This is a genomic window from Enterobacter sp. AG326 (assembly GCF_004362415.1).
GTDB classification, from domain to species: Bacteria; Pseudomonadota; Gammaproteobacteria; order Enterobacterales; family Enterobacteriaceae; genus Enterobacter; species Enterobacter asburiae.
Genome location: NZ_SNXG01000006.1, coordinates 171,425 through 215,130 on the forward strand (window position 1 = coordinate 171,425; position 43,706 = coordinate 215,130).

A 43,706-nucleotide genomic window follows, 5' to 3' on the forward strand; every position below is an offset into this window, starting at 1 on the left:
GGTCCCCCGGCCCGGTCATCATCCGCAGCACCAGCGCTAAGCCGCTGACGGCGCCATTGACCACCATCACTTCGTCTGCGCGGGTGGGAAGACCCCGCGCGGTATAGCGCGCAGCGATGGCCTCCCGCAGCGTCGGCAGCCCAAGCTGATCGTAGCCCGTCAGCGAGAGATGCGGGGTAATGGCCGTGAGCGCATGGGCATAAGCCTGATGGATCTCCGGCCCGGCATTCAGGGCGGCAGTGGAGAGATCCAGGGCGGCGCTCGCCGCGGAAAGGGTCGGAACGGCGCGCGTGTCAGGGAGAATGACCCGTGACCCGCTGCCGTGGCGGCTTTCAAGGTACCCTTCTTCACGCAGGTGGGCGAGGGCGCTGCTGACGGTGGTTCGGCTCACGTCCAGCGCCGTGGCCAGCTCACGCTCGCCCGGCAGCCGGGTATTCAGTGCCAGACGTCCATCAAGGATTAACAGACGCAGCGCGTCGGCCAGCTGTCGCCAGAGCGGGGTGCGGGATGAGGCTTGCTGCCAGTGGCCTAAAAGGCGTACCAGAGACTGGCTTCCGAAGCGACGTGATGACATATGCAGTCCACTATTTGAAAACTGGACATTAATCATAGTGCCATTTTAGGTCAGGATGAAAGCCTGGTTCACTGGAGAAGATAAAAATGGTACGTCGTCTGCTACAACTCTATGTCGGTTTAGGACTGTATGGTCTTTCCACCGCGATGTTTATTCGTTCCGATTTGGGTGTCGATCCCTGGGATGTATTTCACCTTGGGGTGGGGATGCAGCTGGGGATGACTATCGGGACGGTGATCATTTTAGTCGGCGCTGCGGTACTGCTGCTGTGGATCCCGCTGCGCCAGCTGCCGGGCCTTGGCACGATCAGCAACGTGATTTGTATCGGTCTGGCGGCGGACGCCAGCATGGCGCTTATCCCGGAACTGGATTCGCTAGCCGTTCGAATTGCTTTCCTGGTGTCGGGCATCGTGATGAACGCGATTGCGACAAGCATGTACATCGGAGCTGGTTTCGGGCCAGGCCCGCGCGACGGTCTGATGACCGGCATTCACGCCCGGCTGGGGTGGTCCATTCGCAGCGTGCGCACCTCAATTGAAGTCTCCGTCCTGCTGATTGGGTGCGTGCTTGGCGGCACGTTTGGGGTGGGAACCGTACTGTATGCCCTGACCATTGGCCCGCTTATTCAGCTCTGTCTGCCCTGGTTCCGCCAGAAGCCACGCATTGCCGAAATACCCCAGCCGGAGCGGGTTGTTTAATTTTGCGAAGCGCTCACATGTTTTAACGGCGTCGCTGTGCCAGAATAGACGCTTCGAAAATCGCGATGCCAGAAAGCATGAAAGCAATCACTCTCTATGATGTCGCCCTCCTTGCGGGGGTTTCTTATCAGACCGTTTCCCGCGTCATTAACGACGCGGAACATGTGTCTGCCCGCATGCGAGAAAAGGTGCAGCAGGCGATGGCGGAGCTGCACTACGTTCCTAACCTTCGGGCGCAGCAGCTGGCGGGAAAACGCACCCGTACGCTGGGCCTCATCACCACCGACCTGGCCCTGCACGCGCCTTCGCAAATTGTGTCGGCGGTCAAATCGCGTGCGGCGGAACAGGGGGCGAGCGTCCTGATTTCCATGGTGGAGCAACCCCAGCAGTGTCAGGCCGCGCTTCAGACGCTGCTGGCACAGCGGGTGGACGCGCTGCTGGTGAATGTGCCGCTTGACGATCCGCTCGCCGAAGAGCTCGGGGCGCTGGCGTCACCCGTCCCGGTGCTGTTCCTCGATGTGGCGCCCTCAGCGCGGGTAAACAGCCTCGTGTTTAACGCGGAGCAGGGGGCGCGTCTGGGCGTTGAGCATCTGCTTTCACTGGAGCATCGGAATATTGCCCTGTTGAGCGGGCCGGAGAGCTCGGTCTCTGCACGGGCGCGCCTGGCAGGCTGGAAAGCGACGCTGGCGCAGGCGGGTCTTAACGCGGCGGCTGTGGCCTACGGTGACTGGAGCGCGGCCAGCGGTTACGAGAAGGGACATGTGCTGCTGTCGGGTGCGGCATTACCGGACGCGATTCTGGTGGCGAACGATCAGATGGCGCTCGGGGTGATGCGCGCCTGCGCGGAAAAAGGGATTGCGATCCCTGGTCAGCTTTCGGTAGTCGGGTTTGACGATACGGCCGACAGCGCCTGGTTTTCCCCGCCGCTGACGACCATTCGTCAGGCGTTTCGCGAGGCGGGCGAACGCAGCGTGGAGTGGCTGCTGGCGTCTTCCGGGGGCGAAGCGTGCCGGCAGGTTCAGCTGCCGGTGACGCTGGTTACTCGTCATTCCAGCGCGCGGCGCAACCCTAAGCAGGCCGAACGCGAGGATCTGGCGCAGCAGCTCAGAAGTCTGGCACTCCTTGCCGAGCAGATTGCCCGCAAATAAAACTTTGTGATCGGACTCGCTACCCCGCGATTGAACACTTTACCGTTGCCGGGTGCCAGGGCATGTTAACCAAAATTGTGAGCGCTTCGCAAAGAGGTTACTATGTCCACCACTTCACCGCTGACCCTCAGCGCCATTCTGGCCCGTCGGGACTGGGAAAATCCGGGCGTCACCCAGTGGAACCGTCTGGCCGCACACGCGCCGTTGCACAGCTGGCGCAATGAGTCCTCGGCAAGAGAGGACGCCGGATCCGCCAGCAGGAACGTTCTCAACGGGCTATGGCGGTTTAGCTACTTTACCGCGCCGGAGCGGGTTCCTCAGTCATGGGTAACCGAAGATTGCGCGGATGCCGTTGCGATGCCCGTGCCGTCTAACTGGCAGATGCAGGGTTTCGACACGCCGATCTATACCAATGTCACCTATCCTATCCCCGTTAACCCGCCTTTCGTGCCGCAGGAAAACCCGACCGGTTGTTACTCGCTCACATTTGAGGTGGATGACGCCTGGCTTCAGAGCGGCCAGACCCGCATCATCTTCGACGGCGTGAACTCGGCGTTCCATCTCTGGTGCAACGGTCAGTGGATGGGCTATTCCCAGGACAGCCGGTTGCCCGCCGAATTTGACCTCTCAGGGGCATTACGCCCCGGGCAGAACCGCCTTGCGGTCATGGTATTGCGCTGGTGCGACGGCAGCTATCTGGAAGATCAGGACATGTGGCGCATGAGCGGCATCTTCCGCGATGTGACCTTGCTGCATAAACCCGAGACGCAGATTGCCGATTATCACGTCGTGACGGATCTGAATGCGGAGCTGGACCGCGCGTTGCTGAAGGTGGATGTCACGCTGGCAGGCGCTGGCTTTGCGGACTGCGAGGTGGCCTTTACCCTGTGGCGCAATGGGGAAAAATGCGCCAGCGTCTCCCGGCGTCCAGGGTCTGCCATCGTCGACGAGCGCGGCAGCTGGGCAGAGCGCTTAACGGCGGCGATCCCCGTTGACCAGCCCGCGCTCTGGAGCGCTGAAAAGCCAGAGCTGTATCGCCTGACGATTGCGCTTCTTAACCCGCAGGGTGAAGTGCTGGAGGTTGAGGCGTGCGACGTTGGCTTCCGCCGCGTTGACATCAGCAATGGGCTGCTGAAGCTTAACGGTAAACCGCTGCTGATCCGCGGGGTTAACCGGCACGAGCATCACCCGGAAAACGGTCAGGTGATGGACGAAGCGACCATGCGCCGCGATATCGAAATCATGAAGCAGCACAACTTCAACGCCGTGCGCTGCTCGCACTACCCGAACCATCCGCTGTGGTACCGGCTTTGCGACCGATACGGGCTGTACGTCGTTGACGAAGCCAATATCGAAACGCACGGCATGGTGCCGATGAGCCGCCTTGCTGACGATCCGCGCTGGCTGCCCGCGATGAGCGAGCGGGTGACCCGCATGGTGCAGCGCGATCGTAATCATCCCTCGGTTATCATCTGGTCGCTGGGCAATGAGTCGGGCCACGGCGCGAATCACGATGCGCTGTACCGCTGGCTGAAAACCACCGATCCTACGCGTCCGGTGCAGTATGAAGGCGGCGGCGCGAACACGGCGGCGACCGATATTGTCTGTCCGATGTACGCCCGGGTCGATCGGGATCAGCCCTTCCCGGCAGTGCCTAAATGGTCAATCAAGAAATGGATCGGCATGCCGGACGAAACGCGTCCGCTGATCCTCTGCGAATACGCTCACGCGATGGGAAATAGCTTCGGCGGGTTTGCGAAATACTGGGAAGCGTTTCGCAGCCATCCTCGCCTGCAGGGCGGGTTTGTCTGGGACTGGGTCGATCAGGCCCTGACGAAACGGGACGACGATGGCAATACGTTCTGGGCCTACGGCGGAGATTTTGGCGATAAGCCGAACGATCGGCAGTTCTGTCTTAACGGGCTGGTATTCCCCGATCGCACGCCGCACCCGGCGCTGTACGAGGCGCAGCGCGCCCAGCAGTTCTTTACCTTTACGCGGGTCAGCACCTCTCCGCTGGTGATTGAGGTGCAAAGCGGCTACCTGTTCCGCCACACCGATAACGAAGTGCTGAACTGGACGGTTGCCCGGGACGGGGAAGTGCTGGCCGCGGGCGAGGTGACGCTGGCGATGGCGCCTGAAGGCACCCAGCGTCTGGAGATCGACCTGCCGGCGCTGCAAGCCGGGCCGGGTGAGGTCTGGCTGAACGTTGAAGTGCGCCAGCCGCGGGCAACGCCGTGGTCTCCGGCTGACCATCGCTGCGCGTGGGAGCAGTGGCCGCTTCCGGCTCCCCTCTTTATTTCTCCGCCAGCCCCGGCGGGCGAGCCGCCGGTGTTAACGCAAAGCGATCGCATCCTGGAGATCGTCCATCGTCAACAGCGCTGGCAGTTCGATCGCGCATCCGGAAACCTGACCCAATGGTGGCGAAATGGAGTTGAAACGCTCCTTTCACCTCTGACGGATAACGTCAGCCGCGCGCCGCTGGATAACGACATTGGCGTGAGTGAAGCGACGCAGATCGATCCGAACGCCTGGGTTGAACGCTGGAAAGCGGCGGGCATGTACGATCTCACCTCGCGCGTGCTGCACTGTGAGGCTGAGCAGCACGCAGGCGAGGTGGTGGTCACAACCCAGCACGTGCTTGAGTATCGCGGCAAAGCCCTGTTCATGAGCCGTAAAGTATGGCGGGTGGGCGATAGGGGCGTTCTGCATGGTGACATTCAGATTGATGTTGCGTCTGATATCCCTGAACCCGCGCGCGTTGGCCTGAGCGTTCATCTTGCCGAAACGCAGGAAAACGTTCACTGGCTGGGTCTGGGGCCGCATGAAAACTACCCGGACAGAAAGCTGGCGGCGCAGCAGGGGCGCTGGACGTTACCTCTCGAGGCCATGCACACGCCGTATATCTTCCCGACGGAAAATGGTTTGCGCTGCGATACCCGGGAACTTTTGGTGGGAACGCATCAGCTGAACGGCCATTTCCACTTCTCGGTGAGCCGCTATAGCCAGCAGCAGCTGCGAGAGACCACCCATCATCACCTGCTGCGGGAAGAGCCGGGATGCTGGCTCAACCTCGATGCGTTCCATATGGGCGTGGGCGGCGACGACTCCTGGAGCCCCAGCGTCTCGCCGGAATTCATTCTGCAAAAACGTCAGCTTCGCTATACCTTCAGCTGGCAGCAGAACCCTTAACTGACCAGAAGATGCGGTCACCGGGCGTGGCCGCATGCCTACCCCAGAATGCCGTTCAGGCCATGCAGGCTCATATAAATTCCTACTACGGTAATCAGCGCTGCGGAGAACCACGGCGCTTTACGGGAGAATTCGCTAAACCCGGGCCAGCGTTTTGTCGCATGCCTGAGGCTTAAGGCGGCAATCGCGCCGGAAGCGACCAGCGTTAACGCCAGACCGATGCTGAAGCTAAATACCAGCGTCGCGCCGAGGGCAAAATGCTTTAGCTGCAGGCAGATCAGCAGAACGGTGATGGACGCCGGGCAGGGGATAAGCCCGCCGGTCAGGCCAAACATCACGATCTGTCCGGTGGTGACATTTTGACCGCTGAAGCGGCGGTTAATATCCTGCGCGTGCGCGCGCTGGTGGGCATCCTGCCACTCTTCTTCAATCAGCGTGTGCTCGTGGTGATGATGATCATGATGGTGGTCATGGTCATGGTCATGGTCATGGTCATGGTCATGATGGTGATCATGGTCGTGATGATGATCGTGCGGCTGGCTCTCTTTCCAGGTTCGCCACGCCATCCACAGGGCGATCGCAACGATCAACACCCCGGAGATCAGCTGGAACCAGGGTTCGGACGTATGCGCATCCCAGCCCCGACCAAACCACAGTCCCGCCATCGCAACCAGCCAGACCACCGCCGTATGGGAGAGCGTGGCCGCCAGGCCGAGCAGTACCGCCTGTTTCAGCGTGCCGCGGATGGCCACAATAAAGGCGGCCATCATTGTTTTTGAGTGGCCCGGCTCCAGGCCATGCAGCGCACCGAGCAGGATAGCGCTGGGAACAAACAGCCAGGCATTGCCCTGCTGAAGGAGTGAAGCAAAATCGGTCATGGGAAATTCCGGAGTGGAAAGCGTGCGAAGATACTACTCCCCCCCAGTAGTTTAATACTACCCCCCAGTAGAAAAATACTCAGGGGGAGTAGAGCGTGATATGCTTTAAAAGCTAAAAACAAAGGATACAGAGATGTCACATACCGTTCGCGACAAGAAAATGTTACTGACTCGCCTGAAGAAAATTCAGGGGCAGAGTAATGCTCTGGAAAAAATGCTCAACAGCGATCACGAATGCGCCGAGGTGTTACAGCAGCTGGCGGCGATCCGCGGGGCGGTCAATGGCATGATGATGCAGGTGATCGAAGGGCATTTAACCGACCATGTGGTGAAAGAGCCTGAAGAAGCGCAGCGTGAAGCCGATCTTGGCGTGGTATTGCGGGTGATGAAATCCTATCTCAAGTAGCGTGCGTGCCGAGGTTATTTTCTGCCCAAAGAATAAATTCCGTCTTTGGCAGCGCTTTACTGTAAAACCACCCCTGCCCATACTGCACGCCGTGGCGGTGCAGCCAGGCGAGTTGCCCTGCGGTTTCGACGCCCTCCGCTACCATCGCCAGCTTCAGCGACTTCGCTATTTCAATGATGTGCGGCGTCACGTTTTTATACTCCAGTGCATCCACGAACGACTTATCGATTTTTAGCGTGTCGACGTCCAGATCTTGCAGATAGCTCAGGCTGGAATAGCCCGTGCCAAAATCATCAATATAGACAGGGTGGCCCGAACGACGGAATGCGGCGATAGCCGGTGCGCTAATTTTGGGATCGGCAAAGCCCCGCTCGGTGAGCTCAAGGGCGATTTGTCGGGGATGGATTTGCCACTTATTCAGGAGCTGACTCAGCAGAGGCGGCAGGATGCCGGAGGTTAAATCGGCAGGGGCGAGGTTGATGGAGATATGCTGATCCGGATAGCGTTGCAGCCAGTGGCCCATATCTTCAAACACCTTTTCGATGACGAGCTGAGTCAGCTGCGAGATGAGCCCCGTTTGCTCGGCAAGGGGGACAAAAATATCAGGCGAGAGGCAGCTTCCGTCTGGCTGCGGCCAGCGCGTCAGCGCCTCAGCGCCCACAATTTTTCCGCTACAGAGCGCCACGATGGGCTGATAGTGGACCACAAAATCCCGGCTGTTAATGGCGTCAAGCAGGCGATTGCGCGGCGACTGGATACGCCGCAGGATCCGCAGGACAAACAGTGCGGCGAGCAGGCTTATCAACATGCCGAACGGTAACCAGAAAAGAAGCTGCCGGTGCCAGGTTTCAGCGAGCGGTTTGAGCGTTGCCCATGCGACGACGGTAAATCCAAGCTCAGGTACAGACTTCATGACGTACATTGAACCGTTGTACTGCACGCTTTTCACACCCCGCTCCTGAACCATGTCGCGGATGTGAGAGTCGAGCTTGCTGCTGCTGGCAAATATGCGGTGCGTTGCGCTTCCTACAAGGGCGGCATCAATCGCTATCTCGCCGAAAGGGATCACGTCCACCAGCGAGGCAGGATCGATCATGACAAGGTAGTGGCCTTTTCCCAGCACCGTCATGTAGCGGTTAAACCCAAGATCGTTTTGCGTGGTCAGCCACGCGCTGTAACCATCTTCGGTAATGCGCATCGGAGGAGGGAAAGGGGCCGAATGACTGGTTTGCTCCAGGGAGGAGCAGAGCGGTCGAAGGTTGTCGATATAAATCACTTCCTGGACATATCGCCACGAGAAAGCGACCCGGCGCATTTCCCTCAATTGCAAGGGGCTACACGGCACTCCCTCAAAGGCCTGCAGGTGATCGAGCGCTTCTTTTGCCTGATCCACAACCCTGTCGGTGCGTACCAGCACGCGGGAGGCATAGTTATCCAGCGCATCGGCAAATTTATCTTCCGCCTGGCGGTGGGCCAGCCAGATGCTCAGGCAAATGGGGACCAGCACAGAAAAGATAAGTACGCCAGTCACCAGACTGACCAGATGTCGGGTTTTCATGCTGTCGTGTCCTTCCTCGTATACCCGTTCCTGGGCATTGAGTTCCCTGCCTGAAGAGAAAGATTTTACCGCGAAATGATATAGTTATAGCACGTGGTTGGCATGGTTTTCATTTTATCTCAGGCGACCAGAAAATATCGTCAGAAGAGAGGGGTTGTTTTTTCAACCTCGCCTGGATATTATTTTGTTATGTTATAACAAAACATAAAGGATTTACGATGAAACCCGATATCCACCCAGCCTATCGTACCGTGGTATTCCACGACACCAGCGCTAATGAATACTTTAAAGTCGGCTCAACCATTAAAACCGACCGCGAAATTGAACTCGACGGTGAGACATATCCTTACATCACCATCGAGGTTTCTTCAAAATCGCACCCGTTTTATACCGGTAAGCAAAAAACGTTCTCTACGGACGGCAGCGCAGCACGCTTCCGCAAGCGTTTTGGCGGTTTTCTCAATGCGAAGCGGGGCTAACCATGCAGGTACTTAACTCATTACGCAGTGCAAAGCAGCGCCACCCGGATTGCCAGATAGTCAAACGCAAGGGACGCTTATACGTGATTTGCAAATCTAATCCGCGCTTTAAGGCGGTTCAGGGACGTAAAAAAAGACGCTAAACGCGCGTTTCTCGCCAGCTTTCCAGGGATCTTTTCTGTTTGCCATCGGCAGTAAAATTGTCGGTGGCAAGCCAGCTTTCAAAGGCGTTAGCCAGCGCCGGCCACTCTTTATCGAGAATCGAAAACCAGTCGGTATCCCGGTTACGGCCTTTTATGACCAGCGCCTGACGAAAGCGCCCCTCAAACTGAAAGCCCAGACGCAGCGCCGCTTTGCGGGAAGGCTCGTTCAGGCTATTGCACTTCCATTCATAACGCCGGTACCCCAGGGTATCGAACACGTACCGCATCAGCAGATACTGCGCTTCTGTCGACCCTGGCGTGCGGCTTAACAGAGGAGAGAAGTGAACGTGCCCCACTTCCACGACGCCGTTTTTAGGATCGATCCGCATCAGGGACAGCGTCCCGACGGGGGACTGGGTCCGGTTATCCATAACGGTAAAGTGGATGGGATCGGATAACTCACTTACGCTCGCCACCCATTCGGCAAACTCCTCTGCGGTGGCATCGGGTTCACGCAGCAGCCACGTCCAGCTGCGGGTATCTTCGGCCAGGGAATAGGCGGAGAACAACGCGTGGGCATGCTCCACGCGCAGCGGCTCAAGCCGACAATAGTGGCCCTGAAGAACCACCCGGGACGGGTGCTGACGAGGCTGCCAGTCGATAAGGGCTTCGCCTACTGGCTGTCCAAACGCATTGAATGTATTCATCTTTATTTCCATGACGTTGAAAAGATCTACAGATTAGTGAATTGCTGGTTCCTTAAAAAGAACCACCAGGCTATGTTTTTCTGGTACCACAAGGAGGGAAGATGAATATACCAGGTGATGAGCTTTACGCTTTGCTCCATGCTGCGCTGAAAAAGCGTGGGCAAGAGACGCTCCAGCGCGCGCTCTATCTCGCTTTGCGGGAGGCCATTCTGGGCGGAAGGCTTCGGTCCGGCAGCCAGCTGCCCGGTTCGCGAACGCTGGCGCAGCAGATCTCGGTTTCCCGAAACACCGTCAATGCGGCGCTGGACCAGCTCACGCTCGAAGGCTATTTACTGCGTAACCGTCAGGGTACGCGGGTGGGGCAATTCGCTCATCGTACGATTGCCCGGGCATTGCCGGATCCTGACGTCAGGCTGACAAAACGGGTCGCCCTGCTGCCCGCGCCTGTGCAGCGCGACACCCCGGTGATGGCGTTTACGCCGGGAACGCCTGCCATTAACTATTTCCCCTTGCCGCTGTGGCGGCGATTGTACGATCGCGTCCTGCGCGAGGAGGGGAGTGCCCTGTTAGGCTATGGCGACCCGGCCGGCGAGCCGTCGCTGCGGGCCGCGATTGCACGGCATCTCGCCCTGTCCCGCGGTATCGACTGCGACGCCAGCCAGATAGTGATAACCGAAGGAGCGCTTGAGGGCGTCAATCTCTGCACGATGCTGTTAAGCGAGCCTGGCGATGTCGTCTGGGTAGAAAACCCCGGCTATAGCGGGGCAAAGAGTGCGTTTGTTAAAACCGGCCTGGCAATGACGGGAATACCGGTAGATGGCGAGGGAATGTGCTGGGAAGGTCTGGATGCGCCCGCTCCTTCACTGATTTTTACCTCACCTTCGCATCAGTTCCCTTACGGGAGCGTGCTCAGCGCGCGGCGGCGGCTGGCGCTGCTGGAGCTGGCCCGGCAGCACAAAGCGTGGATCATTGAAGACGATTACGACAGCGAGTTCCGCTATGCCGGTGAGCCCGTACCGGCGATGCTGGGAATGGTCAACAACGCCCCTGTTGTGTATCTGGGGACGTTCAGTAAAACGCTGTTTCCATCGCTCAGAATGGGGTTCATGGTGTTACCGCCAGCGCTGGCGAAAGCGGCTCGCCCGGCCATCGGCTCGCTGTTGCGCGGAGGGCATCGTGCGGAGCAGCGTACCCTGGCGCTGTTTATTGAAGAAGGTCACTATGCCCGTCATCTTGCCGCCATGCGTCGGCTCTACCGTAAGCGCTACCGCCAGCTGCGGGAGGTGCTGGGCGCAGAGCTTCATTCTCCGCACCGCATTCTGGCAGGCGAAGGGGGAATGCATCTGGCGCTGGCGATAGACGGTATTGACGACCAGAGGCTGGTGGAGCAGGCGAGGGCGTTTCAGCTGGCACCCGCTGCACTGAGCGGATACTACCTGGAGGCGAAGCAGGGGCAAACCGGTCTGGTTTTAGGTTACGGCAATACCTCTGCTTCTCAGTTTGCGCCGGGGATCCGACGTCTGCAGACGTTAATTACGCAGCAGCAGGGCGGGAAAGGGTAAAGACATCATAGAAAGAGAGCTGACCTTTGGTGGAGACCATTTTCTGCAGCTTCTCTTTTTGCCCGGCTTCAACCGCCGGAGAGTGCATGATGTTTTCGATCAGCTCCTCTGGCACGTAACGCGTGTTGTACCATTCACCGTTGTAGCAGACCCGAAAATCGAGCACGTCGATATCTTCGTAACGGTAGCGCGGATTCACGTCGAAAAAGAAAAAGGCGTTAAAGACGACAAACAGTACAACCAGCAGCCAGACGGAGTCCACCAGCGTTTCGGATGTCAGCATCACAACAAGCGTCGCCAGCCAGGCGGCATACATGGCGACAAACAGTCCAGGATGTTTGCGAATAAAGCTAATGCTAAAGCGCGGGCGATTGTCGCGCTTTTCGCGGAGGTTGAGATCGTCGATGGTGGCGGTAAGCAGGCGCTGTATCTCGGTCATTATTTGCCTTCGTGAGAGTTGACAATACAGGGTATCTGCCAATTTTAGGGGAGCCATCAGGCTGAAAAAAGTAACAGTCTGGCGCTAAAAGACTATAACAGTTGACTCCCCGCAACCTCACAGGGTTTTGATGATTTTTGCCGGATTGCCGCCAACGACGACGTTAGCCGGGACGTCTTTCGTCACGACGGCGCCGGAGGCCACCACCACATTATCACCAATGGTGACGCCGGGGTTAATGACCGCCCGGCCACCAATCCAGACGTTATTGCCAATATTGACGGGTTTTCCAAACTCCACGCCGCTGTTTCGTTCCTCCGCATCCAGGGGATGGGTAGCCGTATAAATATGAACACCCGGCGCGAGCATGCAGTTATCGCCAATATGGACAGGGCAGACATCCAGCATTACGCAGTCGAAGTTAGCGTAAAAGTTTTTGCCCAGATAAATGTTATATCCATAGTCGCAGCGGAAGCTCGGTTCTATATAAGCGCCTTCGCCTTGTCCAAGAAGTTCCGCCAGAATGTTCTGGCGTTCTGTTTTTTCATCAGGCGCGGTGTGGTTATAGCGATATACCAGATGGCGGGCCCGCAGTCGGTCAGCCCGTAACGTCTCATCGCCGGGGCGGTAATGTTCACCGGCAATCATTTTCTGTTTTTCTAAGCTCATTGGAAACCTCTCTGGATGCGATTACCGAAGGGTAATCGGAACAGGCCAGAAGGGGAACGTTCCCGAAAAGCCGATGTGACTGGCGTCACAACATTGCTGCTGATGAACACGTTTTACACGGAGACCTGGCTTACGCACAGGGAGCATAACGGGATAGGTAAATACTCAGAACGAGGCGTAGAACTCTACAGACACCCTTCAAAGATTAACGGACAAATTTCCACACAGAAGTAGGGATTTTGTCATACAGTTTATTCATTGTCAGTTCAGCAAGACGATGGTCAGCGGCTGAATAAAATACCGCCAGTTCATTATCAGAAAGCTCGTATTTATTCTTTTCAATGACGCGCTCAAGCGTGTCAATTGACTGACAACGTCGTAAGCGCATCAAATAATCGATTTTTGTGAGTGGTTTATCAGACATAAATTCACCTTAGTAATTGTAATAATTTTAACAGGAAAGACTCACCGGGTTAGCTCTGCTCACGTTGACGAAACAGCGGAATAGCCGATTTCCCGATTTACGCCATTTTTGCAAATCCTGAGCGTTAATGCCGTAACTGCTGAACAACATAAAGGTGTCGTCCAGGTATTCATCAATTTGCTCAATGAGCTTATTATCTTCATTGTACTTAATTTTATAATTAAGTGCGAAGGTTGCGATATGCTCTATCAGCTCATTCAACTGTAAATTGATGGCAGACGTTGGGTCGTTTACCCAGCCATGGTTACTTTCATCAAGATTGGCAAGGCAGTCATGGTACAAGGATTCGCAGAGAAATTTCAACTGCGCGATATCATGCCTTTTTGGCGAGTACTCGTCCATAGCGCATCCCCTTCTGAGTGATTTCTTACTCACCGAACATCATTGTCGGGATGGATACAACTGACTTAGCTACATGAGTGCTGTGTTCCTGATAACCTAACTATAAGCCACTCCTTCCTGGATTTCACCGCGCTATTACGAAAAATTACAAATAAAACCGCAGGCTGGGAGCGTGCAAGCAAATGGTCATCCTGGACTCAACGTTTTTATCCAAATTAACGACGGGGTTTTATCGCTTCCTTACGTTTCATCGGCTTAGCAAAAATGATGAGAAAAGTTCAGATTCAGACTTATCTTTGTAAGAACTTCTTATTAGGAATATTCCTAATACCTTAAGCGGGGAAATGAAATTAAAAAAATCCTGAATTCACCGATTAAGTTATCAGTTAATTATGATATGTCTATTTAAGATGGCAGAAAATAAATAGAACCACAATAAGCGTAATTTATGATTTTTTCTGAAAATGAAAAAGGCCGCTAATGCGGCCTTTTTATCATGTGAAACCGGTATCAGTGAGGTTCTACCGAATGACTGTGTTCAACATCTTCATTCTTTCGGCTAAAGCGGCGGCGAACCACCACGAAGAACACCGGTACGAAGAAGATAGCCAGTACGGTCGCGGTAACCATACCGCCCATCACACCTGTACCTACTGCGTTCTGCGCGCCGGAACCTGCACCGGAGCTGATAACCAGCGGCAGTACGCCGAGGATAAACGCCAGTGACGTCATCAGGATTGGGCGCAGACGCATACGAACCGCTTCAAGCGTCGCCTCAATAAGGCCTTTGCCTTCTTTCTCCATCAGATCTTTGGCGAATTCAACGATAAGTATCGCGTTCTTCGCCGACAAGCCAATGGTTGTCAGCAGGCCTACCTGGAAGTAAACGTCGTTGGTCAGTCCACGGAACGTTGCCGCAAGCAGCGCACCGATAACCCCGAGTGGAACCACCAGCATAACGGAGAACGGAATCGACCAGCTCTCGTACAGTGCCGCCAGACACAGGAAGACCACAATCAGTGAAATGGCGTACAGAGCAGGGGCCTGGTTACCGGACAGACGTTCCTGATAGGACATACCGGTCCAGTCGTAGCCGATACCCGCAGGCAGTTTGCTTGCCAGTTCTTCCATGAGGTTCATGGCTTCACCGGTGCTTCGGCCCGGAGCAGCCTGACCCAGGATCTCCATCGATGGCAGACCGTTATAGCGTTCCAGACGCGGTGAACCGTATTCCCAGCGTGAGGTTGAGAACGCCGAGAACGGAACCATCTGACCATTGCTGCCGCGCACGAACCAGCTGTTGATATCGTTCGGCAACATACGGTACTGCGCCTCGGACATCACGTAGACTTTCTTCACACGACCGCGGTCGATGAAGTCGTTAACGTAGCTACCGCCCCAGGCTGCGCCCAGCGTGGTGTTGATGTCACTGATGGATACGCCCAGCGCCTGGGCTTTCTCCTGGTCGATATCGATCTTGTACTGCGGCGTATCTTCCAGGCCGTTTGGACGCACGCCAACCAGCAGGTCAGGGTGTTTAGCGACTTCACCAAACAGCTGGTTACGCGCCTGCGTCAGTTTTTCGTGACCCAGACCGCCCTGGTCAATCAGCTGGAAGTCGAAGCCGGTTGCGGTACCCAGTTCAACAATCGCTGGCAGGTTAAAGGCGAAGACCATCGCATCTTTAATCTGCGAGAAGGTGCCCATTGCACGGCCGGTGATGGCTTCAACCTTGTTCTTTTCGCCCGGACGTTCAGACCAGTCTTTCAGAGAAACGAAGGCAATACCGGTGTTCTGACCACGACCCGCAAAGCCAAAGCCGTTAACCGCAAACACGGACTCAACGTTGTCTTTCTCTTTGGTGAGATAGTAGTCGGTCACTTCATCCAGCACTTTCTGGGTACGCTCTTGCGAGGCACCCGCCGGAAGCTGTGCCATCGTCAGGAACACGCCCTGGTCTTCATCTGGCAGGAACGAGCTTGGCAGACGAACGAACAGGAAGGCCATGCCCACCACGATGATGATATAGAGCAGCAGGTAACGACCGGTGCTGCGCAGGATGTTGCCCACGCTGTCGGTGTAGTGGTGCGTGCTCTTATCGAACATGCGGTTAAACCAGCCGAAGAACCCTTTATGCTCGCCGTGACCGCCTTTCTGAATCGGCTTCAGCATGGTGGCACACAGGGCAGGGGTCAGGATCAACGCTACCAGCACCGACAGCGCCATCGCGGAAACGATGGTAATGGAGAACTGACGGTAGATCGCACCGGTAGAGCCCCCGAAGAAGGCCATCGGGATAAATACCGCAGACAGCACCATCGCGATACCGACCAGCGCGCCCTGGATTTGACCCATTGATTTACGGGTCGCTTCCTTCGGCGGCAGACCTTCCTCCGCCATCACACGCTCGACGTTCTCGACCACGACGATGGCGTCATCCACCAGCAGGCCGATGGCGAGCACCATCCCGAACATCGTCAGGGTGTTTATCGAGTAGCCAAATATCGACAGGATCGCAAAGGTACCGAGCAATACCACCGGCACGGCAATCGTTGGGATAAGCGTCGCGCGGAAGTTTTGCAGGAACAGGTACATCACCAGGAAGACCAGGATGATCGCCTCCACCAGCGTCTTAACCACTTCGTGAATCGAAATTTTGACGAACGGCGTGGTGTCGTACGGGTAAACGATTTTCAGACCTGACGGGAAGAACGGTTCCATCTTCTTCAGCTCTGCGCGGATCGCCGTGGCGGTGTCCAGGGCGTTAGCGCCTGTCGCCAGTTTGATACCCAGACCGGAAGCCGGTTTACCGTTAAACTTCGCGATGATGTCGTAGTTCTCACCGCCCAGCTCAACTTTCGCCACGTCGCGCAGGCGAACCTGCGAACCGTCCTGATTCACTTTCAGCAGAATTTTGCTGAACTCATCGGCAGAGGTCAGACGGGTCTGCGCGATGATCGAGGCGTTAAGCTGCTGGCCTTTCACCGGCGGCGTACCGCCTAACTGACCGGCCGCTACCTGGGCGTTCTGCGCTTTAATCGCGCTGATCACGTCAACCGGGGTCAGCTGGAAGTTGTTCAGCTTGTTCGGATCCATCCAGATACGCATCGCGTACTGAGAACCGAACAGCTGCACGTCACCCACACCGGAAGTACGGCTGATGGCGTCCTTCATGTTGGCGCCCACGTAGTCGGAAATATCCTCCTGCGTCATGGTGCCGTTGGTGTTGATAACGCCGACAACCATCAGGAAGCTACTGGACGATTTCTCGACGCTCACACCCTGCTGTTGTACTTCCTGCGGCAGCAAAGGCATTGCCAGCTGCAGTTTGTTCTGCACCTGAACCTGCGCAATGTCCGCATCCGTACCTGACTGGAAGGTCAGGGTGATCTGCACCGTACCGGTGGAGTCACTGTTTGAGGACATGTACATCAGGTTATCGATACCGTTCATGTTCTGTTCGATAACCTGGGTGACGGTGTCCTGCACCGTTTTCGCATCAGCCCCCGGGTAGGTTGCGGAAATTGTCACCGCCGGTGGCGCAATCGTTGGATATTGCGCGACAGGCAGCTTCAGGATCGCAAGTCCCCCGGCCAGCATGATGATAATGGCGATCACCCACGCAAATATGGGGCGATCGATAAAGAAATTAGGCATGTCTTAACGGCTCCTGTTTAAGTTAAGACTTGGTTTGTTCTGACTGGCCAGCGGCCGAAGCTTGTTGTTTATCGTCAGATTTCACTTCCTGTGCTTTAACCTGCGCGCCAGGACGAACTTTTTGCAAACCAGTAACAATCACGCGATCGCCATCTTTCAGACCTTCCGTCACCAGCCATTTATCGCCAATCGCCTGGGTGGCGGTGATATTGCGTGTTTCGACTTTGTCATCAGCCCCAACAACCAGCGCGCTCGCATCGCCGCGTGGCGTACGGGTCACACCCTGCTGTGGAACCAGAAGTGCGGTTGGATTCGTTCCTTCTTCCAGACGCGCGCGAACGAACATACCTGGCAGCAGATTTTTGTCAGGGTTCGGGAAAATCGCACGTAAGGTGATGGAACCGGTGGTCTGGTCGACCGTCACGTCAGAGAATTCCAGCGTACCTTCCTGCGGGAACTTAATACCGTCGTTGGTAATCAGCTCCACCTTGGCTTTACCGTTTTCCTGTTTCAGGGTGCCGTTAGCCAGCTCCTGTTTCAGGCGCAGGAAATCGTTGCTGGACTGCGTCACGTCAACGTAGATCGGATCGAGCTGCTGCACGGTTGCCAGCGCATTGGTCTGACCGTTCTGCACCAGCGCCCCTTCCGTGACGGAAGACTTACCAATACGACCGCTGATAGGGGAGGTCACTTTGGTATAGGCCAGGTTAATGCGCGCGGTTTCGACGGCCGCTTTGGCTGCCACCACGGCCGCGTTAGCCTGCTGTGCATCGGCCAGAGCGGTATCGTAATCCTGTTGGCTGATGTACTTGGTACCGAGCAGCTTTTGGTAGCGGTTCAACGTCAGCTGAGCAATTTTGGCCGCGGCTTGTGCTTTCGCCAGGTCACCTTTCGCACTTTCATAAGAGGCCTGATAGGTTGCTGGATCAATCTGATACAGAGACTCGCCGGCTTTCACATCACCACCTTCGGTGAAGTTACGCTTCAGGATAATGCCACTGACCTGAGGACGCACTTCCGCAATGCGGTAAGCATTGGTACGGCCTGGTAATTCGGTGGTGATTTGTAGAGGTTCAGATTTGAGCGTCACGACGCCTACTTCTGGCGCCTGCTGAGCTCCTTGTTGAGCTGGTTTGTCGTCACATCCTGTTAGCGCTAAGCTGCCTGAGAGCATCAGAACGACCGCCAGAGGCGTTAACCCTCTGTTTTTGTTCATATGTAAACCTCGAGTGTCCGATTTCAAATTGATCAAGGGTCCTGAGTCTAAAAACCCATTGCTGCGTTTATATTATCGTCATGCTATGGTACATACATTCACAAATGTATGTAAATCTGACTCCTGTAAATTCACCCACCTATGGCACGAAAAACTAAACAACAAGCGCTGGAAACCCGACAACACATTCTGGATGTGGCAATACGTTTGTTCTCGCAGCAGGGTGTTTCATCCACCTCGCTGGCGCAGATTGCTCAGGCTGCCGGTGTGACGCGAGGAGCGATTTACTGGCATTTTAAAGATAAGTCAGATCTGTTCAGTGAAATCTGGGAGCTTTCAGAGTCCAGCATTAGCGATCTCGAGAGTGAGTATCGGGCAAAATTCCCTGACGATCCACTCTCAGTATTGAGAGAAATATTAGTATATATCCTTGAAGCAACGGTAGTTGAAGAACGTCGCAGATTAATGATGGAGATTATTTTTCATAAATGCGAGTTCGTGGGCGAGATGGCGGTGGTGCAGCAGGCACAACGCAGCCTTAGCCTGGAGAGCTATGATCGTATTGAACAGAACCTGAACCTGTGTATGCAGGCAAAACTATTACCGGCCAATCTCTTGACCCGACGGGCGGCAATCCTGATGCGCAGCTACATTTCCGGTCTGATGGAAAACTGGCTTTTCGCGCCGCAGTCCTTTGACCTCAAAGAGGAAGCCCGCAGCTACGTGGCGATTTTACTGGAAATGCTACAGCTCTGCCCCACGCTGCGCAGCGACGCGCCTTCGCTAACGGCCTGATCCCTTTCCAGGATTTATCTCAGAGGATAACGTTCGCGCTATTCTGCTTTCAGCGAGCGTGATATTCTTCACGCCGGACTATTTTCGGTCATCTTCTGACATCATTCACAACTATGCTGCCCATCAATCGCTCGCAACATCCTGTTTTTGCATTGCTCTTTGCGATGCTGTTTTTCTTCGCCACGGCGCCGCTGACCTGGGCCCGCGCCGATAACAGCAATGATATTCCCTCGCGCGGCGATGTTCAGTCGCAGCTCGACACGCTGAACAAACAAAAAGATCTCTCCCCTCAGGATAAACTCGTCCAGCAGGACCTGACGGAAACGCTGGAAACGCTGGATAAAATTGAACGCATCAAAGCGGAAACCGTCCAGCTTCGTCAGAAGGTGGCGCAGGCGCCTGAAAACATGCGTAAGGCCACCGACGCGCTAAATGCCCTCAGCGATGTGGATAACGACGACGAGACGCGCAAGACGCTCTCGACGCTCTCCTTACGCCAGCTGGAGTCTCGCGTCGCGCAACTGCTCGACGACCTGCAAACCGCGCAGTCCGACCTCGCGACCTATAACAGCCAGCTTGTCTCGCTGCAGACCCAGCCCGAGCGCGTGCAAAACGCGATGTACGCCGCGTCTCAGCAGCTGCAGCAGATCCGCAACCGTCTGAACGGCACGACGGTCGGCGAAGGCACGCTGCGCCCGACGCAGCAAACCCTGCTGCTGGTTCAGCAGACCTTGCTCAATGCGCAAATCGAACAGCAGCGTAAAAGCCTTGAAGGGAATACGGTGCTGCAGGACACGCTTCAGAAACAGCGTGATTACGTCACCGCGAATATTAATCGCCTGGAACACCAGCTTCAGCTGTTGCAGGAGGCGGTAAACAGCAAACGCCTGACCCTGACGGAAAAAACCGCCCAGGAGGCCGTATCCCCTGACGAAACCGCCCGCATTCAGGCGAATCCGCTGGTGAAACAGGAGCTCGAGGCCAACCACCAGCTTAGCCAGCGCCTGATACTGGCGACGGAAAACGGTAACTCGCTGGTTCAGCAAAATATCAAAGTGAAGAACTGGCTGGATCGCGCGCTGCAGGCTGAGCGCAACATCAAAGAGCAGATTGCGGTTCTGAAGGGTAGCCTCCTGCTGTCGCGTATTCTCTACCAGCAGCAGCAGACGCTCCCGTCCGCCGATGAGCTGGAGGACATGACCAACCGCATTGCGGATTTACGTCTGGAACAGTTTGACGTCAACCAGCAGCGCGATGCCCTTTTCCAGAGCGATACCTTTGTCGCCAAAATTGAAGAGGGGCATTCCAGCGACGTGAACCCGGAAGTGCACGACGCGCTGCTCCAGGTCGTGGATATGCGTCGCGAGCTGCTGGACCAGCTCAACAAACAGCTGGGCAACCAGCTGATGATGGCCATTAACCTGCAAATCAACCAGCAGCAGCTGGTGAGCGTCTCGAAAAGTCTGCAGGAGATCCTGACCCAGCAGATTTTCTGGGTGAACAGCAACAAGCCGATGGACTGGGACTGGGTCAAATCCTTCCCGGAAACGCTGAAAACGCAGATTAAGAGCATGAAGATCACCGTAAACTGGGAGAAAGCCTGGCCTGCGGTGACGATTGCCCTGCTGGCGGGATTACCGCTGCTGCTGATTGCCGGCCTGATCCGCTGGCGTCTGGGCTGGTTGAAAAAATATCAGGCGAAGCTGGCGTCCGAAGTGGGGCAGCTGCGCAACGACAGCCAGCTCCATACGCCAAAAGCGATTTTGATCGATCTCATCCGCGCCCTGCCGGTGTGCCTGATTATTCTGGCCGTGGGCCTGATTCTGCTGACCATGCAGCTCAACGTCAGCGATCTGCTGTGGGCGTTCAGTAAAAAACTGGCGCTGTTCTGGCTGGTATTTGGCGTGTGCTGGAAGGTGCTGGAAAAAGACGGCGTGGCGGTGCGTCATTTCAACATGCCTGCGCAGCTGACCAGCCACTGGCGTCGTCAGATTGTGCGCATCAGCCTGGCGCTCCTGCCGCTGCACTTCTGGTCGGTTGTCTCTGAGCTTTCCCCGCTGCATCTGATGGATGACGTGCTGGGCCAGCTGGTTATCCTGCTGAACCTGCTGCTGATTGCGATCCTTATGTGGCCGATGTGCCGCGACAGCTGGCGTGATAAAGAGTCCCACAATATTCGCCTGGCCACCGTGACGGTGCTGGCGATCATTCCGCTGGCGCTGATGGTGCTGACGGCAACGGGCTACTTCTACACCACGCTGCGCCTGTCCGGGCGCTGGATTGAAACGGTCTATCTGGTGATCGTCTGGAACCTGCTCTATCAGACCGTGCTGCGCGGCCTGAGCGTGGCGGCCCGCCGCATCGCCTATCGTCGTGCTATCGCGCGTCGTCAGCATCAGGTGAAAGAGGGGGCCGAAGGCGCGGAGCCGCAGGAAGAGCCGACCATCGCCCTGGAGCAGGTTAACCAGCAGACGCTGCGCATCACCATGCTGGTGATGATCGCCCTGTTTGCGGTGATGTTCTGGGCTATCTGGTCCGATCTTATTACCGTTTTCGCCTATCTCGACAGTATTACCCTCTGGCAATACAACGGTACCGAAGCGGGCGCGGCGGTCATGAAAAGCGTGACCATGGGCAGCCTGCTGTTTGCGCTGGTGTCGTCGGTGGTGGCCTGGGCGCTGATTCGCAACCTGCCAGGCCTGCTCGAAGTGCTGCTCCTGTCACGTCTGAATCTTCGCCAGGGGGCGTCCTACGCCATTACCACGATCCTCAACTACGTGATCATTATTGTTGGGGCGATGACGGTCTTTGGCTCGCTTGGCGTCTCGTGGGATAAACTGCAGTGGCTGGCGGCCGCTCTCTCGGTCGGTCTTGGTTTTGGCCTGCAGGAGATCTTCGGTAACTTTGTGTCCGGCCTGATCATCCTGTTCGAACGTCCGGTACGAATCGGCGATACCGTCACCATCGGCACCTTCTCCGGTACGGTCAGCAAGATCCGTATTCGTGCCACCACCATCACCGACTTCGATCGCAAAGAGGTGATCATCCCGAACAAAGCGTTCGTGACCGAGCGCCTGATCAACTGGTCGCTCTCGGATACGGTAACGCGCGTGGTGATCCGCCTGGGCGTAGCCTATGGATCGGATCTGGAGAAGGTGAAAGAGGTGCTGCTCAAGGCGGCGTCAGAACATCCGAAAGTGATGCACGATCCGGCTCCGGCGGTCTTCTTCACCACCTTTGGGCCGAGCACGCTGGATCACGAGCTGCGTTTATACGTGCGCGAGCTGCGTGACCGCAGCTACACGGTGGATGAGCTTAACCGCTCTATCGATCGTCTGTGCCGTGAAAACGATATTAATATCGCCTTCAACCAGCTTGAGGTTCACCTGCGCAACGAGAAGGGTGATGAGCATACGGAAGTGAAGCGCGACATCAAGGGTGACGATCCGACTCCGGCGTAATCTATTATTTTCCCTCTGCCCTCAGGGGCGAGGGAACGATTTTCCCCCTCTCCCTCAGGGAGAGGGCCGGGGTGAAGGTAATTTACCCTCAAAATCCCGCCGCACAATCTCCAGCGCCTTAAGTACCGTTTCGGCGGGGATCTCATGATTCTCCAGCAGCATAATCAAATCGACGGCCAGCTTGACCTCATCGGGTGCATTTTCCAGTGACATGGGTGTGGCTCCTGTTAACGGGTCAAACGTTCAATGACGCGCTCAATCTCATCCCGCGCCTGCCGGCAGCGGACGATGCGTCCTTCCAGCGCGCTAATCTCGCGCATCAATAGCTGCTGCTCTTCCAGCGTTTCGCTGTTGTTCAGCCGCGTCTCGCGCTCGCGCTTCATCTCAAACAGCCGGCGCTCAAACTCCTGGTTCTCCAGCCGCTTGCGCTGCCATTTACCGAGCCCCGGCGAGGCGCTGTCCCAGGCGCGCAGCGGCCAGGCGGTGATTTCGCGATGCAGAGCGGTGATCTGTTCAGTGAGATGCTCCGCAAGCCACGCCACCTGCTCCTGCTGTTCACTCTCAACCGCATGGCGAAGCTCGTCGAGGTTCGTCTGCGCTTCCGCCAGGTAATCCTGAATGACGGTGCTGCGGGTACGAAAAAGCTGCCGGTCAAAGCGCGGCTTCAGCGTGGCGTGCCCCATTAGCGGTCTAGCCTGCTCCCGCAGAGCAATCAGCTGATTTTGCAGCCTCTCAAGAAGCAGTGCTGTTTTCAAGGCGCTCTCCAGTGGTAAAGTAGCCGTTCAGTTTGATAACGATTCGCATTATGAAGCGTACTATTTTAATCATCATTGGCTGGCTCGCGGTAGTGCTTGGCACGCTGGGCGTGTTTTTACCCTTGCTGCCGACCACCCCGTTTATCCTGCTGGCGGCCTGGTGCTTCGCCCGCTCGTCGCCGCGTTTTCACCACTGGCTGCTCTATCGTTCATGGTTTGGCGGCTATCTGCGGCACTGGCAAAAACACCGGGCCATGCCGCCCGGCGCGAAGCCGCGCGCGATCGCGGTGATCCTCATCACCTTCGCTATTTCATTATGGCTGGTGAAAATGATGTGGGTACGCATTCTGCTGCTGGCGATCCTCTCCTGCCTGCTTATCTTCATGTGGCGGATCCCCGTGGTTGATGAAAAGCAACAAAAGCACTGAAGCCTCATCATGGCTGTTGCAATTATCACGCGCAGCCAGTAAATTCGACCGTTTTCGAGCACAGGTGCGCCTGGTCAAAGGTTAAACAATTGTTGCCTTGGCCGACTCGTTGCGCGCTGTGAGTAACACTGTTTCATTTAGGCAAAACCGATGACCGCAACTGCACAGCAGCTTGAATATCTGAAAAACAGCATCAAAAGCATCCAGGACTATCCAAAGCCTGGCATTCTTTTCCGTGATGTCACCAGCTTGCTGGAAGACCCGAAAGCGTACGCGCTCAGCATTGAACTGCTGGTCGAGCGTTATAAAAACGCCGGGATCACCAAAGTAGTAGGTACCGAAGCCCGTGGCTTCCTGTTTGGCGCACCGGTTGCGCTGGCAATGGGCGTAGGTTTTGTGCCGGTGCGTAAGCCGCGCAAACTGCCGCGTGAAACCATTGCTGAGAGCTATGAGCTGGAGTACGGCACCGATCAGCTGGAGATCCACGTGGATGCGATCAAACCTGGCGACAAAGTGCTGGTGGTGGACGATCTGCTGGCAACCGGCGGTACCATTGAAGCGACCGTGAAGCTGATCCGCCGTCTGGGTGGTGAAGTGACCGACGCGGCATTCATCATCAACCTGTTCGATCTCGGCGGTGAACAGCGCCTCGAAAAACAGGGCATTACCAGCTATAGCCTGGTGCCTTTCCCGGGTCATTAATCCCGGTTTTCACAACCTCGCTCAATGGGTGAGGTTGTGATAGCATTCCCCTCCATAAATTCACCTTCCAGCGTTGCAGAGCCTGCCCATGAGTTATCAGGTGTTAGCCCGTAAATGGCGACCACAAACCTTTGCTGACGTTGTCGGTCAGGAACATGTGCTGACGGCCCTAGCGAACGGCTTGTCGCTAGGTCGCATCCATCACGCCTATCTTTTCTCCGGCACCCGCGGCGTCGGTAAGACCTCTATTGCCCGCTTGCTGGCAAAAGGTCTCAACTGCGAAACCGGGATCACCGCCACGCCGTGCGGCGTGTGTGATAACTGCCGGGAGATCGAGCAGGGGCGTTTTGTCGATCTGATCGAGATCGACGCCGCCTCGCGCACCAAAGTGGAAGATACCCGCGATCTGCTCGATAACGTGCAGTACGCCCCGGCGCGCGGCCGCTTCAAGGTCTACCTGATCGATGAAGTGCACATGCTGTCGCGCCACAGCTTCAACGCCCTGCTGAAAACGCTGGAAGAGCCGCCCGCGCACGTGAAGTTCCTGCTGGCGACCACCGATCCGCAAAAGCTGCCTGTCACGATCCTGTCGCGCTGCCTGCAGTTCCATTTGAAGGCGCTGGACGTTGAGCAGATCCGCGCTCAGCTTGAGCACATTCTTGATGAAGAGAAGATCGTTCACGAGCCGCGCGCCCTGCAGCTGCTGGCCCGCGCGGCGGACGGTAGCCTGCGTGATGCGCTCAGCCTGACCGACCAGGCGATTGCCAGCGGTGACGGCAAGCTCTCCACCGAGGCGGTCAGCACCATGCTCGGCACGCTGGATGACGATCAGGCGCTGTCGCTTATCGAAGCGATGATTGCCGCCAACGGCGAGCGCGTGATGTCGCAGGTGAATGCCGCCGCTGCCCGGGGTATCGAATGGGAAGGACTGCTGGTTGAGATGCTCAGCCTGCTGCACCGCGTGGCGATGCTGCAGCTTTCTCCGTCCGCCATCGGCGCGGATATGGCCGCTATCGAACAGCGGATGCGTGAACTTGCCCGCACCGTGCCGCCTGCCGACGTGCAGCTGTATTACCAGACGCTGCTGATTGGCCGCAAAGAGTTACCGTTCGCGCCGGACCCCAGAATGGGCGTTGAAATGACGCTGCTGCGCGCGCTGGCGTTCCACCCGCGCATGCCATTGCCGGAGCCGGAAGCGCCGCGGCAGTCTTTCGCGCCGGTCGCCCCTACGGCGGTGATGTCGCCGCAGCAGGTGCCACCGCAGCCGACACCGCCGCCACAGCAGAACGTGCCGCTGTCGGATGCCACCAGTTCGGTGCTTGCCGCACGCAGCCAGCTGCAGCGTGCGCAGGGAGTAACCAAACCAAAAAAGAGTGAACCGGCAGCGCCAGGAAGAGCGCGGCCGGTGAACAACGCCGCGCTTGAACGACTGGCCTCGGTAACGGAGCGCGTACAGTCGCGTCCTGCACCGTCCGCGCTCGAGCAGAAAGCCCCGGTGAAAGAAGAGGCTTACCGCTGGAAGGCAAGCACCATCACCGAAGAGGTGAAGGAAGAGGTCGCCACGCCGAAAGCGCTGAAAAAGGCGCTGGAGCATGAGAAAACGCCGGAGCTTTCCGCGAAGCTTGCCGAAGAGTCCATAGTGCGCGACGCCTGGGCCGCCGAGGTCAGCAAACTTCAGCTGCCTAAGCTGGTGGAGCAGGTCGCGCTGAATGCCTGGAAAGAGCAGGACGGCAATCAGGTGCGTTTGCACCTGCGTCCGGGTCAGCGGCACCTCAATTCCCCTGGCGCGCAAAAGGCGCTGGCCGAGGCGCTCACCGCATTACAGGGCGCGCCGGTTGAATTGACTATCATTGAAGATGATAATCCGGCAGTGAAAACGCCGCTCGAGTGGCGCCAGGCCATTTATGAAGAAAAGCTCGCGCAGGCGCGCGAGGCGATTATTGCGGATAACAACATTCAGACCCTGCGCCGGTTCTTCGACGCCGATCTGGATGAAGAGAGTATTCGCCCCATTTGATCGTGAGTCTGACTTACGGTTGTAATCCTTAAACGTGAAAGAAGAGAGAAGCCTATGTTTGGTGGAAAAGGCGGTCTGGGTGGCCTGATGAAGCAGGCTCAGCAGATGCAGGAAAAAATGCAGAAGATGCAGGAAGAGATCGCTCAGCTGGAAGTCACGGGTGAGTCCGGTGCCGGTCTGGTCAAAGTGACCATCAACGGTGCGCACAACTGCCGTCGCGTGGAAATCGACCCGAGCCTGCTCGAAGACGACAAAGAGATGCTGGAAGATCTGGTTGCAGCCGCGTTTAACGATGCCGCTCGCCGTATCGACGAAACTCAGAAAGAGAAAATGGCCTCTGTATCCAGCGGTATGCAGCTGCCGCCTGGCTTCAAGATGCCATTCTGATGCAAACCAGTCCGCTGCTCACGCAGTTAATGGAAGCACTGCGCTGCCTGCCGGGCGTTGGCCCGAAGTCGGCGCAGCGCATGGCGTTTACGCTATTGCAGCGCGACCGCAGCGGCGGGATGCGCCTGGCGCAGGCTTTAACCCGCGCCATGTCAGAAATTGGTCACTGTGCGGATTGCCGCACCTTTACCGAGCAGGACGTGTGTAACATCTGTACGAACCCGCGTCGTCAGGAAAACGGTCAGATTTGCGTGGTGGAGAGTCCTGCGGACATCTACGCCATCGAACAAACCGGGCAGTTTTCCGGCCGCTACTTCGTGCTGATGGGGCATCTCTCCCCGCTCGACGGCATTGGCCCGGATGATATCGGTCTTGACCGCCTTGAACAGCGTCTTGAGTCCGAAACCATCAAAGAGGTGATCCTCGCCACCAACCCAACGGTGGAAGGGGAGGCAACCGCCAACTACATCGCCGAACTGTGCTCGCAGTACGGCGTTGACGCCAGCCGCATCGCCCACGGCGTGCCGGTGGGCGGCGAGCTGGAAATGGTCGACGGCACCACGCTATCGCACTCTCTGGCCGGGCGTCACAAGATTATTTTCTGACCAAACGGAGGCTGCGCGCGCGGCCTCCGCTTGAAAATTTCCCCCCTTATCCCCATCTCTCACTCAACGTTTTAAAACCCCATTAAATGGCATTGTTGAGGTCGACTTAGATGAAAGGACAAGAAACCCGTGGTTTCCAGTCAGAAGTAAAACAGCTTCTGCACCTGATGATCCATTCCCTGTATTCCAACAAAGAAATTTTCCTGCGTGAGCTGATTTCCAACGCCTCGGACGCTGCGGACAAGCTGCGCTTCCGCGCGCTGTCCAACCCGGACCTGTACGAAGGCGACGGCGAGCTGCGCGTGCGCGTCTCGTTCAATAAAGAGAACCGCACCCTGACCATCGCCGATAACGGCATCGGGATGAACCGCGATGAGGTGATCGACCACCTCGGCACCATCGCCAAATCCGGCACCAAAGCGTTCCTCGAGTCCATGGGCTCTGACCAGGCGAAAGACAGCCAGCTCATCGGCCAGTTCGGCGTGGGCTTCTACTCGGCGTTTATCGTGGCCGACAAAGTTACCGTCCGTACCCGTGCGGCAGGCGACAGCGCCGAGAACGGCGTGCTGTGGGAATCCAAAGGGGAAGGCGAATACACCGTTGATGACATCACCAAGGCGGATCGCGGCACCGAAATCACCCTGCACCTGCGCGAAGGGGAAGATGATTTCCTGAACGACTGGCGCGTGCGCTCCATCATCAGCAAATATTCCGATCACATCGCCCTGCCGGTTGAGATTGAAAAACAGGAAGAGAAAGACGGCGAAACCGTGGTTTCCTGGGAGAAGATCAACAAGGCGCAGGCGCTGTGGACGCGCAACAAGTCTGAAATTAAAGACGACGAATACAACGAGTTCTACAAGCACATTGCCCACGACTTTACCGACCCGCTGACCTGGAGCCACAACCGTGTGGAAGGTAAGCAGGAGTACACCAGCCTGCTGTACATCCCGGCACAGGCGCCGTGGGACATGTGGAACCGCGATCACAAACACGGCCTGAAGCTGTACGTGCAGCGCGTGTTCATCATGGACGACGCCGAGCAGTTCATGCCGAACTACCTGCGCTTTGTGCGCGGTCTGATAGATTCTAACGATCTGCCGCTGAACGTCTCGCGTGAAATTCTGCAGGACAGCACCGTCACCCGTAACCTGCGCAACGCCCTGACCAAACGTGCGCTGCAGATGCTGGAAAAACTGGCGAAAGACGATGCTGAAAAATATCAGACCTTCTGGAAACAGTTCGGCCTGGTGCTGAAAGAAGGCCCGGCGGAAGACACCGCGAACGTTGAAACCATCGCCAAACTGCTGCGCTTCGCCTCTACGCACACCGACTCCTCCGCGCAGACCGTGTCGCTGGAAGAGTACGTCTCCCGCATGAAAGAAGGGCAGGAGAAGATCTACTACATCACCGCCGACAGCTACGCGGCGGCGAAGAGCAGCCCGCACCTGGAGCTTCTGCGCAAGAAAGGCATCGAAGTGCTGCTGCTTTCTGACCGCATCGACGAGTGGATGATGAACTACCTGACCGAGTTCGACGGTAAGGCGTTCCAGTCCGTAGCCAAAGCGGACGAATCCATCGACAAGCTGGCGGATGAAGTGGACGAAAGCGCGAAAGAAGCCGAGAAGGCGCTGGAGCCGTTCGTTGAGCGCGTGAAAACCCTGCTGGGCGATCGCGTGAAAGAGGTGCGCTTCACGCACCGTCTGACCGACACCCCGGCGATTGTCACCACCGATGCGGACGAAATGAGCACCCAGATGGCGAAACTGTTCGCTGCGGCGGGCCAGGCTATGCCGGAAGTGAAATATATCTTTGAGCTTAATCCGGATCATCCTCTGGTGAAACGCGCGGCGGATACCCAGGATGACGCCCGCTTTGCCGAGTGGGTTGAGCTGCTGCTGGATCAGTCCCTGCTGGCCGAGCGCGGCACGCTGGAAGATCCTAACCTGTTCATTAAACGTGTGAATGCGCTGCTGCTGGCGTAATTGACCACGCCTCCCCTGGTCTTCTCCCTCTCCCGTGGGAGAGGGCCGGGGTGAGGGTACCAGACCGCACCCTCCCAAATAATCTCCCCCCGTTAACCGTTTCAGCCTTCCCGCCTTCCTTGAGCGATGCCCGTTCTGGTGGTATTGTTTAGCGCTTTTGAAAAATTGAAACGACTTTTGAGGGGATTTTCGCAATGCGTATTATTCTGCTTGGCGCTCCGGGCGCGGGTAAAGGAACTCAGGCTCAGTTCATCATGGAGAAATACGGTATTCCGCAAATCTCCACCGGTGACATGCTGCGCGCCGCTGTAAAATCTGGCTCCGAGCTGGGTAAACAAGCGAAAGACATCATGGACGCAGGCAAGCTGGTAACCGACGAGCTGGTTATTGCTCTGGTCAAAGAGCGCATTGCTCAGGAAGACTGCCGTAACGGTTTCCTGCTGGACGGCTTCCCGCGCACCATTCCTCAGGCTGACGCCATGAAAGAAGCGGGCATCAACGTGGACTACGTTCTGGAGTTCGACGTGCCGGACGAGCTGATCGTTGACCGTATCGTTGGCCGTCGCGTACACGCTGCTTCTGGCCGCGTTTACCACATCAAATTCAACCCACCTAAGGTTGAAGGCAAAGACGACGTGACCGGCGAAGAGCTGACCACCCGTAAAGACGATCAGGAAGAGACCGTGCGTAAACGCCTGGTGGAATACCATCAGATGACCGCGCCGCTGATCGGCTACTACACCAAAGAAGCGCAGGCGGGTAACACCAAATACGCGAAAGTTGACGGCACCAAAGCCGTGGCTGACGTACGTGCAGAGCTGGAAAAAATCCTCGGCTAATCGCGCGCCTCTCACCCGGGTTCCCGGGTGAGAAATATTCTCATCTTACCTATTACAGCAATGGGTTTCGTTTAAACGCATTTCCGCTACAATTGACAACCTATCAAATGGTTAAGAGGCGTGAATGAGTCAGGCGAAAACCGGCATCCTGCTTGCCAATCTGGGCACTCCAGAAGCACCTACATCAGACGCGGTAAAACGCTACCTGCGACAATTTTTAAGCGACACGCGCGTCGTGGATTTCCCGAGACTGCTGTGGTGGCCGCTGCTGCGTGGCGTCATTCTGCCGATTCGTTCTCCGCGCGTCGCCAAACTCTATCAGTCCGTCTGGATGGAAGAGGGCTCGCCGCTGATGGTTTACAGCCGTCGTCAGGAAAAAGCGCTGGCCGCCCGCCTGCCGGATATGCCCGTCGCGCTCGGCATGAGCTACGGAAAACCGTCCCTGAAAAGCGCGGTGGAATCACTGCTGGCGCAGGGCGTGGACCATATCGTCGTGCTGGCGCTCTACCCGCAGTATTCCTGCTCGACGGTGGCCGCCGTCTGGGACGAGCTGGCCCGCATTCTGGCGACCCGCCGCCGCATTCCGGGCGTGACCTTTATTCGCGACTACGCGGATAACGATCTCTACATCCAGGCGCTTGCCAACAGCGCGCGCGCGTCGTTTGAAAAGCACGGCGAGCCGGATCTGCTGCTGCTTTCCTATCACGGGATCCCGCAGCGTTTCGCCAATGAAGGGGATGATTATCCGCAGCGCTGCCGCGATACCACGCGCGAGCTGGTTTCCGCCCTTGGCCTGCCGCCGGAGAAGGTGATGATGACCTTCCAGTCGCGCTTCGGCCGCGAGCCGTGGCTGACGCCGTATACCGATGAAACCCTCAAAATGCTGGGTGAGAAGGGCGTAAAGCACATTCAGGTGATGTCGCCGGGCTTCTCGGCCGACTGTCTGGAAACGCTGGAGGAGATCGCGGTGCAAAACCGGGAATTTTTCCTTGAGGCTGGCGGCGAAAAGTACGAGTACATTCCGGCGCTTAACGACTCGCCTGAGCATATCGACATGATGGTCTCGCTGGTAACGAACAGCCGCTGATCGCACTCCGGGCCGGGTTTGTGCTACCATTCCCGGCCCATATTCTTCGTACAGTTCAGACCATGAAATTTCCCGGTAAACGCAAATCCAAACACTACTTCCCCGTCGATGCCCGCGATCCGCTCCTGCAGCAAATCCAGCCAGAAAACGAAACCAGCGCGGCATGGGTCGTCGGTATCGATCAGACGCTGGTGGACATTGAAGCGAAAGTGGATGATGCGTTTGTCGCCCGTTACGGTCTGAGCGCCGGTCACTCGCTGGTGATTGAGGACGACGTTGCCGAAGCGCTGTACCAGGAGCTGGTGCGCGAAAACCTGATTACCCATCAGTTCGCCGGTGGCACCATCGGCAATACCATGCATAACTACTCCGTGCTGGCCGACGACCGCTCGGTGCTGCTCGGCGTGATGTGCAGCAATATCGAAATCGGTGGCTATGCCTACCGCTATCTCTGCAACACCTCCAGCCGTACCGATCTGAACTACCTTCAGGGCGTCGACGGGCCTATTGGCCGCTGCTTTACGCTGATTAGCGATTCCGGCGAGCGTACTTTTGCCATCAGCCCGGGTCATATGAACAAGCTGCGCGCCGAGAGTATTCCGGAAGAGGTGATTGCGGGCGCCTCGGCGCTGGTGCTGACCTCCTACCTGGTGCGCTGTAAGCCGGGCGAGCCGATGCCGGAAGCGACCATGAAAGCGATCGAGTACGCGAAGAAATACAACGTGCCGGTCGTTCTGACGCTGGGCACGAAATTCGTTATCGCCGATAACCCGGAGTGGTGGCAGGCCTTCCTGAAAGAGCACGTCTCGATTCTGGCAATGAACGAAGAAGAGGCCGAGGCGCTGACCGGTGAAAGCGATCCGCTGCTGGCGTCTGACAAAGCGCTGGACTGGGTAGATCTGGTGCTCTGCACCGCCGGCCCGGTTGGGCTGTACATGGCGGGCTTCACGGAAGAAGAGAGCAAGCGCAAAACCCAGCACCCGCTGCTGCCCGGTGCGATTGCCGAGTTCAACCAGTACGAGTTCAGCCGCGGCATGCGCTACAAAGACTGCGTGAATCCGCTGCGTATCTACTCTCATATCGCGCCATACATGGGCGGGCCGGAGAAGATCATGAACACCAACGGTGCGGGCGATGGCGCGCTGGCCGCACTGCTGCACGACATCACCGCTAACGCCTACCATAAAACCAACGTGCCGAACTCCAGCAAGCACAAGTTCAGCTGGCTGACCTATTCCTCGCTGGCGCAGGTGTGTAAATATGCCAACCGCGTGAGCTATCAAGTACTGAACCAGCATTCTCCGCGCTTAACGCGCGGTCTGCCGGAACGGGAAGACAGCCTCGAAGAGGCGTACTGGGACAGGTAAAAGCAAAACGGCAACCCTGGTTGCCGTTTTTAGTGTTTGTTCCCTCTCCCCGTGGGAGAGGGCAAGGGTGAGGGCACCAGACCGCTCAAAACTTAACTCGTCACCGCCTCTTCAAGCGGCGGATTCTCCAGCAGCGTCAGCATCGTATTCGCAATCTCGCGCTCGCCCATCACCACCTTATTCGCACCGCGCTCGGTAATGTACTCCACCTCGTCGTCATAGTGCGCCCGGGCGATAATCTCAATCGTTGGGCACTTCTCGCGCGCGGAAGCCACAATCTCGCCCGCTTCATAGCCGTTAGGTATGGTCAGCAGCAGCCAGCGCGCGCAGTCCAGATGCGCCAGATTCATGATCTCTTCGTTAGCCGCATTGCCCAGCACCGCACGAATACCGCGCTCGCGCAGCTCGTCGACGCGGGTGCGTGAGGTCTCAATCACCACCAGCGGAATCCCCTGCGCCATCAGCTTCTCACCGAGCAGGCTGCCCACGCGGCCAAAGCCGACCAGCAGGGCGTGATTGCAAATATCCACCGGGATCTGCTTCTCTTCTTCGATGGCTTCTTCGAGCGTCTGTTCTTCCAGCGTTTCGGTTTTATCGAGGTATTTTTCCAGCAGGGCAAACAGCACCGGGTTCAGCATAATCGACAGAATCGCCCCCGCCAGCACCAGGTTTTGCCCCGCCTGCGGCAGCAGGTTCAGGGCCATGCCCAGACCGGCCAGAATAAAGGCGAACTCACCGATCTGCGCCAGGCTGGCGGCGATGGTCAACGCCGTCCGCGGGGAGTGGCCGAACATCCGCACCAGGAAGAAGGCGGCAAGCGACTTGCCAAAGATGATGATCGCCAGCGTGCCCAGCACGGCCAGCGGTTGATGAATCAGGACCATCGGGTCAAACAGCATTCCGACGGAGACGAAGAACAGCACGGCGAAGGCATCGCGCAGCGGCAGAGTGTCGTGCGCCGCGCGGTGGCTCAGCTCGGATTCGTTCAGCACCATCCCGGCGAAGAACGCGCCCAGGGCAAAGGAGACGTCAAACAGCTCTACGGCACCAAAAGCGATACCCAGCGCCAGCGCCAGCACGGAGAGGGTAAACAGCTCGCGTGAGCCGGTTGCCGCGCTGCGGGACATGATCCACGGCACAAGACGGCGGCCCACCAGCATCATGATGGCGATAAACGCCACCACCTTACCGATGGTAATACTCATATCCAGCGCCAGCGAGGCAAAGCCGACGTTGTCTTTTTCCATCATCCCGGCGACGGCAGGCAGCAGCACCAGCGTCAACACCATCACCAGATCTTCAACGATCAGCCAGCCTATCGCGATTTGCCCGCGCTGGCTGTCTATCAGCTGTCTCTCTTCAAGCGCGCGCAGCAGCACCACGGTACTGGCGGTTGAGAGACACAGCCCAAAAACGATACCGGTCATTAACGACCAGCCCAGCACCGCCGAAAGCGCCATCCCCAGCAGCGTCGCCACCCCTATCTGGGCGATCGCTCCCGGTATGGCAATCGACTTTACCGCCATCAAATCCTTCAGGGAGAAGTGCAGGCCGACGCCAAACATCAGCAGAATCACGCCCAATTCCGCCAGCTCAGGGGCCAGTTTGGTATCCGCTACGAAGCCTGGCGTAAACGGCCCCGCCAGTACACCCGCTAACAGATAGCCGACAAGAGGAGAAATACGCAGTTTATTGGCAATCATGCCGAGGATAAAAGCGAGCACAAGTCCACCAACAATGGTGGTGATAAGCGGTGTGGCGTGGTGCATTCCGTCTCCTTTCGTTGTGGGTGTTCCTTTTTGGCGAAAACCAAAAAACCGAGTAATAGTTTATGACAATTTTTACCCTTATGTTTATGAATAATTGTTGAAGTTTGAATAAAACAGCAATATGCACGTAAAAAAGCGCATTTTGATAAATTCAGCGAGGGGATGAAGAAGAAACCCTTATGGCATAAGGGTATCAGGTAGCCAAAGTAAAACTTTGACTACCCGTAATTCAGGCTTTATGACGGTTATCAGGCAGGAATATGGTTAACATCCCAAGAAGCGGCAGGAAAGCGCAGATTTTATAAACCAGGAAGATACTGGTGTGGTCCGCAACCATCCCTAACACCGCTGCGCCAAGCCCTCCCATGCCGAAGGCGAAACCGAAAAAGAGTCCGGAAACCATACCGATACGTCCAGGCAGCAGCTCCTGGGCATAAACCAGAATGGCGGAAAAGGCGGAAGCGAGGATAAAACCAATGATCACGGTTAAAATCCCCGTCCATTCAAGGTTCGCGTACGGCAAAATAAGGGTAAACGGCGCCACGCCGAGGATAGAGCCCCAAATGACATATTTACGCCCAATCTTATCCCCCACAGGCCCGCCAATGACCGTACCGGCTGCGACGGCGAACAGGAAGGCAAACAGGTGGATTTGCGCATTCTGTACCGATAATCCGAATTTTTGCATCAGATAAAAGGTGTAATAGCTGCTGATGCTCGCCATATAGAAGTATTTCGAGAAAATCAGTACCAGCAGCACAGAGACGGCCAGAATAACCTTATTGCGCGGCAGGGGATTGATAACCTTCGCTTTAGGTTTCCCTTTATTCACGCGATGCTGAGCGGCATACCAGCGGCTGATCTGCGCCAGCACGATGATCGCCAGCAGCGCGGCCAGTACAAACCATGCCACGTTGCCTTTACCGTAAGGGGCAATAATCACCGCGGCCAGCAGCGGGCCGAGAGAGCTACCAAAGTTACCGCCCACCTGGAACAGCGACTGCGCCAGACCGTGACGTCCCCCGGAGGCCATGCGCGCCACGCGCGAGGACTCCGGATGGAAAACGGACGAGCCGGTGCCCACCAGCGCGGCGGCAATCAGCACGGCTTCAAAGCTCCCCGCCATGGCCAGCAGCACCAGCCCGCTTAGGGTGAAGCACATGCCGATCGGCAGCGACCACGGCATCGGGTATTTATCCGTCCAGTAGCCCACCACCGGCTGCAGCAGTGAGGAAGCCAGCTGGAAGGTCAGGGTGATCATCCCGATCTGCACGAAGGTGAGTGAGAACTCGGACTGCAGCAGCGGATAAATGGCCAGTATCAACGACTGGATCATGTCGTTGAGCAGGTGCGAGAGACTGATTGCGCCTAAGACTTTAAAGGAGGTGCGCGACGTAGGCGCGCCCGGAACGGGCTGGGTTGATTCACTGATTGCCATAGAGAGAAGTACCACGTCTTTAGTTATTAGTTATGCAGGGTGTAATTATTATCCGACTAACATACCCGCCCGGGACATTTGAAGAAAGTCGCAATTCTGAAAACTTATTTGTCTATTCTTGTTAGTCACTGTAATTTTTGCCTTTGTCTATTGGTCAGGGAGAGAGAAGATGAAGTTAATGAAGCGGGGCGTCGCGCTGGCGCTCATCGCCGCATGGGGCCTGGTAAGCCTGCCCGCGCAGGCGTATGAAAAAGACAAAACCTATAAAATCACCATTCTGCATACCAACGATCACCACGGTCATTTCTGGCGCAGCGAATACGGCGAATATGGCCTGTCGGCACAAAAAACGCTGGTGGACGGCATTCGCAAAGAGGTAGCGGCCCAGGGTGGCAGCGTGCTGCTGCTGTCGGGGGGCGATATCAATACCGGCGTGCCGGAATCCGATTTACAGGACGCGGAACCTGATTTTCGCGGCATGAACCTGATTGGCTATGACGCGATGGCCGTGGGTAACCACGAGTTCGATAATCCGCTGACCGTGCTGCGCCAGCAGGAAAAATGGGCCAAATTCCCCTTCCTCTCCGCCAATATTTACCAGAAAAGCACCGGCGAACGCCTGTTTAAGCCGTGGGCGCTGTTTAAGCGTCAGGATCTGAAGATTGCGGTCATCGGCTTAACCACCGACGACACGGCGAAAATTGGTAATCCCGAGTTCTTTACCGATATCGAATTCCGCAAACCGGCAGGCGAAGCGAAGCTGGTGATTCAGGAGCTGCAGCAAAACGAAAAGCCGGACGTGATTATCGCCACCACGCATATGGGGCACTACGACAACGGCGAGCACGGCTCTAACGCGCCCGGCGACGTGGAAATGGCGCGCAGCCTGCCCGCGGGCTCGCTGGCAATGATTGTGGGCGGTCACTCACAGGATCCGGTGTGCATGGCCTCGGAGAACAAAAAGCAGGTGGACTATGTGCCGGGCACGCCGTGCGCGCCGGACCGTCAGAACGGTATCTGGATTGTTCAGGCGCACGAGTGGGGCAAATACGTCGGCCGGGCGGATTTCGAGTTCCGTAACGGCGAGATGAAGCTGGTCCATTATCAGCTCATCCCGGTCAACCTGAAGAAGAAAGTCACCTACCCGGACGGGAAAAGTGAGCGCGTACTTTACACGCCAGAGATTCCAGAAAACCAGCAGATGCTCTCCCTGCTGACGCCTTTCCAGAACAAAGGAAAGGCACAGCTGGACGTGAAAATCGGCACGCTGAACGGGCGTCTGGAGGGGGACCGCAGTAAAGTTCGCTTCGTGCAGACCAACATGGGCCACCTGGTGCTGGCGGCGCAAATGGCGCGCACCGGCGCTGACTTCGGCGTGATGAGCGGCGGCGGCATTCGTGATTCCATCGAAGGTGGAAACATCACCTATAAAGACGTCCTGAAGGTGCAGCCGTTCGGCAACCTGGTGGTCTATGCGGACATGAGCGGGAAAGAGGTGATTGAGTACCTGACCGCCGTGGCGCAGATGAAGCCGGATTCCGGGGCCTATCCGCAGTTTGCCAACGTCAGCTTTGTGGCGAAAGACGGCAAGCTTAACGACCTGAAGATCAAAGGCGAACCGGTTGACCCGGCTAAAACGTACCGTCTGGCGACGTTAAGCTTTAACGCCACCGGCGGCGACGGCTATCCACATATTGATAACAAACCGGGATACGTGAATACCGGCTTTATCGATGCGGAAGTGCTGAAGCAGTTTATCGAGCAGAATTCGCCGATTGACGTGAATGCCTACGAGCCGAAAGGTGAGGTGAGCTGGCAGTAGTGGTGTGCGGCCTGATGCCCTCACCCCAACCCTCTCCCACCGGGAGAGGGCGCGAACACAAAAAACGGTAACGCCTGTTACCGTTTTGTTTTTACCTCGCAGCCGCCACCGGGCAATTTTCTCAATCCCGGCGCGCAATATCCGCAAACTTCGCGTCCAGCATTTTCGCCAGGTCGCCCGCCGCCAGCTCGATATCCAGCCCGCGTTTGCCGCCGGATATAAAGATGGTTTCAAACTCCTGTGAAGGCGCATCGATCAGCGTCGGCAGGCGTTTTTTCTGCCCGAGCGGACTGATCCCGCCCACCAGATAGCCCGTGGTGCGCTGCGCCACCATCGGATCCGCCATATCCACCTTCTTCGCCCCCAGGGCTTTGGCGACTTTCTTCAGATCCAGCTGTCCCGCGACCGGGGTAACCGCGACGGCGAGGTGTTTCATATCGCCATTCACCGCCACCAGCAGCGTTTTATAAACCTGGTCCGCGTTCAGCCCCAGCTTGCGCACCACTTCATCACCAAAGTTAGTCTCATTCGGATCGTGATCGTAAGTGTGGATCCGGAAAGAAATGTTGTTTTTTTCGAGTAATTTAACGGCGGGAGTCATAGCTATCCTTCTTACGACAGACAAATCATGCCATCAGCATACGCCTGACGTTTGTCTAAAAAATAGCACCATCTTGCGCAATAGTATTGGCAGTGATGGTCACTTTGAGCGACAATCGGCTCAACCGAAGGTCTCCTTCGGCATAATAAAAACGATGAAATTCCTCTTTGACGGGCCAATAGAAATATTGGCCATTTTTTTATTTCAACAGTGACGGCAAATTCCCTTCTCCGTACAAATGTAACGCCCCAACCGCCACCACGTAATGCCCCGCGGGCAAAGCATGCAGCGTCTGTCGCCAGGCTTTGTTGCGCGCATTCATCAGCACATCATACAGCGATTCGCTGAAGGTCGACGGTAACGCCAGCTTACCGTCCTCAGGCGGCGCGTCCAGCCACCAGCCAATCATGGTCTGCAGCAGGCGCGCGTTGGTGTGCCAGTGGGTCAACGTATCATCCAGCAGCATCAGGCCGTCGTCGGGAAGCTGGCGCAGAAGCGCAATCTGGCTGTCCGTCCCTTCCAGCTCGATGACGGGCAGGCTGCGCGCCTTTGCCGCGTTCAGCAGCTGGTAATCAATGCCGTAGTCACCGCGCAGCCCCAGACGCTGCGCCTGTGTGGCCTGCAGCACCATCGCAATTTGCCAGAGCGGCAGGGTGTCAATCATGGAGAGCGACACGCCGGTTTCATCCGCGACGCGCGTCAGTTCGGCAAGCTGGGCATCATCCAGACGTTCCGCCAGGGTGAGATCGCTCTCGAGCCCGGCAAACGGTGACTCCTGACCCGAAATGTCCGCCTCAACGACCAGCGCGTCGGCGCGTTTCAGCAGTTTTATCAGGCCGGGTGGCAAGGGAGACATATCCTGCGTACCCATATGGATGCTGCCGACCAGGTGCAGGTGTTGCCCGCCGGGAAGAGAGATATCCAGACCGGGCCAGGCGTAACGGCGAGGAAAGAGGGCGCGAAACGATGCTTTTATACGATTAAACAGACCCATACGCGCTCCATGAATGGAAAGGTTCATGCTAGCGCGTACGGGTACAAGGTTCAATCCTTCGGTTTAAAGCGCAGCAGCCGGTTGGCGTTGCTCACCACGGTAATGGAGGAGAGCGCCATCGCCGCGCCCGCGACCACCGGGTTAAGCAGCGTGCCGGTCAGCGGCCACAGAATACCGGCCGCGATTGGGATTCCGAGAGAGTTATAGATAAATGCCCCCAGCAGGTTCTGCTTCATGTTGCGCAGCGTGGCTTTTGAAATGGCCAGCGCGTCGGCAACGCCCATCAGGCTATGGCGCATCAGCGTAATGGCGGCGGTTTCGATGGCGACATCGCTCCCGCCGCCCATGGCAATCCCCACGTCCGCCTGGGCCAGCGCGGGGGCATCGTTGATGCCGTCGCCGACCATCGCCGCCTGACGACCCTGACTTTGCAGTTTCTTGATGGCGTCCGCTTTACCGTCCGGCAGTACGCCTGCAATGACCTCATCAATTCCGGCTTCTTTCGCGATGGCGTTGGCCGTTGTCGGATTGTCCCCGGTCAGCATCACCAGACGATAGCCGGCGCGGTGCAGACGCTGCAGGGCGTCCACGCTGTCCTGGCGAAGCGGATCGCGCACGGCCAGCAGCGCGGCGGCTTTGCCATCCACCGCCAGCAGAACCGGCGTAGCGCCCTGAGACGCCTGCGCCTTCAGCTCGCTTTCCAGCGCGGCGGTATCAATACCGTTTTCATTGAGCAATGCCTGGTTGCCCAGCAGCAGCGCGTGGCCTTCTGCTTCACCGCTGACGCCGAGCCCGCGCAGGGTGCGGAAATTGCTGACCTGCGGCAGGGCAGAAGCATTCGCTTTATCGAGAATGGCGCGCGCCAGCGGATGGCTGGAGCCTTGCTCCAGCGCGGCGGCGAGGCGCAGCGCGTCCTCTTGCGCAATGCCTGCGGTAGTGACGGCCACCACCTGCGGTTTGCCTTCGGTCAGCGTGCCGGTTTTATCAAACACCAGCGTGTCGAGAGTGCTGGCCCGCTGCAGCGCGTCCGCATCCCGCACCAGTACACCAAATTCGGCCGCGCGGCCTACGCCGGAGATAATCGACATTGGGGTCGCCAGGCCAAGGGCGCAAGGACAGGCGATGATCAGCACCGTGGTGGCGATCACCAGGGTGTAAACAATCTGCGGTGCGGGGCCGAAGAAATACCAGATCGCCGCGCTCAGCAGGGCAATGCCGACCACCACCGGCACAAAAATGGCCGAGATCCTGTCAGCAAGCTGGCCAATTTCCGGCTTGCTGCTCTGCGCCTGGCGCACCATGCGGATAATACGCGACAGCGTCGTGTGGCTGCCGACGGCGCTGGCGGTAAACAGCACGCTGCCGTCCTGCACCACCGTACCGGCATGAACGGCGTCGCCGTCTGATTTCTGCTGAGGGATAGGCTCGCCGGTCAGCATCGCTTCATCCAGCCAGGCTTCGCCCTGGGTTATCTTACCGTCAACGGGAACGCGATCGCCCGTCGTCAGGCGCAGCGTCATGCCGGGCTGAACTTCCGCCAGCGGGACGCTTTTCTCCCCCTCGTCCGTGACCACGCGGGCCGTCGGCGGGGTTAAATCAAGCAATCTTTCCAGCGCTTTCGAGGAGCGCTGGCGGGCGCGGGCTTCCAGCATGTGGCCCAGGTTAATCAGGCCGATAATCATCGCGCTCGCTTCATAGTAGAGATGGCGCGCCTCCATCGGGAACCACTGGGGCCAGACGTTCACGCTCATAGAATAGAGCCACGCCGCGCCGGTACCGAGCGCCACCAGCGTATCCATCGTCGCGGTGCGGTTTTTCAGGCTCTTCCAGGCGCTAGTGTAAAAATGCCCGCCTGCAAACACCATCACCGCAAGAGTAATCAGACCAATCACCAGCCACAGCGTGCGGTTGTCGTCGGTGACCATCATGTTGTCACCCATCATCCCCCACACCATCACCGGAATACCCACCAGCAGGGCGACAATTGCCTGCCAGCGGAAGCGTTTCATGGTAGCGATAGCCGTTTCCTGCTGGCGCTCGCGGCGCTCGGCATCATCTTCGATAGCCTCCGCCCCGTAGCCCGCTTTCTCAACGGCCTGCACTAAATCTGCGGCGGAGGCACTGCCCATCACCAGCGCAGTACGCTCCGCAAGATTGACCCGTGCCTGCGCGACGCCCGGTACGGCCTGCAAGGCGTTTTGTACCCGGGAGACGCAGCTGGCGCAGCTCATGCCGTTGATCAGCAGCTGTTGGCTGTCGTCAATATCATCAGCTGCCGGAAGCTCAGGAGTGGCCGCTGTCAGCGCTTCCGACGGGGATGATGACTCTGCCAGCGGTTTAGCCTTTGGGTGGCTTAACTCCGCCCCGTAACCGGCCTGCTTAATGGTATCAATCAGCGCATCCGCGCTGGCGCTGCCGGTGACGGCGGCATGATCGATAGTCACGTCAGCGCTTTCAACGTCAGGGCGCTGTTCCAGGCTTTCTTTAACGCGTTTGACGCAGTGGCCGCATGAGAGGCCGTCCAGCGTCAGGTCGATAGTGTGAGACATAACAAAACTCCCGTATAATGAACTGGTCAGTAGTTGACCGGAGTAACGCTTTTCGCTAACTGTTATGAAGGTTAAACCTTCCATCAAGGGGAAGGTCAAGGGGGAAATGTGAATATCAGTGACGTGGCAAAAAAAACCGGCTTAACCAGCAAGGCAATCCGCTTTTATGAAGAGAAGGGGCTGGTGACGCCACCGCTGCGCAGCGAAAACGGCTACCGCAGCTATACGAAACTGCATATTGATGAGCTGACGCTACTGCGCCAGGCAAGGCAGGTCGGTTTTAACCTGGAAGAGTGCGGCGAGCTGGTAAACCTGTTTAACGATCCGAAGCGTCATAGCGCCGACGTGAAAAAACGCACGCTGGAAAAAGTGGCCGAGATCGAACGCCACATCATCGAGCTGCAGGCGATGCGCGAACAGCTGCTGCAGCTCGCGGAATCCTGTCCGGGGGATGACAGCGCCGACTGCCCGATTATCGATAATCTTGCCGGCTGCTGTCATCGTAAGGCCTCTGCCTAACAGGCCTTCACCCGCAGGGTAATGCCTTCCACAGCAATGACCTCAACCCGCGTGCCGGCGCTGAGGTCGTCGTCGGCGACCACCGGCCACGAGCTGTCGCCCACGCGCATATGCCCGCGCCCGTTCACCAGCGCGGTGTCGAGCGTAAAACGCTTGCCGACAATCTGCTGTCCTCGCTGGTTAAGGTGCGCGTCCAGCGGCTTCTGCTCGTTAACCCGCCGGTTTAGCCAGCGCCACCATAGCCAGGCGGCCACCAGCGTCAGCACGGCAAACAGTGCACCCTGCCACGCCCAGTCCAGAGGAAGGATCCAGACCAGAAGGCCCGTAATGACGGCGGCAACACCGCTCCAGAGCAGGTAGCCGTTACCGCCCAGCATCTCCGCCGCCAGCAATAAGCCGCCGAGGCTTAGCCAGAAGGCATGAGGATGTGCAGCGATCAGCTCAATCATTTTTTACGCTCGTTTCCGCTGTCTTTAATCAGTTCGGCAATACCGGCGATAGAGCCCATCAGGCTGCTGGCCTCCAGCGGCATCATCACCACTTTGCTGTTGTTCGCCGAGCCGATCTGTTTTAGCGCGTCGGTATATTTTTGCGCGACAAAGTAGTTCACGGCCTGGATATCACCGGCGGCAATCGCTTCGGACACCATCTGAGTGGCGCGGGCTTCCGCTTCTGCCGAACGTTCACGCGCTTCCGCCTGTAAGAATGCGGACTGACGATCGCCTTCCGCTTTCAGGATCTGCGACTGTTTTTCACCTTCCGCTTTGAGGATCTCCGCCTGACGCACCCCTTCGGCTTCCAGAATGTAGGCGCGCTTGGTTCGCTCGGCCTTCATCTGGGCGTTCATGGAGGCGATCAGCTCAGCCGGCGGACGCACGTCGCGGATCTCGATACGGGTGACCTTGATCCCCCACGGGTTGGTTGCCTCATCGACAATATGCAGCAGGCGGGTATTGATGCTGTCGCGCTGGGAAAGCATCTCGTCCAGCTCCATCGAGCCGAGCACGGTACGGATGTTGGTCATCGTCAGGTTGACGATCGCCAGCTCCAGGTTGCTGACCTCATAGGCCGCTTTCGGCGCATCAATCACCTGAATAAAGCAGACGGCGTCGATGGTGACGTTGGCGTTATCCTTGGAGATGATCTCCTGAGACGGAATGTCCAGCACCTGTTCCATCATGTTGATCTTGCGACCGATTCTGTCCATGAACGGGACGATCAGGCTTAAGCCCGGCTGGAGGGTGTTGGTGTAGCGACCGAAACGCTCGACGGTCCACTGATAACCCTGAGGGACAATTTTGACGCCTGCGCCCACAATAACCAGCGCAACGAAAATAAGTGAATCGCCACGGATAATCTAGACACTTCTGAGCCGTTGATAATATAGGTTTTCATATTCAGCCGGTGGCATCTGCTCGCTCGAACCATGCCGAC

The 43,706-nt window shown here is 57.1% G+C and carries 39 protein-coding genes and 1 other annotated feature (1 of these 40 cut by a window edge); of the genes, 20 read left to right on the top strand and 19 right to left on the bottom strand.

All coding sequences use genetic code 11. The features are described from left to right. On the bottom strand, positions 1–574 hold the start of the coding sequence (locus tag DFO52_RS18015; RefSeq protein ID WP_133550891.1) for a PLP-dependent aminotransferase family protein. Its footprint begins 848 nt before the window's first position; 574 of the gene's 1,422 nt are visible here — the first part of the coding sequence; the start codon lies at positions 572–574; its stop codon lies beyond the left edge, outside the window. An 86-nt stretch (positions 575–660) separates the two neighbouring features. Between DFO52_RS18015 and DFO52_RS18020 the strand changes: the two genes are divergently transcribed. The 3 genes from DFO52_RS18020 to DFO52_RS18030 all read left to right on the top strand — a co-directional run bounded on the left by DFO52_RS18020 (position 661) and on the right by DFO52_RS18030 (position 5,612). Further along, entirely contained in the window at positions 661–1,272 is a 612-nt protein-coding gene (locus DFO52_RS18020) for a hypothetical protein (protein WP_133550892.1), read from the top strand. Positions 1,273–1,349: 77 nt separating this feature from the next. Next, positions 1,350–2,420 (top strand): LacI family DNA-binding transcriptional regulator, encoded by a 1,071-nt coding sequence (locus DFO52_RS18025; RefSeq protein WP_133550893.1) that lies wholly within the window; start codon positions 1,350–1,352, stop codon positions 2,418–2,420. Between the two features lie 102 nt (positions 2,421–2,522). Further along, positions 2,523–5,612, top strand: coding sequence for a beta-galactosidase (locus DFO52_RS18030; RefSeq protein ID WP_133550894.1), 3,090 nt, complete (start codon positions 2,523–2,525; stop codon positions 5,610–5,612). A gap of 38 nt (positions 5,613–5,650) precedes the next feature. On the opposite strand, the gene DFO52_RS18035 is transcribed toward DFO52_RS18030, so the two are convergent. Then, positions 5,651–6,490, bottom strand: coding sequence for a nickel/cobalt efflux protein RcnA (locus DFO52_RS18035; protein WP_133550895.1), 840 nt, complete (start codon positions 6,488–6,490; stop codon positions 5,651–5,653). A 133-nt stretch (positions 6,491–6,623) separates the two neighbouring features. Here DFO52_RS18035 and DFO52_RS18040 point away from each other — a divergent pair, with 133 nt between their 5' ends. Further along, positions 6,624–6,896 carry a metal-sensing transcriptional repressor gene (locus DFO52_RS18040; RefSeq protein WP_063144750.1) on the top strand — a complete coding sequence of 91 codons (273 nt, stop codon included), beginning with the start codon at positions 6,624–6,626 and terminating at the stop codon, positions 6,894–6,896. Here DFO52_RS18040 and DFO52_RS18045 read toward each other — a convergent pair. Then, positions 6,889–8,454: an EAL domain-containing protein gene (locus tag DFO52_RS18045; RefSeq protein ID WP_133550896.1), complete on the bottom strand. Its 1,566-nt coding sequence runs from the start codon at positions 8,452–8,454 to the stop codon at positions 6,889–6,891. The genes DFO52_RS18040 and DFO52_RS18045 overlap by 8 nt on opposite strands. Positions 8,455–8,672: 218 nt before the next feature. Between DFO52_RS18045 and DFO52_RS18050 the strand changes: the two genes are divergently transcribed. Both DFO52_RS18050 and ykgO read left to right on the top strand, forming a co-directional pair. After that, positions 8,673–8,933, top strand: coding sequence for a type B 50S ribosomal protein L31 (locus DFO52_RS18050; protein ID WP_010428154.1), 261 nt, complete (start codon positions 8,673–8,675; stop codon positions 8,931–8,933). A 2-nt stretch (positions 8,934–8,935) separates the two neighbouring features. Then, positions 8,936–9,076, top strand: a complete 141-nt coding sequence (gene ykgO, locus DFO52_RS18055) for a type B 50S ribosomal protein L36 (RefSeq protein WP_003859006.1) — start codon at positions 8,936–8,938, stop codon at positions 9,074–9,076. Here ykgO and DFO52_RS18060 read toward each other — a convergent pair. Then, positions 9,073–9,783, bottom strand: coding sequence for a GNAT family protein (locus DFO52_RS18060; protein ID WP_023310596.1), 711 nt, complete (start codon positions 9,781–9,783; stop codon positions 9,073–9,075). The genes ykgO and DFO52_RS18060 overlap by 4 nt on opposite strands. Positions 9,784–9,884: 101 nt before the next feature. Here DFO52_RS18060 and DFO52_RS18065 point away from each other — a divergent pair, with 101 nt between their 5' ends. Beyond that, the gene (locus DFO52_RS18065) at positions 9,885–11,345 is read left to right on the top strand and encodes a PLP-dependent aminotransferase family protein (RefSeq protein ID WP_133550897.1); all 1,461 of its coding nucleotides are present in this window, start codon (positions 9,885–9,887) and stop codon (positions 11,343–11,345) included. Here DFO52_RS18065 and DFO52_RS18070 read toward each other — a convergent pair. The 6 genes from DFO52_RS18070 to acrA form a co-directional block, all read right to left on the bottom strand. Then, positions 11,317–11,784 carry a YlaC family protein gene (locus tag DFO52_RS18070; protein ID WP_029741965.1) on the bottom strand — a complete coding sequence of 156 codons (468 nt, stop codon included), beginning with the start codon at positions 11,782–11,784 and terminating at the stop codon, positions 11,317–11,319. The two genes, DFO52_RS18065 and DFO52_RS18070, sit on opposite strands and share 29 nt — an antisense overlap. 117 nt (positions 11,785–11,901) lie before the next feature. After that, positions 11,902–12,453, bottom strand: a complete 552-nt coding sequence (maa, locus tag DFO52_RS18075) for a maltose O-acetyltransferase (protein ID WP_133550898.1) — start codon at positions 12,451–12,453, stop codon at positions 11,902–11,904. A 205-nt stretch (positions 12,454–12,658) separates the two neighbouring features. Then, positions 12,659–12,877, bottom strand: coding sequence for an HHA domain-containing protein (locus DFO52_RS18080; RefSeq protein WP_008499287.1), 219 nt, complete (start codon positions 12,875–12,877; stop codon positions 12,659–12,661). A gap of 27 nt (positions 12,878–12,904) precedes the next feature. Beyond that, the gene (gene tomB / locus DFO52_RS18085; RefSeq protein WP_008499288.1) at positions 12,905–13,279 is read right to left on the bottom strand and encodes an Hha toxicity modulator TomB; all 375 of its coding nucleotides are present in this window, start codon (positions 13,277–13,279) and stop codon (positions 12,905–12,907) included. A gap of 510 nt (positions 13,280–13,789) precedes the next feature. After that, positions 13,790–16,936 (bottom strand): multidrug efflux RND transporter permease subunit AcrB, encoded by a 3,147-nt coding sequence (gene acrB, locus DFO52_RS18090; RefSeq protein WP_029741964.1) that lies wholly within the window; start codon positions 16,934–16,936, stop codon positions 13,790–13,792. Positions 16,937–16,958: 22 nt separating this feature from the next. Then, positions 16,959–18,152: a multidrug efflux RND transporter periplasmic adaptor subunit AcrA gene (acrA, locus tag DFO52_RS18095; protein WP_029741963.1), complete on the bottom strand. Its 1,194-nt coding sequence runs from the start codon at positions 18,150–18,152 to the stop codon at positions 16,959–16,961. Positions 18,153–18,293: 141 nt separating this feature from the next. Here acrA and acrR point away from each other — a divergent pair, with 141 nt between their 5' ends. Then, the gene (acrR, locus tag DFO52_RS18100) at positions 18,294–18,947 is read left to right on the top strand and encodes a multidrug efflux transporter transcriptional repressor AcrR (protein WP_023310602.1); all 654 of its coding nucleotides are present in this window, start codon (positions 18,294–18,296) and stop codon (positions 18,945–18,947) included. Positions 18,948–19,060: 113 nt separating this feature from the next. Further along, positions 19,061–22,408, top strand: a complete 3,348-nt coding sequence (gene mscK, locus DFO52_RS18105; protein ID WP_029741962.1) for a mechanosensitive channel MscK — start codon at positions 19,061–19,063, stop codon at positions 22,406–22,408. Positions 22,409–22,462: 54 nt separating this feature from the next. On the opposite strand, the gene rsmS is transcribed toward mscK, so the two are convergent. Together rsmS and priC are read right to left on the bottom strand one after the other, a co-directional pair. Then, a complete protein-coding gene (gene rsmS, locus DFO52_RS18110; RefSeq protein ID WP_032641955.1) occupies positions 22,463–22,621 on the bottom strand; it encodes a pleiotropic regulatory protein RsmS in 159 nt (52 codons plus the stop codon). A 14-nt stretch (positions 22,622–22,635) separates the two neighbouring features. Then, positions 22,636–23,163: a primosomal replication protein N'' gene (gene priC / locus DFO52_RS18115; RefSeq protein ID WP_133550899.1), complete on the bottom strand. Its 528-nt coding sequence runs from the start codon at positions 23,161–23,163 to the stop codon at positions 22,636–22,638. 50 nt (positions 23,164–23,213) lie between these two features. Between priC and DFO52_RS18120 the strand changes: the two genes are divergently transcribed. The 9 genes from DFO52_RS18120 (at position 23,214) to DFO52_RS18160 (ending at position 32,580) form a co-directional block, all read left to right on the top strand. Next, positions 23,214–23,591 (top strand): DUF454 family protein, encoded by a 378-nt coding sequence (locus DFO52_RS18120; protein ID WP_029741960.1) that lies wholly within the window; start codon positions 23,214–23,216, stop codon positions 23,589–23,591. 150 nt (positions 23,592–23,741) lie between these two features. Next, a complete protein-coding gene (gene apt / locus DFO52_RS18125) occupies positions 23,742–24,293 on the top strand; it encodes an adenine phosphoribosyltransferase (RefSeq protein ID WP_000127359.1) in 552 nt (183 codons plus the stop codon). An 88-nt stretch (positions 24,294–24,381) separates the two neighbouring features. Continuing rightward, entirely contained in the window at positions 24,382–26,310 is a 1,929-nt protein-coding gene (dnaX, locus tag DFO52_RS18130) for a DNA polymerase III subunit gamma/tau (protein WP_133550900.1), read from the top strand. Further along, positions 25,640–25,704: a sequence feature (DnaX frameshifting element), on the top strand. Its footprint overlaps the gene before it by 65 nt. Before the next feature lie 54 nt (positions 26,311–26,364). Then, complete coding sequence (locus DFO52_RS18135) at positions 26,365–26,697, top strand: YbaB/EbfC family nucleoid-associated protein (RefSeq protein ID WP_003858972.1); 333 nt, start codon at positions 26,365–26,367, stop codon at positions 26,695–26,697. Then, positions 26,697–27,302: a recombination mediator RecR gene (gene recR / locus DFO52_RS18140; protein WP_008499298.1), complete on the top strand. Its 606-nt coding sequence runs from the start codon at positions 26,697–26,699 to the stop codon at positions 27,300–27,302. Before DFO52_RS18135 ends, recR begins: the two co-directional genes overlap by 1 nt. Before the next feature lie 110 nt (positions 27,303–27,412). Beyond that, a complete protein-coding gene (gene htpG / locus DFO52_RS18145; protein WP_133550901.1) occupies positions 27,413–29,287 on the top strand; it encodes a molecular chaperone HtpG in 1,875 nt (624 codons plus the stop codon). A gap of 194 nt (positions 29,288–29,481) precedes the next feature. Next, positions 29,482–30,126, top strand: a complete 645-nt coding sequence (adk, locus tag DFO52_RS18150) for an adenylate kinase (RefSeq protein ID WP_006809841.1) — start codon at positions 29,482–29,484, stop codon at positions 30,124–30,126. 124 nt (positions 30,127–30,250) lie between these two features. Next, the gene (gene hemH, locus DFO52_RS18155; RefSeq protein ID WP_029741031.1) at positions 30,251–31,213 is read left to right on the top strand and encodes a ferrochelatase; all 963 of its coding nucleotides are present in this window, start codon (positions 30,251–30,253) and stop codon (positions 31,211–31,213) included. A 62-nt stretch (positions 31,214–31,275) separates the two neighbouring features. After that, entirely contained in the window at positions 31,276–32,580 is a 1,305-nt protein-coding gene (locus tag DFO52_RS18160; RefSeq protein ID WP_029741032.1) for an inosine/guanosine kinase, read from the top strand. 92 nt (positions 32,581–32,672) lie between these two features. Here DFO52_RS18160 and ybaL read toward each other — a convergent pair whose 3' ends face one another. Further along, the gene (gene ybaL / locus DFO52_RS18165; protein WP_047648529.1) at positions 32,673–34,349 is read right to left on the bottom strand and encodes a YbaL family putative K(+) efflux transporter; all 1,677 of its coding nucleotides are present in this window, start codon (positions 34,347–34,349) and stop codon (positions 32,673–32,675) included. Positions 34,350–34,578: 229 nt separating this feature from the next. Further along, positions 34,579–35,787 (bottom strand): MFS transporter, encoded by a 1,209-nt coding sequence (locus tag DFO52_RS18170; protein WP_133550902.1) that lies wholly within the window; start codon positions 35,785–35,787, stop codon positions 34,579–34,581. A gap of 169 nt (positions 35,788–35,956) precedes the next feature. On the opposite strand from DFO52_RS18170, the gene ushA reads away from it, so the two are divergent. Next, on the top strand, positions 35,957–37,609 hold the full coding sequence (gene ushA / locus DFO52_RS18175; protein WP_133550903.1) for a bifunctional UDP-sugar hydrolase/5'-nucleotidase UshA: 1,653 nt from the start codon (positions 35,957–35,959) through the stop codon (positions 37,607–37,609). A gap of 121 nt (positions 37,610–37,730) precedes the next feature. On the opposite strand, the gene ybaK is transcribed toward ushA, so the two are convergent. The 3 genes from ybaK to copA form a co-directional block, all read right to left on the bottom strand. Next, positions 37,731–38,210, bottom strand: a complete 480-nt coding sequence (gene ybaK, locus DFO52_RS18180; RefSeq protein WP_023310615.1) for a Cys-tRNA(Pro)/Cys-tRNA(Cys) deacylase YbaK — start codon at positions 38,208–38,210, stop codon at positions 37,731–37,733. A gap of 199 nt (positions 38,211–38,409) precedes the next feature. Beyond that, on the bottom strand, positions 38,410–39,204 hold the full coding sequence (locus tag DFO52_RS18185; RefSeq protein WP_133550904.1) for a TraB/GumN family protein: 795 nt from the start codon (positions 39,202–39,204) through the stop codon (positions 38,410–38,412). Between the two features lie 50 nt (positions 39,205–39,254). Continuing rightward, positions 39,255–41,753, bottom strand: a complete 2,499-nt coding sequence (gene copA / locus DFO52_RS18190; protein ID WP_133550905.1) for a copper-exporting P-type ATPase CopA — start codon at positions 41,751–41,753, stop codon at positions 39,255–39,257. 108 nt (positions 41,754–41,861) lie between these two features. Here copA and cueR point away from each other — a divergent pair, with 108 nt between their 5' ends. Further along, positions 41,862–42,272, top strand: coding sequence for a Cu(I)-responsive transcriptional regulator (cueR, locus tag DFO52_RS18195; protein WP_032661458.1), 411 nt, complete (start codon positions 41,862–41,864; stop codon positions 42,270–42,272). Here cueR and DFO52_RS18200 read toward each other — a convergent pair. Together DFO52_RS18200 and DFO52_RS18205 are read right to left on the bottom strand one after the other, a co-directional pair. Next, positions 42,269–42,721 (bottom strand): NfeD family protein, encoded by a 453-nt coding sequence (locus DFO52_RS18200; RefSeq protein WP_023310619.1) that lies wholly within the window; start codon positions 42,719–42,721, stop codon positions 42,269–42,271. The two genes, cueR and DFO52_RS18200, sit on opposite strands and share 4 nt — an antisense overlap. Further along, positions 42,718–43,629, bottom strand: a complete 912-nt coding sequence (locus tag DFO52_RS18205; RefSeq protein WP_133550906.1) for an SPFH domain-containing protein — start codon at positions 43,627–43,629, stop codon at positions 42,718–42,720. Before DFO52_RS18205 ends, DFO52_RS18200 begins: the two co-directional genes overlap by 4 nt. Between the last annotated feature and the right edge of the window lie 77 nt (positions 43,630–43,706).

Excerpts from the sequence above, each read along its gene's own strand:
- DFO52_RS18020 (WP_133550892.1), top strand. The coding sequence starts at position 661 with ATGGTACGTCGTCTGCTACAACTCTATGTCGGTTTAGGACTGTATGGT.
- DFO52_RS18025 (WP_133550893.1), top strand. The coding sequence starts at position 1,350 with ATGAAAGCAATCACTCTCTATGATGTCGCCCTCCTTGCGGGGGTTTCT.
- DFO52_RS18030 (WP_133550894.1), top strand. The coding sequence starts at position 2,523 with ATGTCCACCACTTCACCGCTGACCCTCAGCGCCATTCTGGCCCGTCGG.
- DFO52_RS18035 (WP_133550895.1), bottom strand. The coding sequence starts at position 6,490 with ATGACCGATTTTGCTTCACTCCTTCAGCAGGGCAATGCCTGGCTGTTT.
- DFO52_RS18040 (WP_063144750.1), top strand. The coding sequence starts at position 6,624 with ATGTCACATACCGTTCGCGACAAGAAAATGTTACTGACTCGCCTGAAG.
- DFO52_RS18045 (WP_133550896.1), bottom strand. The coding sequence starts at position 8,454 with ATGAAAACCCGACATCTGGTCAGTCTGGTGACTGGCGTACTTATCTTT.
- DFO52_RS18050 (WP_010428154.1), top strand. The coding sequence starts at position 8,673 with ATGAAACCCGATATCCACCCAGCCTATCGTACCGTGGTATTCCACGAC.
- ykgO (WP_003859006.1), top strand. The coding sequence starts at position 8,936 with ATGCAGGTACTTAACTCATTACGCAGTGCAAAGCAGCGCCACCCGGAT.
- DFO52_RS18060 (WP_023310596.1), bottom strand. The coding sequence starts at position 9,783 with ATGAATACATTCAATGCGTTTGGACAGCCAGTAGGCGAAGCCCTTATC.
- DFO52_RS18065 (WP_133550897.1), top strand. The coding sequence starts at position 9,885 with ATGAATATACCAGGTGATGAGCTTTACGCTTTGCTCCATGCTGCGCTG.
- DFO52_RS18070 (WP_029741965.1), bottom strand. The coding sequence starts at position 11,784 with ATGACCGAGATACAGCGCCTGCTTACCGCCACCATCGACGATCTCAAC.
- maa (WP_133550898.1), bottom strand. The coding sequence starts at position 12,453 with ATGAGCTTAGAAAAACAGAAAATGATTGCCGGTGAACATTACCGCCCC.
- DFO52_RS18080 (WP_008499287.1), bottom strand. The coding sequence starts at position 12,877 with ATGTCTGATAAACCACTCACAAAAATCGATTATTTGATGCGCTTACGA.
- tomB (WP_008499288.1), bottom strand. The coding sequence starts at position 13,279 with ATGGACGAGTACTCGCCAAAAAGGCATGATATCGCGCAGTTGAAATTT.
- acrB (WP_029741964.1), bottom strand. The coding sequence starts at position 16,936 with ATGCCTAATTTCTTTATCGATCGCCCCATATTTGCGTGGGTGATCGCC.
- acrA (WP_029741963.1), bottom strand. The coding sequence starts at position 18,152 with ATGAACAAAAACAGAGGGTTAACGCCTCTGGCGGTCGTTCTGATGCTC.
- acrR (WP_023310602.1), top strand. The coding sequence starts at position 18,294 with ATGGCACGAAAAACTAAACAACAAGCGCTGGAAACCCGACAACACATT.
- mscK (WP_029741962.1), top strand. The coding sequence starts at position 19,061 with ATGCTGCCCATCAATCGCTCGCAACATCCTGTTTTTGCATTGCTCTTT.
- rsmS (WP_032641955.1), bottom strand. The coding sequence starts at position 22,621 with ATGTCACTGGAAAATGCACCCGATGAGGTCAAGCTGGCCGTCGATTTG.
- DFO52_RS18120 (WP_029741960.1), top strand. The coding sequence starts at position 23,214 with ATGAAGCGTACTATTTTAATCATCATTGGCTGGCTCGCGGTAGTGCTT.
- apt (WP_000127359.1), top strand. The coding sequence starts at position 23,742 with ATGACCGCAACTGCACAGCAGCTTGAATATCTGAAAAACAGCATCAAA.
- dnaX (WP_133550900.1), top strand. The coding sequence starts at position 24,382 with ATGAGTTATCAGGTGTTAGCCCGTAAATGGCGACCACAAACCTTTGCT.
- DFO52_RS18135 (WP_003858972.1), top strand. The coding sequence starts at position 26,365 with ATGTTTGGTGGAAAAGGCGGTCTGGGTGGCCTGATGAAGCAGGCTCAG.
- recR (WP_008499298.1), top strand. The coding sequence starts at position 26,697 with ATGCAAACCAGTCCGCTGCTCACGCAGTTAATGGAAGCACTGCGCTGC.
- htpG (WP_133550901.1), top strand. The coding sequence starts at position 27,413 with ATGAAAGGACAAGAAACCCGTGGTTTCCAGTCAGAAGTAAAACAGCTT.
- adk (WP_006809841.1), top strand. The coding sequence starts at position 29,482 with ATGCGTATTATTCTGCTTGGCGCTCCGGGCGCGGGTAAAGGAACTCAG.
- hemH (WP_029741031.1), top strand. The coding sequence starts at position 30,251 with ATGAGTCAGGCGAAAACCGGCATCCTGCTTGCCAATCTGGGCACTCCA.
- DFO52_RS18160 (WP_029741032.1), top strand. The coding sequence starts at position 31,276 with ATGAAATTTCCCGGTAAACGCAAATCCAAACACTACTTCCCCGTCGAT.
- ybaL (WP_047648529.1), bottom strand. The coding sequence starts at position 34,349 with ATGCACCACGCCACACCGCTTATCACCACCATTGTTGGTGGACTTGTG.
- DFO52_RS18170 (WP_133550902.1), bottom strand. The coding sequence starts at position 35,787 with ATGGCAATCAGTGAATCAACCCAGCCCGTTCCGGGCGCGCCTACGTCG.
- ushA (WP_133550903.1), top strand. The coding sequence starts at position 35,957 with ATGAAGTTAATGAAGCGGGGCGTCGCGCTGGCGCTCATCGCCGCATGG.
- ybaK (WP_023310615.1), bottom strand. The coding sequence starts at position 38,210 with ATGACTCCCGCCGTTAAATTACTCGAAAAAAACAACATTTCTTTCCGG.
- DFO52_RS18185 (WP_133550904.1), bottom strand. The coding sequence starts at position 39,204 with ATGGGTCTGTTTAATCGTATAAAAGCATCGTTTCGCGCCCTCTTTCCT.
- copA (WP_133550905.1), bottom strand. The coding sequence starts at position 41,753 with ATGTCTCACACTATCGACCTGACGCTGGACGGCCTCTCATGCGGCCAC.
- DFO52_RS18200 (WP_023310619.1), bottom strand. The coding sequence starts at position 42,721 with ATGATTGAGCTGATCGCTGCACATCCTCATGCCTTCTGGCTAAGCCTC.